Genomic DNA, 57,234 nt, shown 5'->3' on the forward strand with positions numbered 1-57,234 from the left:
TCCCGATCCGCACGGTCGAGCCGTCGACCAGCTCGGCCTCGGTGGTCCGCCGCCCGTTCACCAGCGTCCCGTTGGTGGACCCCAGGTCGACCAGCACTACCCGGACACCGCCGGGGCCTTCCGGCATCAGCCGGATCTCGGCGTGCCGCCGGGACACCCCCGGGTCGTTGATCTGGATGTCCGCGTCGGTGCCGCGGCCGAGCACCACACCGGGCGGGTTGACCGGGCGGCGCCGGCCGTTCACCTCGAGCATCACCTGAGGGTGACCCCGGCGCGGTGGCTGCTGCGGTGGTGGCGGCGTGCTGTGCATGACCGTCTGGCCGTCGTTCGGCGGCACGTAGGGCTCCTGCTGGTAGGGCTGCTGCTCGTAGGCCGGTGGCCGTCGTTGCGGCGTACCGACCGTGGCACTGACCACCCGGAACTTACCGGTCGGCAGGTCGTCCTGCTGGGTCAGCTCGATCTCGATCGGCCCGGAGAACGTGTACCGCTGGATGTCGGCGTGGTCGCGCAGCTCGTTGGCGAGCTCCGAGTTCAGCGTCTTGCCGTAGGCGTTCAGCCGCTCGAAGTCACCCGGACCGAGCTCGATGGTGAAGTGATTCGGCACCAGCCGCCGGTCCCGGGACAGGATCCGCGCGGTGTTGTCGATCTCACGCTTGAGCGCCGCCGCCAGCTCGATCGGCTCGACGTCGCCCTTGAACGCACGCGCGAAGACACCGCTCACAATGCCTTCCAGGCGTCGCTCGAAGCGCTGCAGCGGTCGCACGCCTCCTCCTCCACGGTCGGTACTCCATAGTTGGTCCACCGGTCGAGGCGGACACACCGGGTACGACGATCGATCGTATCGGGAGGTTCGACCGAACCCGCAATGTGAAGCTCCGGCAGATCCCGTGCTACTGTTCCTTCTCGGTTGCAGATGACTCGTCGGAGCAGCCAGCGCGCGGGTGGCGGAATAGGCAGACGCGCACGGTTCAGGTCCGTGTGCCCGAAAGGGCGTGGGGGTTCAACTCCCCCCTCGCGCACAGCAAGTCCCGGTCGACGACCGGGACTTTTGCATTTCCCGGGCCTCGAACAGCCGCGCCGATCACGCGCCGTGCCGGTCCACGCTTCTGTCGGTGGTGGATGCGACCGTAGGGCGATGACGGGGATTCGGGTCGGCATTGCTCAGCCGGCGATCAGTGCGGACGCGCGCGTGAACGGCGAGACCGTTCGGGCCCTGATGCGGAAGGCGGCGGCCAAGCGGGCCCGGTTGCTGCAGTTCCCCGAGGGGATGCTGAGCGGCTACGCGAAGGAGCAGATCGCGGACTGGTCGCAGGTCGACTGGGACGTGATCCGCGCGGAGCTCGAGCAGATCATGGCGCTCGCGGCGGAGTTGCGGCTCTGGGTCGTGCTCGGGTCGGCCCATCCGCTGACACCGCCGAACCGGCCGCACAACAGTCTGTACGTGATCTCCGACACGGGCGAGCTGGTCGACCGGTACGACAAGCGGTTCTGCTCACACACCGAGATCAACCACTTCTACTCACCCGGATTCGAGCCGGTGGTCTTCGACGTCGACGGATACCGCTTCGGCTGTGTGATCTGTGTCGAGATCAACTTCCCGCACCTCTTCAGTCAGTACGAGCGTCTCGGCGTCGAGTGCCTGCTGTTGTCGGCGTACCCGGTGGACACCGTGTTCGAGCTCAAGGCCCGCGCGTACGCCGCGATCAACTGCTACTGGATCGCGATGTCCTTGCCGGCCCAGACCCTCGACCTGATGCCGTCCGGCCTGATCACCCCCGCCGGTACGTACGCCGCCCAGATCACCGGCCAGGCCGACCTCACCGTGATCACGCTCGACCGCGAGGACCCCGGCCTGACCGTTCCCCTCACCCACGCCCGTCCGTGGCGCGCCACCGCCCTGAAGGGCGACATCTACCGCACCCGGGCCGTCACCGACCCGCGCTCGGCCGACCGCACGGCACTCTGATCCGGGTCAGTCGTCGTTCTCGGTCGACTGGAAGGCCTGGATCTCGTCGTAGTACGCGGCGCGGAGCATCATCGACGCCTGTGGTTCGCCGGCGATGTCTGCGAGCTGTGAGCCGAGGAGCGCGGTCATGCCGACCTTGGTGCCGTATGCCTCGTCCTCGTCGCGGAGTGCGACGTACGTGTTCAGCGCGTCGACCGCGAGCCGGAACGCGGCCACTGGATCGGCCTGGTAGCTCAGCTGCGCGGTGACCGCGGTGAAGAACGCCTCCGTGGCTGGTGAATCGAGCGTCTGGGACGTCTCGACCGCGTCGGCCAGTTCGTCGAGGCCGACAGGTTCACCGCTGGCCAACCGGTCGCTCACCAGGTAGAGCTCGAGGACCGCCGACTCCCGCGGCTGCCCGGCGAATGCCGCACGCGCTCGGTCGGCGGTCGGTGTACCTACCGCGCCCGGACCGAAGTACTGCTCGACCAGCTCGTCGAGCGCCGCCTTCTGCTCGGCCGAGAGTTCGCCCGAGCGCGCGGCCTCCGCGATCGAGCCGAGCATGTCGGCGGTCGGCTGCTCCTCCCCGGTCGCGATCATGCGCAGCATCCACGTGGTCCAGTGGCCGGTGGTGAGTGCCGCCGCCGACGCCTGCGAGGTGAGCAGGTTGCGGAGCATCAGCTTCTGCGCCTGGCGATCGCCGCTGTCGGCGGCCGCGTAGGTGCCGGCGTCGACCCCGGCCAGTTCGCCGATGTCGAAGTAGATCGGCTCGTCGTCAGACATGGGCTTCCTCCCCCTTGAGGGCGCGTCGCGCCCGGTCGAGTTGCGCTTCGTCGGCCGTCAGCCAGGGCAGCCGGCGGCGGGCGGCGTCCAGAAAGGTCTTGTTGTCGCCGAACGGCAGCAGGTGCTTGCGCAGCTCCACCGCGGCGGCGATCAGGAGGTACGAGTCGCCGAGGATGCGCTCGATACTGCGTGCCTGGGCGACGATCAGCTGGGCCTTACGCTCCCGCTCGGCGGCGGTGATCGGCGCGTGCCGCAACTCGCCGTACGAGCGCAGCAACGAGGCGACGATCGCCGCCTCCGAGGTGAGAGGCAACTCCTTGTCGGACGGCGTGAAGTGAGCGTCGGCGAGCGCACGAAGGTCGTCGTCGATCTCCTGCGCGAGGTCGGCGGGCAGCTCGTGCCGGAGTTGGTCGCGCGCGGCGCGAAGGTGGTCCTCGCTCCCGGTCGCGAGGTACCGCGAGGCCCACTCCGACCACGTGCTCGGCTCGCTCAGATGCGGACGGCCGAGGTACAGGTCGGCGGCGCCGTGCTGGACGAAGCATCCCCAGGCTGCCGGGTGATAGCCGTCCTCGGCGAGCTGTTGACGCGCCAGCAGTACGGCGTCCGCCAACGGGGCGTCCTTGGCGAAGTAGTAGAGCAGCGCGGTGAACTCGGCGGCGAGATGGTCCGGAACCATGTACGCGGCCGCGATCGCCCCTGGTGCTCCCGTGCGTACGAGCGCCGTCACGAACCCGTGCTCGTGGCCGGTCCGCAACTGCCGGCTGCGGCCGGCGAGACAAGCGCTGAGCAGCGTGAACGGCGCAGGTGCCGGCCGGATCGCCTCAAACCCACGCGCGGTCAGCCGCTTGCCGGGACCGAGCGGAAGCTCCTCGCCGATCCGGTCGGCGAGGCCATGGCCGACGTAGTGCAGCAGGTCGACCCCTGAGCCGAGGTCACGCACGAGGTCCGCGGGCTCAGGCCCTCGATGGACACTCGCCTGCATGCCGAGCTCGGTGGCCGCGGCGACTGCCAAGCTCGTCTCCGCGTCGGCGTGGACGAGCGCGTCCTCGGCCCGGACGACGATCGCCGTGCCGGTCGGCCGGGCGTTCACCAGGTTGCGGGACAGCGAGAGGTTCAGGTCGCGGAGCGCCGGCGAGCGGACGATTCGTTGCCGGAGGCCCAGATAAGTGGTGCCGTCGTGGAGGATCTCGATCGGCAGCTCGCCGAGGTCGGTGCTGCTGTCCATCACGACCGCGAGCACCCGCACACCGTCGATGTGCGCGCGGATCTCCGGATCCAGCGCCTGCCACATCGCCTGGCAGACCTGCACATGGCGAGCGCTCGGCGGGCTGGCCGCCGGGATCACCCGGCTCGAGAGGCGATCGGTCGCGAGCCGCTGCTCTTCGATGAGGTCGCCGACCACCGCCGCCGCGTCACGGTCGAGAAGCTGGACCGCCACGCCCCCGCGCCCGGGTGCGAGCGAAACAAAGATGACGGCGTCGGGTACGGACTCGACGACGAGCACTCCGGTCGAGGTGGTCTCCAGCCGCTCGAGCAGGACCGTGATCTCGGAGTGGAACGCCGCATCCGGCTGCTGCTCCATCACCTGCAGAACGCGACAGAACTTGCCTTCCTCTTCCTTGAGCGCGAACACCAGATGCAGGAAGCGAACGACCGCGCGGGCATCACTCGGGTCGAGTCGCGCGCACTCCAACTTCAGCCAGAGCCGATAGACGAGGTCGAGTCCCTGACGTACGTCGAGGTCCGATCCGCCGGCCGTCGACTCCGCCAGCACCTCTTCGTACCGGCGCGCCAGGTCGGCCAACTCCTCGATCAGCCCGTCCTCCCGCCCCAACCGGTACTTCGTGAAGGCGATCGCGTACCGGGTTCGCAGAGCCGCCTCGACACCTGCCTCTTCGCCGACCTCGGCCGCCGAGGTGAACGCCTCCAGCGCATCCTCGAGCTGTCCGAGCTTGGCGTACTGGTTCGCCGCGTTGAAGGTCAGCTGGCTCCGGAGGACCGGCACCCCGGGCTGATCGGCGTACTCGTCGAGCTGTCCCAAGCCGTCCCGCAACACGGTCAACGCACGGGCCGAGTCGCCACACCGGTCGTAGACATCCCCGAGCGTGAGTGCGAATCGGGCCCGGACCAGCCCGGCCGCGGGCGCGAACCGGTCGATCCAGCCGAGGTAGTCCGCGGCGACCTCGTCGGCCAGATCGACGCGATGCACGTCGGCGAGCAGTCCGAGGACGACCGCGGCGCTGCGCGCGAACTCGACCGCGAGCCGGTCCGCGAGCCAGGCTGTGAAGATCTCGTTGTCGCTGAGCTTCGGCGAGGGGTCCGGCGAGGACAGGACAGCGAGCAACGCCCGCGCCGCAGGTACGACGATGTCGATGCTCGGCCCGCTCGCCAGATCGAGCCAACCCTGCCACGACGCTCGCGCCGGGCCGATCGCCTCGCGGGGTTCGTCGAGGGCGACCCAGCACCGCGTCTCGCCGGCGAGCAGTTCGGCGGCGGCCACCGGATCGAGCGGTACGTCGCCTAGCCCGCGAGCCTCCCCGAGCCACCGCAACGCCTGGCGGGGGCGCCCTTGCCGCATCGCCCGCTCCGCCTCGGCCCAGCGCCGGAACACTCGCTCGAGCAGAGCGCGGTCGTCGTCTGGTGGCACACCGTCGAGCCCCGGGCGCGTGCAGTACCGGTGCAGGAGCACCTCGAAGGCAGGCATCTACGACCGCCCCCAGAACGGGAAGTCCTTTCTCCGGCCGATCAGCTCGTAGCCGACGAAGTTCGCCCGTCCCGGGAACGTGTACACGGCCTCGCACTTGCTCCGGACCTCGCGGTTCATCGCGACCCCGGGGACGAGTCCGGCCAACGGCAGCCCGGGAATCGCGAGCGTGACCTCGAGCTCCGACTCCCGGGAGAACTCCACGGTCACGCGCTCGGTCACCCCCTTGTCGTCCGCGGTGAGGTCCCAGCCGACACCGGCCGGGTGCGCCCGGAGCGGTCGGCGGGCCGCATCGGTGAAGCAGAGTGCGCAGGGCTGCAGGGTCTCGACGTACGAGTTGACGACCGCTTCGACGTCGACGCGGAGATCCTCGGGCGCATCGGCGTCGCGGCCGCGGAACCTGCGCAGCCGTACGTCGATCCAGGCGCCGAGCGCGAAGCACTGGTCCCGCTGACCGAGGTCGCGCTCGGCCCCGAAGCTGAACTTGCGCCCGGACCCGCCGCCCAGCCCCATCACCTTCAGCTGCACCGCGGCGTTCTGCGTCCCCGCGACTTCCAGCTGGAGCTGGCCGGTTCCGCCCGGCGGGACGTGGAAGGCCAGCCACTCGAGCTTGGTCGAGTGCGTGCCGAGATCGGCGACCAGTTGCATCCCGCGGAACTGGTCGAGCAGGTTCCGCATGATGCCGCGGTCCCCGGCCCGGCCGACCTCCTGCTGGTCGAGGTGCTGCTCGAGGGCAGCCGAGGCCGTCTCGTCGTCGGCCTCGCCGAAGCGTTCGACGACCGATGCCATCCCCTCCAGCGGCGCGTCGTCGAGCAGTACCAGCCCACCGTCGGTGTCCATCGCCCCTCCCACCCCACGAGGACCCGTGCCTCTCTCAGCAAGTCACGAATCAACCGGCGATGCAAGAAGGGGACGCTGACGGATCAGCCAGTCGGCGCGGCTGCGTCCGACGGCCGGATGAGGCTGTGGGTCGGCCGTTGGACGGACGACCTCGCGGGGTGGTGGGTGAGAGGGTGCTGGGCATGGAGCAGGCGCTGGAGCTGGTCGGGCTGACGAAGGTGTTCGGTGCGCAGCGAGCCGTGGACGAGCTGAGCCTGAGCGTGCCGAAGGGGTCGTTCTTCGGGATGCTCGGGCCCAACGGGGCCGGGAAGACGACGTCCTTGTCGATGGCGGTCGGGTTGTTGCGGCCGGATGTGGGGACGGCGCGGATCTTCGGGGCGGACGTCTGGGCGGAGCCGATGCGGGCGAAGGCGCTCGTCGGTGTGCTGCCGGACGGGCTGGGGATGCCGGAGCGGCTGACCGGGCGGGAGGTGCTCACGTATCTCGGCCTGCTGCGCGGGCTGCCGGAGGACGAGGTCGCCGCGCGTACGTCGGAACTCCTCGAGGTGCTCGAGCTCGATCACGAGGACGACAAGCAGGTGATCGGGTACTCGACCGGGATGCGGAAGAAGCTCGGCCTGGCGGTCGCGTTGCTGCACGCCCCGCGGCTGCTGGTGCTGGACGAGCCGTTCGAGGCGGTCGACCCGGTGTCGGCGGCGACCATCCGGACGATCCTGAACAGGTTCATCGCCGGCGGCGGCTCGGTGGTGATGTCGAGTCACGTGATGGCGCTGGTCGAGCAGCTGTGCGACCGGGTCGCCGTCGTCGCCGACGGCAAGGTAGTTGCCCAGGGCGCCATTGCGGAGGTGCAGGCAGGGGCCAGCCTGGAGGACGCGTTCGTCGCGCTGGTCGGCGCGTCGACCCGTGGTGCGGAGGGTCTGTCGTGGCTCTCGGCCTGACCGCGCGCACGCTGGTCCGGATGCGGCTCGCCGCGTTCCGGCATGCGCTGAAGGACCAGAACCGGCTGAGCTGGATCGCCACCGGTGCGTTCCTGGGGCTGGTCCTCGCGGCCGGCACCATCTGGGTCGCGGCCAGCGGCGACAACGACATACTGGTCGTCGCGCTCGCGGTGTGGATGCTCGGCTGGGTCGTCGGGCCGCTGTTCGCCGGCGGAGGTGACGAGACGCTCAAGCCGGAGTACTTCAGCATGCTGCCGATCCCGCCGCGCACGCTGGCCGCCGGTCTGCTGACCGCGGCGCTGGCCGGCGTCGCGCCGATCGTCAGCCTGATCGCTCTACTCAGCCTCGTGGTCGCCGGTGGACAGTTGAGCATCGCGGCGGCGCTCATCGCCCTGCCCGTCGTGCTTCTGCAGTTGTTCTGCTTCATCCTCGCGTCGCGGCTCGCGGTCGCCGTGTACGGCGTACTCCTGCAAGTCCGCGCGGGTGCGGTCCTCGCGGCGGTGGTGAACGCGTTCATCCTGGCCTTCACCGCGCAGGGGTGGGCACTGATCGTCGCGTTCGTGTCCACCGACGTACAGGGCACCATGGCTCGCGGTGCGCGCATTGCACCGTCTGGCTGGGGATTGGTGGCAGTAGAAGCCGTCGGACACAACGACTGGCCGAAGGCGCTCGCAGCGATCGCCGGCCTGGTCTTCCTGGGTGCAGCGATGCTGGTCGCCTGGTCCGCTCTCCTGGTACGACGTACGACGGCCAACCGGATCGGCAGCAAGCCCAAGCGACTGCTGACCGCATCCACCCCGCGTGGTGCGGCCGCGGCCAAAGAACTGCGGTCCTGGACCCGCGACCTGCTCTACGGTCACCGGGCCGTGTTCGCGATCAGCTACGGGCTCTTCTTCTGCCTGATGCCACTGGCCGTCGGATGGAAGGCCATGCTCCCGTGGGCCGGCCCGGCGGCCGTCGTCATGGCGGGTTCGATGGCCGCCAACCTCTACGGCGCCGACGGTACGGCGCTCTGGACCACGGTGATGACACCCGGGTCGGCCCAGCCGGATGTCCGCGCCCGCCAGCGAGCGTTCCTCATCGTCTTCGGGCCGCCCACCCTGCTGATCACTTTGCTCCTCACCTGGTGGGCCGGCGACGCCGACGCCTGGCCGCTCGTGCTGAGCGTGCTGCCCGCGCTCCTCGGTGGTGCGGCCGGTCTGGTCGTGGCCTGCTCGGTGTACGCCGCCGTACCGACGACCGACGCGCACAAGCGGGCCGGCAATCCGCTGAACTCGGGTGAGAACGAAGGCGAGACCATGGGCATCGTCTACGTGATGCTCGTCCTGGTCTCGGTGACCGCCGGCCCCGCCTTGGCAGCCGCCCTGGCGTGGTCGTGGTGGGGCGTCCCGATCGGACTGCTGTCCGGCGTCCTCGCGTGGTGGTACCTGGGCCGCCTGGCGGCTGCTCGACTCGAACGGCGTGGGCCGGAGCTCCTCACGTTGCTCAGGCACGGGCGATCCACCACAGAGCGGGCGAAGCGCACCGCGGCACTCGACTCGCTGCCACGCTGGCGTCGTACCTTGGCCGGGTTCTGCCTCGGGTTCGGTGCGATCCCGCTGTTCCCGCAGGCCGTCGTACCGGCGATCTTCTTGCTCACCGGGAACGACGACACCAAGTCGTGGTTCCTCGCCCTCTACGTGGACAGGCCGTGGCAGTGGGTCGTGATCGCGGCGATGGCCGCGCTGGGTCTGGCGATGTACGCCTACGGCGGGCTTACCTACCTGCGCGCGAAGCCCGCTCGGGATGGCTCGGTCGCGGTAGCCGCAGAGTAGGACTGCCCCGGTGGCGTCCACCGGGGCTCGGGGTGCGGCTGCTCCGGAGCATCCAGACAGCAACGGCGGCCGCGGCGATCAGACCGGCGATACCGGCGTAGTCGGTCAGACTCATCATCGTTCTCTCTCATGGGCGGTTGGCGCTGTGTCGTCACGGCCCCACCCCACCGCCCCGGTCAGGGGGCGGCGAGTTCCGCGAACTGCTGACCGGAAGTGACGCTCTCTCACCACGAGCGTGATGACACAACGGTGCCGTGACCCCGGTGTGCCAATTCGGAAAACTCTCGTCGCGCCGCGGGAAACCCTGCTTAGGTGGTGCTCGGGAGGTGGGACGATGCACGACGGCTCGTTGCTCGACGAACGTGAGGAGCAGGCCTACCGGCTGCTCGTCGGCCTGTCCGCCGCGCGGTCCACGGAGCTCGCCGAGGTCGCCGAACTGACCCGGACCGAGGCGGACGAGGTGCTGCAGCGGCTCGAGGCCAAGGGCCTGGTGACGGTCCAGCAGGCCGACGAGCCGGTGTTCCGGCCGCTCCCGCCCGACGTGGCTCTCGGTACGACGCTGCTGCGCCGGCAGGAGTCGCTCGAGGCCGCCCGGAAGACGGTGGCGGCGTTGAGCGAGGAGTTCCGCGCCAGCGCCAGCCGCCGGGACGCCCACCACCTGGTCGAGGTGATCGTCGGGGCGACCGCCCTCCGCGAGCGCCTGCGCGACCTGCAGGAGGCCGCCCGCGAGGAGATCCTCTGGTTCTGCCGGGCCAACCCGCTCGCGATGCAGGGCGCCGACAACACCGAGGAGTACGGCGCTCTGTCCCGCGGCGTCCGCTATCGCGCGATCTACGAGCGCGCCCTGCTCGAGACCCCCGGTGAGCTCGACACCATCGCCGAGGGCGTCAGCTGGGGTGAGGAGGCCCGCTCGCTGCCGACGCTCCCGGTCCGGCTGGCGATCGTCGATCGGGCGACCGCGGTCTGCCCGCTCGTCCGCGACAACGAGCTGGGCATCGGTGAGCCGACGGCCGCCGTGATCGGCCGCGGGCAACTGCTCGACGCGCTGCTCGCGCTCTTCGAGAGCCACTGGGAGCAGGCGACCCCGGTGCGGCTGCACGCGGACGACAAGCAGGAGACCGAGGGGTTGGACGACTCCGAGCGGTTCCTGCTGTCCCTGCTGGTGGCCGGCGTCCCGGACAAGTCGATCGCGTCCCAGCTCGGGATCAGCCGTCGTACTGTCCAGCGCCGGCTCGATCGGCTGATGGCGCTGGCGGGCGTGGACACTCGCACCGGCCTGGCCTTCCAGGCCGCCAAACGCGACTGGATCTGACGAGAGCCCGCACCCCCCGGCCGGAGGGTGCGGGCTCTCGTCAGCGGACTACTGCTACTTGACCCCGTACGCGCGGATCACCGTCTGGGTGATCTTCGCGCCGTTGGCGCCGGTCGCCTGGACCTTCAGCGACACGGTGTCGTGCGCGTTCGCGACCACGGCGAGGTAGTGGCCGACGGCACCTACCACGACGAGCTTCCGCCAGGTCTTGCCCTCGTCGAAGGACGCCCAGGCCTGGAAGGAGGTCGACCGGGGTGCGTCGAAGCCGACGACGTGCGTCCGGGCACCGACGCGACCGGTCAGATCGGTCGGGACCGTGTAGCCGACCTGCTGCAAGGCCAGCGGGGTCGCCTTGTCGTCCGGCTGCTTCGCCGAGCGGAACTCCCAGGAGGTCTCCGTCCGGGTCCCCCAGTTCCACTCGCCTTCGCTGTCGATCCGCGCGGTGGAGAGATCGAGCTTGTACGCCGCGTCCTCGCTCGACGTGATCACGTCCTCCCACGCGTCCGGCAGTTCGGCGACGACCTGGCCGTTCCGGGACAGCACCGCGGACGACGCCGTGGTCTCGCCGACCGTGTAGTGCCCGTCCGCGTCCACGAACGACGGGATCCGCAGCGACAACCGGTCACCGGTCCGCGTCGACACCACGCCGGGCGCGGCGGCCGGGCGTACGACCGGACCGAACCACGTCTCGTCCGAGGTGCCGGACTTGTAGCTCCGCGGCAGCGTGGTCATCCCACCGGCCAGCGGGTTCATGTCGTCCCAGGTGTAGAGGTGGTGCACGCGGTGCTGCCAGAGCGAGTCACCGGACGTCGCCCACTCCTCTCGTACCTTCGGTGTCTCGACGAACCGCTGGGAGTCGTTCCACGAGTACTCCTGCCACGGACGCCACCCGAACCGCTGCTCCTTGGCCCAGGTGAAGCCGCCGTTGTCGGCGTACCGGGTGGTGATCCGCGCGCTGTTCGCCGGTGTCACCTTGTAGGTGATCTTGCTCGGGATGGACCCGGTCGAGACCTGCTGTACGTCGTACAGGTACGGGCTCGACGTGGTCAGGGTCAGGTCGATGGTGGCCCGGCCCTTCTTGGCGCGGTCGATCAGCTGGTGACCGTCCTTGAACGTGGTGACCATCGCCGGGATCGGCTCACGATCCCCGACCGGACGCCAGACCGTCCACGCCGACCAGTCCGCCGGCCGGACCAGGATCACCGCCGCGGCACCCGCGTTCGCGGCCGCCACGATCTGGTCGTGCTCACTGCCGTTCCCCCAGCCGTCCTCGCTGGAGTCGAGCACCGCCAGCGCACCCTTCACGCCCGTGAGCGAGGAGTCCGCGTACACGAGCGGGAACCGCTTCTTGCCCTCGTACGACGGCGACTGGTGCAGCAGGTTGATGTCGAGCGGCCCGGTCACGCCGGAGACCGTCGCCTGGACCAGTGGTGCGACCAACTGCCAACGGGACGAGAACTCGAAGCTGCCGTCCTTGACCGGCTTGGTCGGCGTCACGTTCACCTGCTTGACCGTGCTGAAGTGCATCACGCCATGGCTGATCGACCGGCCGTTCCCGTACTCGCGATGCACGTAGTAGCTCAGGATCGCCTGCTGCTCCGACGGCTTCGGCGTCTGGATCGTGATCGGCACCGCCTTGCGCGCGTCGATGACGATCTCGGTGTCCTTGGTGACGACGATGTTCGGGTCGGTGAACAGGCTGACCTGCTCGTCCTGCGGGTCGTAGTTCTCCACCAGCGAGTGCAGCAGGTACGTGCCCTCCTCGATCTCGGCGGTGTACGTCTCGCCGTCCGGGATCCACGCGAGGACGTCGGAGCGCGAGTTGTCGCCGTACAGCGAGATGACCGGGACTCCGGTCGGCTGTCCGTCCAGGCCGACGGCGCGCAGCGTCACCTTGTGCTTCGGGCCGGACCGGAGTGCGCCGACCGCGGTGTGGGTGACAACGCCATCGGGGCCGGTGGCAACGATCCAGCCGCTGTACTGACCACGGCCGAGCTTGGCCGGGTCCAGGGTCAGCGGGACGTCGGCGCTGCCGTTGGCCGGGATCGTGACGGTCGCGGGGATGCCGAAGCCGTCGGTCTCCGGCTGCTTGTCGTCCAGATTGGTCACCTGGACGGACAGGCTCAGGGTGACCGGGCTGCCGGAGTCGTTCCGGTAGGTGATGGTCCGGGTGCCCGTCTCACCGGTTTGCAGGCCGAAGTCCGCGACGCCGCTGGCGGTGACCTTCTGGGCGACGGCGCGGGTCAGGTCGACGCGACCGGCGCCCTGGGCGTAGACGGTCTGGTTGGGCTGGGTCTTCGCCGTGCTGACCAGCGCGTTCTTGAGCTGGTCGGCCTTCCAGTCCGGGTGCTGCTGCGCGAGCAGCGCGGCGGCTCCGGCCACATGCGGCGTGGCCATCGACGTCCCCGAGGCGGCCGTGTAGAGGTCGTCCACCGGGTCGCCCATGATCGTGCCGGCCGCGCGGGCCGCGATGATGCCCACGCCCGGGGCGGTGATCTCCGGCTTGAGGCCGGCGTCGCCGAGGCGCGGTCCGCGACTCGAGAACTCGGCCAGCGCGTCGGTGCGGTCCACGGCTCCGACGGTCAACGCCGACGCCGCGGCGCCCGGCGTACCGACGGTCTCGTCCTGGCCCTCGTTGCCGGCCGCGACGACGAACAGCGTGCCGGTCTGCGCGGTGATGTCGTTCACCGCCTGGCTGAGCGGGTCGGTGCCGTCGGTGGCCTCGCCGCCGAGGCTCATGTTGACCACCTTCGCACCCTCGGCCGCGGCCCACTCCATCCCGGCGATGATCCAGGAGTCGTAGCCGTACCCGTCGTCGCCGAGCACCTTGCCGACCAGCAGGTCCGCCTTCGGTGCGACGCCCTTCCGGGTCCCGCCCGCGCCGGCGCCGGTCCCCGCGATGGTCGCGGCGACGTGCGTACCGTGGCCGAAGTGGTCCTCCGAACCGCTCGGGCTGCCGGAGAAGTCCTGGGTCTCCTTCACCTTGCCGACCAGGTCCGGGTGCGTCGCGTCGACGCCGGTGTCCAGTACGGCGACCTCGACGCCGGAGCCCTCGTACCCGGCCTTCCACGCGTCCGGCGCACCGATCTGCGGGACGCTCTTATCGAGCACCGGGCGGACCTTGCCGTCGAGCCAGATCTTGGTCACGCCGCTGTTCAGCGATCGCGCGCCAGCGGCCGGCTTGAGCGATTTCCACAGTTCGGGCAACTGGTCTTTGGCCGCGTCAACGGCCCGGCCACCGATCGACGGCAGGTCCCGGGTGGTCGACGTGCCGGGCAGGGCCTGGGCGCCGCGGAATCCGGCGCTGTCCTTGACGATCAGCGGGAGCTGCCGCGCGGCCGAGTCGCCGTACCCGTCGGCGATCAGCTCGTCGACGTCGAACAGGTCCACGTCCAGCACGCCGGTGGAGACGTACGGTACGGCGTCACTCGGCAGGACACGGAGTCCCCCGTCGGCCTCGACAGTGTGGAACGAGACACCTTCACGGCCGGCCGCGGGACGGACGGTGGCCGCCTTCTTGCCGGCGCCGGCGTCGGTCACCTCGACGACGTCTCCGGTGATCAGCGTGACCGCGGTGGTCTTCGGGCCGGTGTTCCCGGCCGGTGGTGGGGATGCCGCGACGGCGGGGGTGACCGTCGCCGCGCCCAGGGCGAGCATCGCCGCGAGGGTGGCGGCGGTGAGTCGTTGGGGGGACATAGGCGGGATTCTCCTTCGAGAGGTCGGGGGCAGGCACACCTCTTCTTCCAGAGTTTGCAATCACGTCACGGGATTCCGCCCTGTCCATCACTGCCGTCCCTGCGACATGGCGCAACCACGCCATACTTATTGCCGCGCCTCCGGCACGGCGGGTCATGGGGCCCTTGGCTCCCGGCCTTCCCTCGTCGCTCCGGTCACTGCGCTCCCTACGCTCCTCAGTCCAGGCCGGGAGGGCCCCATGACCGCACAACAACTGGTCCGTCGATGGGCCTGGGTGGGAACGTTCCTGATCGGCGCCGGCCTTTACCTGGCTGTTCTGGCCGTTCTCACCGACACCGGGAACCCGAATCTCTTCCCGACGATGATCCTGCTCGGGGCGCTCGTCGTACCGCTGACGTTCGTGACGTTCGCGGCCGGGCGGTCCGGGCGGTGGCTGATCGACGGGCCGACCCTCGGTGGGTGCCTGCTGTTCGGCGGCGTGGTCGGGGTGGTCGTCGCGGGCCTGCTCGAGTACGACGCGATGCGCCGGCTCGGGACCCTGCCGATGCTCGGGGTCGGGCTGATCGAGGAGGCGGCCAAGCTGATCGTGCCGGCCGTCCTGGTGGTGTTCTTCGGCCACCGGTACCGCGGTTCGATCGGTCGCGGGATCGTGATCGGGGTCGCGGTCGGCACCGGGTTCGCCGTCCTCGAGACGATGGGCTACGCGTTCGTCGCGCTGCTGCAGTCCGGCGGGAACGTCGGGGACGCCGAGCAGACGCTGTTCATCCGCGGCCTGCTGTCACCGGCCGGGCACGCGGCCTGGACCGGGCTCGCCTGCTGGGGTCTGTGGCGGTTCGTGACCGCGCCGAACGGCCGGCACTTCGCGATCTTCCTCGGCATGTACGCGGTGGCCGTCACCCTGCACACCACCTGGGACGGCATCGGCGGCTGGATCACGTACGCCGTCGTCGGCGCGATCTCCATCGGCCTGCTGCTCTTCGGCCTCAAGCGGGCCCAGCGCGCGGACGCCTTGGTGCCCGCCGCCGTCTAGACAAAGTGTCCACTGTGGACATACTGTCCACGGGTGAAGCCTGACCAGCTGGCACCCATCGGCGAGGCGCTCGCCCGGCTGCTGTCGCCGCACGCCGAGGTCGTGCTCCACGATCCGGCCACCGACGAGATCGCCGCGATCTGGAACCCGTTGTCCGGACGCGAACCCGGCGACCCCTCGCTGCTCGGCGAGCTGGAGGAGCTGACCGCGACGGGCGCCGACGTCTACGGCCCGTACCCGAAGACGCTGCCGGACGGGCGGCGGCTGTCCGCGGTCAGCGCGGTGATCCGGGACGACGACGGCGCACCGGCGTACGTGCTGTGCGTGAACGTCGACCGGACCGCATTCGAGGAGGCGAGCCGGCTGCTGGCCGCCTTCGCCGCACCGATCGCCGGGCAGCCGCGGGTGCTGTTCGAGCACGACTGGTCCGAGACGTTGAACGAGATCGTCGCCGAGTACGTCCGGGAGCGTGGCGTCGCGCTGGAACGCCTGACCAAGGCGGACCGGCTGGAACTGCTCGGCCGGCTGGACGCAGCGGGCGTGCTCAGTCAGCGGCGGTCCGTGCCGGCCGTCGCCCGTGCCCTGCGGATCTCCCGGTCCGCGCTCTACCAACTGCTCGGCCAGACCCGGAAGGAGCCGAATGCCGACCCTGCCTGACTTCCGGCTGGAGACGTACTTCGCGCAGTGGGAGTTCAGCGCCCGCTACCACCTGACCGCCTCCGACGCGCAGACGCTGCCGATGTCCGAACTGCTCGCAATGGCCGACGACGACGGCCGCGAGCGCTGGGAGTCGCTTGCCCTCGGCTACACCGAGACGCGCGGCCTGCCCGCGCTGCGCACCGAGATCGCGGCGACCTACGCGTCCGCCGAACCCGAGGACATCCTCTGCTTCGCCGGCGCCGAGGAAGCGATCTACCTGGCCATGCGGACCCTGCTCGAGCCGTCGGACCACATCGTCGTACTGACGCCGAACTACCAGGCCGCCGAGACGATCCCGCTGTCCGTGTGCGAGGTGACGGGCGTCGCGCTGCGGCCCGAGGATGGCTGGGCCCTGGACGTCGACGCGATCGAACGCGCGCTCCGGCCGAACACCCGGATGGTGTCGGTCAACTTCCCGAACAACCCGACCGGCGCGCTCCCCTCGCCGGACGCGTGGGCGCGGCTCGTGCGGCTGTGCGACGACCGCGGGATCACGCTGTTCTCCGACGAGGTCTACCGCGGCCTCGAAGCCCAACCGTTGCCCCAAGCAACCGATCTGTCCGGTACGGCGATCTCGCTCAACGTGATGTCCAAGGCCTACGGGCTGCCCGGACTGCGGATCGGCTGGATCGCGTGCCGTGATCGTACGGTCCTCGACCGGATCGAGCGGGCCAAGCACTACACGACGATCTGCAACTCCGCGCCGAGCGAGGTGCTCGCACTGATCGCGCTCCGGGCCCGGGATCGGCTGCTTGAGCGCAACCGCAGGATCATCGCGGAGAACCTTCCGGTGTTCACGGAGTTCTTCGGGCGCTACCCCGAGCTGTTCGAGTTCTCCGCGCCGGACGGCGGGTGCGTCTGCTATCCGCGCTACCGCGGCTCCGACGGCGTCGAGGCCATGTGCACGGAGCTGGTCGAGCAGGCCGGTGTCCTGTTGCTGCCGTCGAGCATCTACTCGTCCGAACTGACCGAGACGCCGACGGATCGCTTCCGCGTGGGGATCGGGCGGAGTGGACCCGCCGAAGCGCTGGCCGTGTGGGCCGACTGGCTGGAGAAGCGCCGATGACCCTGCCGATCATCAGCCTGGACGAGATCGCCCGGGTCGCGACTCCGTCCGTGGTGTTCGCTGCGGTCCGGGACGGGTTGATCGCCCACGCCGAGGGCCGTACGTCGGTCCCCGCGCCGATGGTGCTGGACTTCCCGGACCACGCCGGCGACTGCCATGTGAAAGCCGGGTACGTCGACGGGTCGCCGTACTTCGCCGTGAAGATCGCGAGCACGTTCGCCTCGGTCAACAACGGGCTGATGCTCGTCGTCGATGCGACCACCGGTGCGCCCGCCGCGGTGCTGGCGGACGAAGGCATGCTGACGGCCTGGCGTACGGCGGCAGCCGGCGCGCTGATCACCGACGCGATGACCCCGCCCGACGTGGACGAGGTCGCCGTCCTCGGGACCGGTGAGCAGGCCCTCCTGCAGGTCCGGTGGTTACGGGAGCTGCGCCCACTGCGCCGAGTCCACGTGTGGGGCCGCCGGCCGGAGGCTGTGGACGAGCTCTGCGCCGCCTTCGCGGCAGAGGGTTTGGACGCAAAGCCTGATGCGCTCGACGGTGCAGCGTGTGTGATTGCGACGACCGCTGCCCGTGAGCCGTTGCCGGCCGAGCTCTTCCGGAACGCGGTGCACGTGACCGGGGTCGGGACCGACATGCCGGGTAAGGGTGAGTTGCCGGTCTCCGTGTTCGACGGAGCTTTGGTTGCCACGGACGACCACGCGCAGTGTCTCGATCACGGTGACTTCGGGAACGCGGTCCGGGCCGGCGTCGTGGCGGATGACGTCGACCTCGCGGTTGGCGCCGTACTGCGGGATGGCGTGGATCGCACGCGACGGTCGGTCGCCGACCTCACCGGGATCGGCGCCATCGACGCGGCGGTGGCCGGGACGGTGGTCGCGGCCCTCGAGGGCTGACGGCTCAATGACCCGTCAGTAGTGTGAGACGGCCGAGCTGAGCCATGGACAACGCGTGCTGGACTGAGTACGGTCCGTAAACGGCGTCCGCACCACGCCACCGCCGGAGGATGGTGAGTCCTCCCCTTGTCGGTGAGGTGCTGCCCGCCAGTAGCGCCTCACTGGTGGATGGGCAGAGCAGCCCGCGGCAGTTCGTCGCGGCCTGATGGGGGCCCATACACCCAGGTGGGGCGGTGAGCGCCACTCACGCGCTCACCGCCCCACCGGCTCAATTTCACCCCCTGTTTCCGGTCCAGATGTTCGGTAGCCGGACGACCTGGGCAGACTGTCAGGCGTCCGGTCCCCACCCGCCCCTGGGAGTCGCCGTGCTGAGATCCCGCTTGTTCCGCCCCGCCTTGATCGTCACCGCCGTACTCGCTCTGCTCGGCTTCGGCATCACCCCGTCGAGCGCCGCCACAGCCATCACCGTCGCTACGGCGATCGGCCGGCAGGACGGATCGAGTGCCTCGGTCACCGGCTACGTGGTCGGTCAGCCCACCGCCACCAGCACCGTTGTCCGCAGCAACTTCCCGAACGACTACGCGCTCGCGCTGGCCGACTCGGCGTCGCAGACCAGTACGTCGTCGATGCTGTACGTCCAGATCCCGGCCACGTTCCGCGCGTCGTACGGACTGCAGAGCAACCCCGCGCTGCTCGGTCAGAAGATCACCGTGACCGGCACGCTCACGGCGTACTTCTCGCATCCCGGCTTGAAGGACGCGACGGCTTTCACCGGCGGCGGCTCGTCGGATCCGGGGCCTGACCCGGGCGACTACTACGCCGGTGCCGAGGGCAAGACCGGTGCCGCGCTGAAGGCCGCGCTGCACACGATCATCTCCAGCCAGACCAAGCTCACGTACGACCAGGTCTGGACCGCGCTCAAGGACACCGACCAGGACCCGGCCAACACCAACAACGTGATCGAGATCTATTCCGGCCGCTCCATCAGCAAGAGCGCGAACGGCAGCGCCGCCGACGACTGGAACCGCGAGCACGTCTGGGCCAAGTCCCACGGCGACTTCGGTACGGCGACCGGCCCGGGCACCGACGTCCACCACCTCCGCCCCGAGGACGTGTCGGTGAACGCGGCCCGCGGCAACCTCGACTTCGACAACGGCGGTACGGCGGTGGCCCAGTGCTCCGGCTGCACGGCGGACTCCGATTCGTTCGCCCCGCGCGCGGCCGTTCGCGGCGACATCGCCCGGATGATCTTCTACATGGCCGTCCGCTACGAAGGCGACGACGGCTTCGCCAACCTGGAGATCAACAACTCCGTCAACAACGGCAGCGCCCCCTACATCGGCAAACTCTCAGTCCTCAAAGCCTGGTCCGCCGCCGACCCACCCGACACCTTCGAGAAGCGCCGCAACGAAGTCATCTACACCACCTACCAACACAACCGAAACCCCTTCATAGACCACCCCGAATGGATCACCTCGATCTGGCCCTGACCCATCTGCCCCCGCCCTGCCCCACCATCTGCCCTCCGCACCGCCCGGCTGGCTCCTCCACAGTGAGTGGAGACACAGATTGTGGCTAGTATCGAAGGAGGAAAAGTGGCCACAGGAGGATTGATGGACATCGGTATCCGGGAGCTCCGGGACGGTCTCAGCCGCCATCTCGCGCAAGTGCGCGAGGGACACACCATCACCGTCACCGACCACGGCAAACCGATCGCCCGCATCGTCCCGGTGGAAGGACCGACGAGACTGCAGCAGTTGATCGCTGAGGGAAAGGTGCGGCCTCCGCTCCGGCCGAAGCGTCCAGCCCCGCCGCCGATCAAAGCCGACGGAACCGTCAGCGACCTGATCGGAGACCAGCGGCGATGATCTGCTACTTCGACACCTCGGCCTTCGTCCCGCTGGTGATCGATGAGCCGGCGTCCCCGGCCTCTCGTCGGCTGTGGGAAGACGCGGACGATGTGATGTCCAGTCAGCTCCTGTATGTGGAGGCTGCGGCGGCCCTGGCGCAGGCGGCGAGGTGCAACCGGATCACTGCAAGGCAGGAGACTCGAGCGTTGCGCGTGGTCGACCGGCTCTGGAGCGAGTTGCATGCCGCCGAGCCGACCGAGCGGCTGATCCGCCGAGCTGCGGTGCTCAGCTCATCGCAGGCGCTCCGAGGGTACGACGCGCTGCACTGCGCCACGGCCGAACAATTCAACGACCGCGATCTGATCTTCGCGTCGGGCGATCGGCAGCAGCTCAAAGCCGGTGAGAATCTCGGGTTCTACGTCGCGGATGTGAATGATCCGGAGTTCGCTCGGTAGTGCCGCTAGCGGCTGGCGGTGTGGGTGGTGTGTTCTCGGGTGGTGAGGGTGGGGCGGGCGTCGGGGCGTTCGGCGGCGGTTAGTTGGGGTTGGGGGGCGGTGGGGTGGGCGACGCCGGTGTGGGCGGCGGCGTGGCCTAGGCGGGTTTGGACCCAGTCTTGGAGGCCGGGGTCGGCGACGGTGATCTGGTGGCCGGATTTGCGGAGGAGGCCGCGGGAGATGAGGCCCTGGCCGGCGCTGTCGAGGTCCCAGCGGCCGGGGGTGGACGGGCCGGATTCGGCGGGCATCGAGAGGCCTTGCGGACCGCGTACGGCGGTCTTCGCGAGCAGTTCCTTCTCCGCGTCGGAGCAGTTGTGCCACGCCGCCTCGTACAACGCCCGCGAGCGGCTGTTCAGCTGAGCCGTCGCGGCCTTCGCCACCCCGGCGGTGATACCGGTCTGCGGATCCGCCAACTCCAGGGCCGAACCCGCCAGCGCACGAAGCCGGCTCGGGTTGCCGTTGGCGGCCTTGACCAGACTGTCCACAGCCTGCGACTCGTACGGGATCCCGGCCTGACGCAGCGGCTCGGCGAGCGCCGGACGCAACTGCGCCTCGGTCAGCGGCGCGACTTCCCGGACATCGAACCGATGCGCGACGTTGGTCTCGATCCCGGCCTGCCCGCCCGACGCGCCGAGCAGCCGCGCGGTCGCCAGCTCACCACCGGCCCCGACCAGGAACACCGGCTTGCCCTGCCGCTCCAGATGCGCGGACAGCTCGGTCAACGCGACCAGATCACGGTCTGAGGCAACGTCGAGGTTGTCGACCATCAGCATGATCGGCTCGCCCTTCTTGGCGGCCAGTTCGCCGAGGTGATCCGCGAGTTCGTTCAGCGTGCTGCCGACCGTGTCCCGAGGCGCGGCATCCCACTGCCGCTTCCCAACCACCTGGAACCCACCCGGCACCCCGACGCGAACCTCCGCACCGTGCTGCGCGTTCCGGGTCCGAACGGCCAACTCCCCCAAGGCCTTCTTGAGCTTCCGCGCCTCCCCGGACCCGAACCGCCGCCGGAACCCGTCCAGGTCATGGCTGACCGCGCGTACGACGCGGTTCTCCAGCGGCTCGCGCGGCGACGCGTCCAACCGGATCGCCGTCCACCCCTGCCGGTCGGCCAGCGCCTGCGCCCGGTCCAGCTCGTGGCTCGTTCCCATACCGGGCGGCCCGGTGAACAGTACGGACGTCCGCGTCGGGAGCCGCTTGTCCAAAGAGATCGGCTGAGCGTTCTGATCCACCCGATCGACCGGATGCACCGGGGTGCGCGCCGTACCGAACACCTGGCTGACAAGCGCCCGATCACCGGTTGGATGAGCCGGCGCGATTCCTTGCTGGGCGAGTGCCTGACTGACCGTCACCGGTCCGGCCGGAGCCGGCGTCTGCTCGAGGTAGTCGTTGACCCAGTCCTGGAACCCAGCCTCGGCGATCGTGACGCGCTCGCCGTCGTGTTCACGAAGCAGACCGCGGGCGACCAGGATCTGCCGAGCCGTGTCGATCTCCCGCCAGCCCGAACCGGCGGCCTGGGTCTCCGCCGGCATCAACAGCCCGTTCGGCCCTTGAGCCGCGACCCTGGCGAGCAGGTCCTTCTGCGCGTCCTTGCACTGATTCCAGCGACCTTGGTACAGCACCACGGACTCTTTGCCGACCTGCGATGCCGCCGCGGCCGCCGCGGCGATGGTGATGCCGGCGTCGCGATCGGCGTACGCGAGCGCCGTCTCGGCCAGGGTGCGGAGCCGGCTCGGGTCACCGTTGGCGGCTCTGAGCAGGTTGTCGATCGCCGCCGGCTGATAGCCGATCCGCGCGTCGTCGAGCGGCCTGGTCAGGAACGGCCGCAGCTCTGCGTCGGAGAGCGGCCCGACCTCACGGATGTCGAACTGGTTGGTGACCGTCGTCGCGATGCCGGACATCCGGTCCGACGCGGCCATCAGCCGGCTGGTGGCCATCGCGCCGCCGGCCGCGACCAGCCACACCGGGCGGCCCTTCTGCTCCAGATGTACGGCGAGCTCGTTCAGGCCGGCCAGGTCCCGCGGGGACGCGGCGTCGACGTTGTCGACCAGCAGCAGCACCGGCTGATTCTTGCTCGCGGCAAGCTCTCCGAGCTGGTCGCCGAAGTCGTTCAGGGTGGTGCCGATGTCGTCCTGCGGCGTGACGTCCCACTGCCGCTTGGCGATGAACTGCACCGGTGCGGCACCGACCCGCACCTCGGCACCGTGCTGGGTGTTGCGGGCGCGCTGGGTCAGGTCGCGAACCGTCTTGCGCAGCTTGCGAACGCGCACGTACCCGAACCGCGAGCGCAGCTTGTCGAGGTCCGCCTTGATCGCACGGGTGAACCGGTTCTCCAGTGGATCCCGGGCCGAGGCCTCGACCCGGATCGCGGTCCAACCGTTGCGTGCGGCAAGCTCCTGGGCCTGGTCCAGCTCCAGGCTCTTACCCGTCCCGGGCGGGCCGGTGAACAGGATCGCCTTGCTCTCCGGGAGGACGTCGCCGAGGGAGATCGGTCGACCGAGCCGGTCCGTGCGCGTGACGGTGTACGCCGGGCGCCGCGGCGTACCGAAGACCTGGCCCATTGGACCAGCGTGCGGACCGTAGCGGTCCCCGACACAGGCTGTACATGGCCTGCCGGTTAACAGTCCGCTCCCGGAAGTTGAATGAACCGAACCGGTCTACCGCCGCGGCCCGATCGCGCAGTCCTCGGCGACAACGCTTGGCACCGGCCTGGGCCACTGTCACCCTCTGTTGCATGAGACGCTCACGAGTAATGGCGGCGCTGCTGGCAGCGCCTTTGGTGGGGCTGTTGCTTGGCAGTGCGCCGTCCGCCCAGGCCGCTCCGGATCCGAACCTGACGATCACGGACGTGGTCCTGAACCGCACCGCCGTCGCGGTGTCCGGGCTGAACACCTACCCGATCGGCGTCACGGTGAAGGGCGGGTACGACTCCGACGAGCCGGGTGACCAGAGCCTGACGCTGAACGTCGTACTGCAGCGCACCGGCGGCACCGGGCCACTCAGGTACATCGTCTCGACCGACCTCAAGCGGACCGACGGCACGCTGGAGAACGGCACCTGGACCGGGCCGCTGAACGTGGCCTCCACCGCGAACGGCACGTTCAAGGTCACCGGCGTGATGACCGGTCCGTACGGCGCTCCTGGCGGCGGCACTCCGATCGATCCCACCCCGTTCGCCGGCCAGACCGTGACCGTCACCGGCACCCACCAGCCGAAGATCACCGCATCGGTGAACCCGAAGGTGGTCCCGTTCGGCAAGCCGTACTCGATCCGCTGGGCGGTCACCGACGCGCAGACCGGCAAGGCCTACGGCACCCGGCTCACGGTCGGCCTGGGCATCGACACCCCGTGCGCCGAGGGCGGTGCGCCGCTGTACAGGACCGACACCAACGGCATCGTCACCAAGTCGTACACGGCGAACGACGGCCTGGCGCTCAACTGTCTGCAGGTGCCGGGCAAGCCGTACCTCATCAACGCGCTAGGCCTGTTCGTGGCCCGCCCGGGTATCGTCGCGGCGACCCCCTCGAAGACGAGCGCACCGGTCGGCACGATCGTCCCGGTGAACGGCTCGGTCGCGGGCGCCCCGTCGAACTGCGCGGTCAACCTGCAGCGCTTGTACGGCGCCACCCAGTGGCGGACGGTCGGTACGGCGAAGGTCCGGCAGAGTGGGCGTTTCACCTTGAACGCGCAGCCGGCGTACAAGGGTCTGATCCCGTACCGGGTGTGGTTCCCGGCCTGCTACAACTTCACTGCAGGGCTGAGCAAGACGTTCTACATCCGCGGCCTCTAGTCGCGAAGTGGGTTAGCCTACTTAGGTAGCCCTAACTTCCGCCGAGAGGACTGTGGTCGCGTGACCAGCCCCGCACCCCGCCGTAACCGCGTCTGCAAGCGCGCCGTCGTACTCTGGACCGAGCGGATCACTCCGCACATGATCCGGGTCGTGCTCACCTCGGACGACTTCGCCGACACCGGCTTCACCGACCACTACGTGAAGCTGCTGTTCTGCAAGCCCGGCGTGGAGTACCCGGAGCCGCTGGACATGGGCGTGGTCCGCGAGACGTTCCCGGCGGAGCACTGGCCGACCATGCGGACGTACACGGTGCGGAACTGGGACGAGGACAGCAAGGAACTCACGATCGACTTCGTGTACCACGGCGACGAGGGTGTCGCCGTTCCGTGGGCCGCCGCGGCTCAGCCCGGTGACGTGCTGTGGTTCAACGGTCCGGGTGGCGCGTACGCGCCGGACGAGGCGGCCGACTGGCACCTCCTGGTCGGCGACGAGAGCGCCCTGCCGGCGATCGGCGCCGCGATCGAGCAACTCCCGCCGGGTGCCCGCGCGACCGTTCTCCTCGAGGTGGAGGACGAGACCGAGGAGCAGAAGTTCAGCGGCTCCGGCGACGTCGACGTGACCTGGTTCCACCGCACCACCGCCACCACCGGCCGCGGCGACGCCCTGGTCACCGCCGTCGAGGCCCTCACCTTCCCACCCGGCAACGCCCAGATCTTCGTCCACGGCGAAGCCGGCTTCGTCTTCCGCATCCGCAAGAACCTCTTCACCGACCGCGCCCTCCCCCGAGACCGAGTCTCCCTCTCCGGCTACTGGCGCCTAGGCAAAAACGAAGACGGCTGGCAAGCCGAAAGGGCCGAGGCCAAGCAACGCGAAGCCTCCTGACCCGAACCAGCCCCGCCCGTGCAGCATCGTACGAGCATGGTTGACCCTGCGTTGTTCGATCGGTTTGTGAGGGGGTTTGCGTTGGCTATGCGGTGGACGCGCGGCGGGTGAGTACGTCGATCAGGGTCTCGGGCTGGTTGGTCGGCAGGACCCAGTCCTCACCCGACGCCTGCAGGATGACGGCCGGGCCGGGTGTGGCCACCGCGTGGTTCACCGCGATCGGGAACTTGAGCCGCTCGGCGCCCGACAGCGAGAACTCGAAGGTCCCGGTCACCTCGGCCAGCGGATAGGTGCGGAACTGCTCCGCCGACCGCGGCACCGGATGCGACTGGATGGTCACCGAGTCCGCCCCGACCAGGACCGCGGCCAACGGCAGCCCACGGAGCCGGAAGACCAACTCGTACGGCGTCTCCGCCAGCTCAGGTACGACGGGCACCAGCAACACGCGGTCGGCGTACCGGGCCAGCGCCAGACCGGCGACCGCACCCACGATCAACCCAGGTAGCGCGAGGATCGCGGGCCACCAGACTCCAGTCACCAGTGGGAAGAGCGTGACGACCAGTCCGGCGATCCCGCCGAACAGTCCGCCCACACCGGTCCACCAGCGCGGCTTGTAGCGATGCCGGCGCCGGAGCACCCAGCCGAGGACAAGCATCCCGAGCGGTACGACGCAGCCGATCCACGCCGCGGCCGGTCCGGTCGAGCTGATCCACGCGACCACCCCGAGCAGCACCAACGGGATCCCGAGATAGATGACCGCCACCACGCGCTGCACCCGCTTGTGCCTGCGTTCCACGTCGCTCACGGGAAAACCCAAGCACATCCGCGCCGAACCACCTACTGTGCCGAGGGTGATCGAGATTCCCGCGAAGCTGATCAGGAATCACAGCACGCGGTCGGCCGACTGGTTGGCGGCGTTGCCCGGGACGGCCGCGACGTACATCGATCGGTGGCAGTTGACCGTCGCGGGTGAGCCGCTGAGCGGTGAGGCCTCGCTGATCCTGCCCGTCGTCCGCAAGGACGGCGCCGAGGCGATGCTCAAGCTCCAGTCGGTCAACGAGGAGAGTGAGAGCGAGGCCCTCGCGCTGCGGACCTGGAAGCATGACGACGTCGTCGAGGTGTTCGAGGACGACCCGGAGACGTCGACCCTGCTGCTCGAGCGGCTCGAGCCGCGCACGCTGGACGATCTGCCTGACCACGTCGAGGCGACGCGGATCCTGGCCGGGCTCCTCACCCGGCTCAGCGCCGTACCGGCACCGCCGGGGATCAGGCGGCTCGCGGACATCGCCGGCGCCATGGTCGAGGACGCGCCCGGTCTGATCCCACGGTTGGCCGATCCGGTCGAGCAGCGGCTGGCCCGGCGCTTCGTCGCCCAGGTGACCGAGCTGCTGCCGGAATCCGGTGACCGGCTGCTGCACTGGGACCTGCACTACTACAACGTGATGGCGGCGCGGCGGAAGCCGTGGCTGGTGATCGATCCGAAGCCGCTCGCCGGCGATCCGGCCTTCGAGGTCTTCCCGGTGCTGTGGAACCGCTGGGACGACCTGGTCGCGACCGGCGATCTACCCCGGGCGATCCGGGACCGCTTCGACCTGATGCTCGAGGTGACCGGGATCGACCGGGACCGCGCGGTCGGGTGGACGGCCGGCCGGATCCTGCAGAACATCCTCTGGGACGTCGACGGCGGGGGCACCCGGATGGACGCGGAGCTGCGGGCGGTCGCCGATGCCCTCTTCGCGTGATTACATGATTACGTGACTACTCCGACGCTGTACGAGTGGGCCGGCGGGCACGAGGCGCTGCGCCGGTTGACCGAGGTGTTCTACGACAAGGTGCTGGGCGATCCGGTGCTCGCGCCGGTGTTCGCGCACATGAGCGACCAGCATCGCGAACACGTGGCGATCTGGCTGGGCGAGGTCTTCCGCGGTCACAGCCGGTACACGGACGAGTTCGGCGGCTACCCGGCGATGCTGTCCCACCACCTCGGCCTCGCACTGACCGAGGAGCAGCGGTCCCGCTGGGCCGCCCTGATCGCGGCCAGTGCGGATCCGGCCGGACTGCCCGACGACCCCGAGTTCCGCTCGGCCTTCGTCGCGTACGTCGAGTGGGGCACCCGGATCGCGCTGGCCAACTCCCAGCCCGGCGCGACCCCGCCGCCGGAGGCGCCCGTACCGCATTGGGGTTGGGGAGAAGCACCGCCGTACCAGCCCTAGTTGACGGAACAGACACCCGCGCGAGCGCCGGGGGACTGGGGGTTGGATACAGTCGCGGTTCACGACGAAACCGCGTGGCGGGGATGCGAGGGTGAACCTGTGACCGCTCAGCTCGAGTATCCCGGGGTGCAGGACGACAACGCGCTGCTGTCCATCCAGGGACTGTGGAAAGTGTTCGGCCCGAAGGCGCAGCGCGTCCCGCATCGGCCCGACCTCGCGGCGCTGGACCGCGCCGCCCTCTACGCCAAGACCGGGTGTACGGCGGCCGTCCGCGACCTCAGCTTCGACGTCGCGCCCGGCGAGGTGTTCGTGGTGATGGGGCTGTCCGGGTCGGGCAAGTCGACGCTGGTCCGCTGCCTCACCCGTTTGATCGAGCCGACCGCCGGCGGCCTGTACTTCGAGGGCGAGGACCTGCGGGCCGCCGACGAGAAGCGGCTGCGGGCGTTGCGGCGGAGCAAGTTCTCGATGGTGTTCCAGCACTTCGGGCTGCTCCCGCACCGCAAGGTGATCGACAACGTCTCGTACGGCCTGGAGATCCGCGGCGAGAGCAAGCCGGACCGCCGTCGCCGCGCGCAGGAGGTCATCGACCTGGTCGGCCTGGCCGGGAACGAGCACTACTACCCGGAGCAGCTCTCCGGAGGCATGCAGCAGCGCGTCGGTCTGGCGCGGGCACTCGCGAACGACCCCGACGTACTGCTCTTCGACGAGCCGTTCTCCGCGCTCGACCCGCTGATCCGCCGCGAGATGCAGACCGAGGTCGTCCGGTTGCACCGCGAGGTCGGCAAGACCATGGTCTTCATCACCCACGACCTGTCCGAGGCGCTCAAGCTGGGCGACCGGATCCTGCTGATGCGCGACGGCGCCGCGGTCCAGCTCGGCACCGGCGACGAGCTGGTCGGGGCACCGGCCGACGACTACGTCCGCGAGTTCGTCCGGGACGTGCACCGGCCTGACGTCCTCACCCTGCGCTGGATCGTCCGCGAACCGCGCCCGGACGAGCCGCTGGACGGGCCCGAGCTCGGGCCGGACGTGCTGGTCCGCGAAGCGACCCGACTCGTGCTCGAGGCGGACCGCCCGGTCAAGGTGGTCGCGGACGGCACTCTGCTCGGCGTGATCGGCGACGAGGAGATCCTCGCCGTCGTCGCGGACAACTGATGGCCGCCATCACGAGCGACGTGCACGTCGAGGTCCGCCGGCCTCGGCGCAGCGTCGTCGTCGGAATCCTGCTCGTCGTCTGGGTCGCGGCGTACTTCGTCCTGCGCGGTATCGACACGTTGACCCTCGGCGGCCAGGAGACGACCGCGTTCCACCGCTGGCTGACCGAGCATCGCGACGACGTCGGCCAGGGCAACGCGCTGTTCGACGCGATCCGGGTCGGTGTCGACCACTTCGTCGTCCTGCTGCAGAACCTGATCTCCCAGCCGTCGTACGACCGGCCGGTCCCGGTGATCGGCTGGCTCGGCGTCGTCGCGCTGTCGGCGTACCTGGCCTGGGCGTTCGGCAACTGGAAGGTCGCGGTGCTGACCGCGGCCGGGCTCGCGTTCGTCGGGCTGCAGGGGCTGTGGCAGGAGAGCATGGACACGCTCGCGCTGACGATCGCGGCCGTGCTGCTGTCGTTGCTGGTCGCGATCCCGCTCGGCATCTGGGCCGGTCTGTCGAACCGCGCGTTCCGGGTCGCGACGCTCGTCCTCGACCTGATGCAGACGCTGCCGACGTTCGTGTACCTCGCGCCGCTGACGTTGTTCTTCGCGATCGGCCCGGCCGCGGCCACGATCGCGACGGTGATCTACGCGGCGCCGCCGGCCGTCCGGCTGACCGCGCACGCGATCCGCTCGGTGCCGCCGGAGAGCGTCGAGGCGGCCCGGTCGCTCGGGTCCACCCGCGGCCAGACGCTGACGAAGGTGCTGTTGCCGATGTCGCGCTCGACCGTTGTCGTGGGCATCAACCAGACGATCATGGCCGCGCTGTCGATGGTGACCGTGGCCGCGCTGATCGACGCGCCCGGCCTCGGCCAGACCGTGCTGAAGGCCCTGCAGACGCTCGACGTCGGCGTCGCGTTCAACGCCGGCCTGGCGATCGTGGTGATCGCGATCGTGCTCGACCGCGTGACCACCGCGGCCGGCGACCGGCCCTGGCGTACGGCGAACGTCCGCCGGCGGATCCTGCTCGGCGCGGGAGCGGTCGGGGTGCTGGTCGCGATCTGGTTCTCCCGGACCTACGTGTGGGCGGCCGAGTTCCCCACCGACGTGAACCTCGGCTCGCGGATCGCGGTGATCGCCACCGACGTGACGAACTGGGTGCAGGACGTCTTCGGCGGTTTCACGTACGGCGTGCGGGACGCGGTCACCAACGGGCTGCTCAACCCGCTCGAGGCGCTGCTCACCGGGTCACCCTGGTGGCTGGTGACCACGGTCGTCGTTGCGCTGGCCGCCGTACTCGGGAGCTGGCGCGCGGCCGTCCCCGCCGCGGTCTGCTCGGGGTTGCTGGTCGCGACCGGGGTCTGGCACGACAGCATGGTCACGCTGGCCTCGACCCTGCTCGCCACAGTTGTGGTCGTCGCCGTCGGTCTCGCGCTCGGAGTATGGGCCGGGCGCAACCGGCGCGTCGACACCTGGATCCGGCCGGTGCTCGACGCCGGGCAGACGATGCCGCCGTTCGTGTACCTGGTGCCGTTCCTCGCGCTGTTCGGCACCAGCCGGTTCACCGCGATCGCGGCCGCCGTCGTGTACGCCGTACCCGTCACCACCAAGATCGTTGCCGACGGCATCAGGGCGGTGCCGGTCGCGACCGTCGAGGCGGCCAACTCGGTCGGCTCCAGCAGCTGGCAGGTGATCAGCAAGGTGCAGCTGCCGGTGGCCCGCCGGGCCATTACCCTCGCGGTCAACCAGGGCCTGATCTACGTCCTCGCGATGGTCGTCGTCGGTGGCCTGGTCGGCGCCGGTGCGCTCGGGTACGACGTGGCCGCGGGCTTCGCGCAGAGTGAGTTGTACGGCAAGGGCCTGGCGGCCGGGCTGGCGATCGTCCTGCTGGGCGTTCTGCTCGACCGCGTGACGCAGGCGGCCGCCCGCCGTACCCAGAGATTCCAAAGTAGAGGAGACAAGCGGTGAAGAAGCTCCGGTATGCCGGTGTGCTGACGGCGGTGGCGCTGGCCTTGTCCGGGTGCGGTGGGGCGAAGGTCGGCGAGGACAAGCAGCCGGCCGCCGCCGGCAAGGAATGCGGCACGTTCAACCTGACCGTCAGCCCCTGGGTCGGGTACGAGGCGAACGCGGCCGTGGTCGCGTACGTGGCGACCAAGGACCTCGGCTGCAAGGTCGTGAAGAAGAACCTCAAGGAGGAGATCGCCTGGCAGGGCTTCTCCACCGGTGAGATCGACGTGAACCTGGAGAACTGGGGTCACGAGGACCTGAAGAAGAAGTACATCACCGACGACAAGGTCGCGGTCGAGGCCGGGTCCACCGGGGTCAAAGGCGTGATCGGCTGGTACGTGCCGCCGTGGATGGCGCAGCAGTACCCGGACATCACCGACTACAAGAACCTCAACAAGTACGCCGCCCTGTTCAAGACGTCGGAGTCCGGGGGCAAGGGGCAACTGCTCGACGGCGACCCGTCGTACGTGACGAACGACGAGGCGCTGGTCAAGAACCTGTCGCTGAACTACAAGGTCGTGCAGAGCGGCAGCGAGACCGCGCTGATCCAGGCGTTCCGGGACGCCGAGAAGAACAAGAAGCCGCTGCTCGCGTACTTCTACGAGCCGCAGTGGTTCTTCAACGAGGTCAAGCTGGTCAAGGTGGACCTGCCCGCGTACAAGGCCGGCTGCGACGCCGACCCGGCCAAGGTCGCCTGCGACTACCCGCCGTACGACCTGGACAAGATCGTCTCGAAGAAGTTCGCCGACTCCGGCAGCCCGGCGTACGACCTGGTCAAGAACTTCCAGTGGACCAACGAGGACCAGAACGCGGTAGCCCGGATGATCGCCGTCGACAAACTCACCCCCGACGCCGCCGCCGAGAAGTGGGTCAACGCCAACCAGGCAAAGGTCAACGCCTGGCTCGGCAAGTAGTCCACCCCACGCGTGCTCCAGCCGTCGCTCCTACGTCGCGCCGGCTCCGCGCGCTCCCACCCGCCCCCCGGCTTGGCGCCGGTACTTGCTGCCGGCTACCGCCGGTGGTTTGCGGTCTATCGCCCGCGTGCTGCGTGCTCCTTCGTCGCACGCGGGCGAGAACCGGGCGGCGTGGTGGGTCAGGTGACCATGGTTGCGGGGACTGCGGTCAAGCCCACGCGCGTGCACCCGCCTCCCACCACCTCGCCCTCTCGTGCGCACCGACGACCGGGGCCCGAGCCACGGCGGGACGGGGGCTGACGGCTGAAGGACCCTTGAGGTTGTGCTCATGGGCCGGGGGCAACTATCACGATGTGAACGAGCAACGCCGACGACACGCCGGATTTCGGACAAAACCCGGTAAGTTCAGTCTCATGATCATCGTGACAGCTGCACTGAAGGGCGGGGTCGGGAAGACAACCACGTCGGTGTACTTGGCCGCGCTGGCATCTTCCAACCGTCGCACAGCCACTCTGGTCGACGCGGATCCACAAGGCAGCGCTGCCGACTGGATCGAGGCGTCCGACGACCAGCACCTGGCCAGGATCGAGATCGCCGAGGCGCCGACCGAGCGTCTCCTGAGCAAGGCACTGGACAAGGTGCCGCCGGAGGGCATCGGCATCGTCGACATGCCCCCGTCCCACGAGCGCCTGCTGAACAAGGCGCTCGAGCGGGCCCGGATCGTGATCATCCCGACCCGGGTGGGCGGGGTGGAGACGCCCCGGGTGAAGGCCGTGCTCGACCTGGTGCCGGACGGCATCCCGGCCGGGCTGGTGATCTGCTCGGCCCGCACCTACACCCGCAGTTATCAGGACGCGATGCAGCAGTACGCCGAGGAAGGCGTCCCGGTCTGGGGCACGATCCCGGAGCGGGTCTCCATCACCGCCGGCCCGACCGGTCCGCTGGCCGGGGACGGACTGGAGTCCTACAAGAAGGTCTGGCGCAAGATCCTGGCCGCCGCCCGCAGTTGACCGCCGCGCTCGGGGTTGGGCACGTGAACTCGCTCACGGGCCCAACCCTTCAGCGTTGCAGCGGAGGCTCGCCGCGGACGTACGAGCGGATGACGGTAGCCGCCGCGCCGCGGGCCCAGTTGTCGAAGGTGTGGGAGCGGAGCATCAGCCGGCAGTCGCCCGCGGCACCGAAGGCGTGGTCCGCGAACGCCTGCCGCATCCGTTCCTCGTAGAGGTCGTACTCCGCCACGCCCTCGCCCGCGATCACCACGAGCTCCGGCCCGACCAGGTTCACCATCGCGGCCAGCGCGGACCCGATCACCTCACCGGCCCGATCGAACGCTTCCCGCGCGTGCTCGTCGCCCTCGTGCGCCAGCTTGATCGCTCCGGCCAGATCCAGGTCCGCCCGGCCGGTCGTCTCCCGCGTCCGGGTCAGAATTGCATCCGACGAGGCAACAGTCTCCACGCAACCACGCCGGCCACACGTGCAGACGAGATCGCCCGGCGCCAGCGGGAGGTGGCCGAGCTCGCCGGAGACGCCGTACGCCCCGGACACGACCTCACCGTTGATGTAGAGGCCGCAGCCGATCCCGGAGCCGATCGTCACGACCGCGAACGAGTCCGCGTTCACGCCAACGCCGAACCAGTGCTCGGCCACCGTCAGCGCGCGTACGTCGTTCGTGACGACGATCGGCACCTTCAGCCGTTTGCCGAGCAGCTCAGCCACCGGAACGCCACGCCAGCCCATCAGCGGCGAGTCGCGCACCACGCCATGCCGAGCGTCCACGTCACCGGAGACCGCGACGCCGATCCCGATCAGCGGCCCGGCCATCGCCTCACCGGACTTGAGCGAACCGATCAGCGCCTTCACCAGCTCGGCCAGCCGGTCGATCACCACCTCCGGCGCGGTGTCGTCGAGCTTCTCGTGCCGAACGGTCAGGATCCCGGCGGTGAAGTCCGTGGTAACCCCGATCAGGTCGGTCGGCGTCACCTTCACCCCGATCACCGACACACTGCTCGGCACGACGGTCAGCGGGCTGACCGGGCGCCCGATGCCGAGCTGGCTGTCCACCTCGGCCGGCACCGACGGTTGGTCCGTGACGAACCCGGTCTCGATGAGCGGTGCGACCGCCTTCGTCACGGCCGCCTGGGACAGCCCGGTCCGGCGCGCGATCTCCACCCGCGGGATCGGGCCCTGGGTCAGAATTCTGGTCAGCACCTCGACTCCCGCCGGCGTGGCCAGGGGGAGCGGACGATGAGGACGCAGCGGCACGAGAACAACCTACCGGCGCGTCACGCCTCCGTGGCGATTTCTCCCAGAGTCGGAGACGTCAGCGCCCACCGGATCGTCCTGGTCAGGCCTTCGCCCGCGGCCCGGACGAGGGTTCGCTCGGCCAGCGGAAGGTACGGCAGCCGCAGCGGCCACCGGGTCCACCACGGCAGTAGTCCGACCGCGGCAGCCGTGAGTACGCCGTACGCCGGGCGGGCGGCCCACGGCACCGGCGGGTGCACGAGCATGAAGCGGGCGGCCTGGCGTGCTTCGGTCGTCCCGCGCAGCTCCGGCTGGTACTCGGTCAGCAGTTGCCGTAGCTCGGCCACCGTGGTCGGCGGGTCGACCACACCGAGCTTGCGGGCGACGAGTGCCGCGTCCTCGACGTACAGGTCCTGCTCGGTGGCGGTGAGCGGGTTGGCGCCGTACCTCTGGTGGGCGGCGAGGAAGCTGTCCACCTCGGCGACGTGCACCCACTTGAGCAGGTGTGGGTCGGACGCTCGGTACTTCACCCCGTCCGGACTGGTTCCCCGGACCCGCTCGTGCACGGCCTTCACGCGTGCGATCGCCTCCTCCGCGTCCGGGATCGCGCCGTACGTCGTGATCGCGAGGAAGTAGCTGGTCCGGCGCAAGCGGCCCCACGGGTCGCCACGGTAGCCGGAGTGCGCCGAGACCGCGGCCATGGCGAGCGGATGCAGTGACTGGAGCAGCAAAGCCCGCAGTCCGCCGGCGAACATCGACGCGTCGCCGTGCACCCGACGGATCGGGCTGTCCGGGGCGAACCAGCGCGGACCGGGAGTGTTGTGCACCCGGTCGCGCTCAGCGCGGGGATCCGGGCCCGCCACCTTCGTCATGATCATCCGCGCGAGCCCGTCGCGCAGCGGGTCCAGCGGTCCAGTGAGGGTGGCGGCCATACCCCCAGTGTGCCTCTAGCGCACTTAGACCAAGATCGGGAACTTCACCACCGCGGCGGTGAAGTGCTGTCAAGGCTCCAGGCGACTCGTAGGTGAACGGTCGGCGTACTCGTGCTGCAGGAGCGAGTAGAGCAGGGAGTCGCGCCACTGGCCGTTGGTGAAGACGTGGTCGCGGAGGTGGCCTTCGTAGCTGAAGCCGAGGCGTTTGACGACCGCGATCGACGCCTCGTTCTCCGGGCCGATGGCGGCGGTGACCCGGTGCCGTCCCTGGGTGGTGAACGCGAAGCGCAGCATCACCCGGGCGGCGTCCGTGGCGTAGCCGTGGCCCCAGTGGTCGGCGTGGATCGCGTAACCGAGCTTGGCGCCCCACGGTCCGCTCGGCGCGATCCGGGCGAAGCCGATGACGTGATCGTCGCCCCGGCGGGTGACGGCGAGCATGTGATCGGGCCGGTCCGCCCGCGCTGACCGCTCGATGATCCCGGCCAGCATCTCTGCCGCCTTCGCCCGGTCGTAGCTGTCGAAGGCCATCCAGGCGGTCACTCGGTCGTCGCCGGCGATGGCGAGGTAGTCGTCGAGGTCGGAGGTCCGGAATTCGCGCAGTGTGGTCAGGTGGCCGGGCAAAGGCTCCATTGGCGCAGGCTATCGGGAGAAGGTCTGCATCGGGGTCCGCGTGAAGGTCTCGATCTCTTCCTGCAGCTCCCGGGCGTCGTCCGCGCGCCCGGACTGCCGCAGCGCCTGGTGGACCCGGCGGGCCGAGTGCACCACGCCGTTGATCCGGCGCTCGGCCGGCAGGCCCAGCACCGGCGCGAGGGCGTCGGCCGCACCGTCCAGCTCACCGCTCGCGATCCGGGTGATCGCCATCGCGGCCTGGCTGCCGGCGGCGTCGCCGAAGGCCCACTCCGGGTGGTTCTGGTCGGTGTAGGCGTCCACTGCCTGGCTCGAGTACCGCTCGGCCTGCTCGACTTCACCAGGCAGCCAGGCGAGCGCGTCGGCGGCGTAGTACAGCTGGCGGTTGCGGCCGAAGGTGCACAGGCCGCCCATGTCGTCGAGGTCGTCGTTGCGCACCGAGTTCCAGGCCTCTTCGGCCCGCTCGAGCGCGGCGCGGGTGGCTTCGGGGTTGCCGAGCGCGGCCCAGGCGCGGGCCTCGCTGACCGGCAGCCAGACGCTGGTGGTGCTGTTGGCCTGCTCGGCGTACCCGGCGCCGAGCTGCGCGTACCGGACCGAGTCGTGCGGGTTGCCGGCCCAGTAGGAGACGAGGGACTGCAGGCCGCGCACCCAGGCGCGCAGGCCGTGGTGGTCGGCGTTGTCGGCGCACAGGAACGCGGTCCTCGCCTGCGTCAGGGCAGCATGCGGGTTACCGAGATCGTGGGACGCCTTGGCCAGCAGACCGCCGGTCACGCCGCCGAGGAAATACAGCTGCCGTAGGTGCTCCGGACGCTGCCTGCTCTCCAGCAGGGCGAAGACCAGGTCCTGGGTCTCGACCAGCTGGCCGAGGATCTCCGGCAGCGGGCGCTGCGGATAGGCCTTCGCGACGTGGCGTACGTCGTCGTACACCTGTTCCATGGCCTCGCTTCCGAGACCGGACTGGGCCGCGAGGGCAAACGCCCTCGCTCGGCTGGCAGCCATGTCGAGAACCTCCATCTCATTACCTGTCGTGATCCGTCCACTCGCGGCAGGTGCCGGCACCACCTGGGCAGCCTGCTCGGGGACGTACGGGGCGAAGAGTTCCTCGACCGGCTTGCCGAACATGCGTTGCAGGGTGCGCCGGGTCTGAGGAGTGGTGCCCGCGCGCTCGCCCGATGCGAGGCGCCGCAGGTGCCGCTCGGTGATGGTTCCACCCAGCTCGACGAACTCGGCGACGATCTCGGAGTAGGTCTGGTTCCGGCGCTGGATCAGGTGCGCCAGGACCGTCTTTGGCGTGTACCTCCCCGCCATCGTTCCTCCCGTTCACGTCAGATCAGACGTTGTCTCGACTCATGCCTCACGACAAGGTGCTGTCCCCCAGATGTCCGCGAGAGGTCCGGAAGAGGTCCGGCAAAGGTCCGGTCCAGGTCCTAGAGCGGTCACGTTGGGCTCGGGCACCATTACTGCCATGACAACCAGTAAGTCCAACTGGTTGCAAGGGCTCAGAGTTACGGGGTGAGAGGTAGTGAGCATCGCGGAGATGACGGCGAGGCAGCACCGGCGCAGAGTTCGGGTCTGGTTCGGCGAGCACGTGATCGCGCAGTACGTCGCGGAGGCGCCGCTGGCGGCCCGCTACGAGCAGGCGATGCGGCGCCGTTTCGCCGGCCTCCGCGTCACCAACGACCTGCTCGGCCCGCTCGACAGCACCGACTGAAACACCTGGATACCTCCGGGTCCTCCTCAGACCCGGTCCGCTGCGCCCTGGGGTCTCCTCACCTTCAGGGGCAGCTTCTGGAAAGGTCCGTGGCACTCCTCAGTCCCGGACGAAACCCCAGGTGCGGTCCGGGGCACTCCTCAGCTCCGGACCGCACCGCCCACCGGCCCGGCTGGGCCTGGCGGCTGAGTCCCTGTATCGCCGCCGCCCAGCCGTTCCAACCACCTCCTGGCCGACACCTCGGGCCAGGCAGGGCCGAGTGTCCTGGGCGGTAGGACACCGGAGGCTCCCGACACCTCACCGGGAGCCTCCCCCTGAGGTGGCCGGCTCCGCTGTGTGACCGTCGCGCCTGGGCGGTCACACAACGGAGCCCCTTAGGTTCTTGGCCATCCTCCGCAGGACGCCGACCGTCGCGACGTACTCCTGATCGCTGACACCTGCCGTCACCCGCCCGCGCTGAGCCTGGATCTTTGTGGTCAGCGCCTCGAGCGCAGCCTCGCCGGCGGGCGTCAGGTGATCGCCGCTCAGCCAGCCGCGCGCGACCAGCGGGTCGGTGACTGCCGCGAGTTCCGCCGGGTCGCCGGTCAGGAACGGTGCCAGCGCTGAGGCGATCGAGTCCGGCCCGGCGGCCGCGTTCAGCGCCTGCCACTGCCGGCGCGTCAGTCCGTCGGCCGCGAGGACCTGCTCGAACGACTCCTCGAGCAGTCGGTCCACCTCCTTCAGCCACCATCCGATAGGCTGGTTGTCATCTGACATATACATGTCAATGAGCATACGTTTTGGGAGGGCCGGTGGACAAGGCCGATCCGGTGGCCGCGGTGGAGTCCGCGATGATCGCCGTCCGCAGGCGCCAGACCCGCCGGACGTTCGCGGTGCAGGCCGGCGGACCCGATCCGGTGCAGGAAGTGCTCGACGCGATCGAGGCGGCCGAGCCGGAGCCGCTCGGCGTCAACGGTGTCTCGGCCGCGCTGGCGGTGGACCAGCCCCGGGCGAGCAAGCTGGTGGCCGCGGCGGTCGCGGCGGGCCTGGTACGGCGGGAGGCCGACCAGCGGGACGGACGTCGTACGAACCTCGTGCTGACCGCGGCCGGCAGGGAGCAGCTCGAGGCGGTCCACGCGTACCGCCGGGAGCGCTTCGCCGCCGCGATGGACGACTGGACCGCCACCGAACGCGAGTCCTTCGCCGACCTCCTGACCCGCTTCGTGACCGCCCTGGACCGCTAGATGTCCGCTTCCGGTCCGGTCACGTACACAGCGAAGGGAGCATCAGGCTGGACCTCGGGTGAGCCTTCGACCCAGCCTTCCGCGGTGATCTCGCCCGCGTAGGTCATGCCGAGCCGTTCCATCACGGCTCGGGACGCACGGTTGTGCCGCTCGGTGAACGCGATCACTGCCTGCGCGCCCAGGGTCCCGAACGCGAAGTCCAGCCCGGCCCGCCCGATCTCGGTCGCCAGCCCACGACCCCGCGCCGACGCGACCAGCGCCCATCCCAACTCCAGCCGGTCGACCGCCCACTCCGGCCCGACCAACTCGGCAATCGCCGATGCGACCGGCGCATCCGCCGCCATCCGGGACAACCCACCCCGCCCGGCCAACACCCCACCCCGCCCAGCCAAAACTCCACCCGAGCCTGGCCGCGTACCGCCCGAGCTACCCCGCGGACCGCCCGAGCCGTCCGGTGCATCACCCGAGCCGTCCGGTGCATCACCCGAGCCGTCCGGTGCATCACCTGAGCCGGCGGGGGCGTCGGTGGTGGGCTGTGCGTCGCGTTCGTACGCGATCCACTTGCTGACGCCGTCGCGGTCCCAGGCGGTCCGGAAGCCGGCGGCTCGCCGGGTCGCCTCCTCCGGCGACCAGGATGCGTCGTACCAGTGCGCCACCACCGGGTCCGCGAACAGGCTGACCAGGTCCGCGACATGTCCGGGCAGGACCCCGTTCGGTCCGGTGATCGGTTCTAGCCGGAGGCGATCGCTGAACCTGGTCCGGACGGTGTGCGCCACCAGGTCCCGCAGCCGCCGGTCGCCGTCGGTGCGGTTCTCCATCATCAGTTCGAGGTCGTCCGGCCCGACCCACGCCGACGCGTCGTGCTTGCCGGCTTCGAGGCGCGGCCGGCTGAGGTCCCCGTCGACGGTGATCAGGTAGTCGAGCTCACGCCGTACGCGGCCCTCGTACTCCCACTCCCAGTCGGCGACGTTCCACAGCACATCGCGGACCTTCCACCCGGTCTCCTCTTCGACCTCCCGCACCAGCGCCTGCTCCGGCGTCTCTCCCGCCTCCAGATGCCCACCGACGATGTCCCAGATCCCCGGAAACAACCGCCGCTCCGCCGTACGCCGCTGCACATAGACCCGCTGCCGCTCGTCCCGAATCAAAGCACCCACGCAGTCGACAACACGCATGCTGCCAACCTAGGCCCACCGCCCTAAGCCCTCACCGATACCCGGTGCCGCCGCACGGACATCGATTGTGCTCATACCCCAGTTCGGAGTAGGTGCCGCTGCTGGCGGCCGCACGAGATCAGCGGTTGGCGAGGGGGTGTTCGGCGATTCGGTTGGGCATGAAGAGGACCGCGACGACGAGGAGTACGGCGGCGGCCGCGGCGCCGTAGTACACGTCGTGGATGGCGGGGGCGAGCACTTCGCCGGGGAGCTTCTCCAGGTCGGCGTGGCTGTCGCCGAGGCGGGCCGCGACCACACCGTTGGCCACGGCACCGAAGGCGGCGACGCCGACCGCGCTGCCGACCGAGCGGGAGAACATGTTGGCGCCCGTCACCACGCCCCGCGTCGTCCAGTCCACCGACGACTGCGCGGCCACGACCGACGGCGACGCGGAGAACCCGAGGCCGATGCCGATCACGAAGCAGGCCGCGGCCAGATGCAGTACGGCGCTGCCGGAGTCGACCGTGAGCAGCAGACCCGACCCGAGTACGACGATGATCGCGCCGAAGAGCATCGTCGTGCGGAACCCGAGCCGCAGGTAGATGCGCCCGGCAAGCGATGCCGCGATCGGCCAGCCCAGTGTCATCGCGGCCAACGCGAACCCGGCGACGAGGGCCGACGTACCGAGCACGCTCTGCGCGTACAGCGGGACGTACGTCGACAGCCCGATCATCAACAGGCCGATCAGCAGCGCGGCCGAGTTGGCCGAGTTCAGGACGCGCTGACCGAGCACCCACAACGGCAGGATCGGCTCGGCGGCGCGACGTTCGACCAGGACGAACACGGTCAGCAGGATCGCTGCCCCGGCGAGGATCGTGATGCTCGCGCCGGAGTCCCAGGTCCACATCACGCCGCCCTCGAGCAGGCCGAGCAGCAGCAGGGAGCCGCCGACCGCGAGCAGGACGGCGCCGCTGTAGTCGATCTGGTGGCTGGCCCTCCGGGCGACGTTCTCCTCGAAGCGGCGCAGCAGCACCCAGGCGGCGGCGAGGCCGAGCGGGATGTTCACGAAGAAGATCCAGCGCCAGGAGATGTAGTCCGAGAACACCCCGCCGAGCGTGGGACCGACGAACGACGCGATCCCCCACACGCTGGCGATGTAGCCCTGCACCTTGGCCCGCTCCGCGACCGTGTAGATGTCGCCGACGATCGTCATCCCGATCGGCTGGATCGCGCCCGCGCCGAGCCCCTGGACCAGCCGGAACGCGATCAGCGCCGGCATGCTCCAGGCGAACCCGCACAGGATCGAGCCGAGCACGAACAGCCCGACGCCGAGCAGCATGATCGGCTTCCGGCCACGCAGGTCGGCGAGCTTGCCGTAGATCGGCACCGACACCGCCTGGGCCAGCAGGTAGATCGAGAACAGCCAGGGGAACTGGGTGAATCCGCCGAGGTCGTCGACCACCGACGGTACGGCGGTGGCCAGGATGGTGGCGTCGATCGCGACCAGCCCGACGCTCAGCATCACCGCGAGCAGGATCGGCCCCCGCTCCGACCGGAGCCCCACACTCGCCCGGTCGATCCGCTCAGTAGTCATATCAGTGATCAATGTATGTGATGTGACAACAATTCCCCCACCCCGCGATCCACCAGGCGGACCAGGAGGCGGCCGCGATCCTCGGCTGCGCTCCCGGGACGGTGCCGCCGGGGCACGCGCAACTGGGCACGGTGGGCTAACCGGCTACTACGCTCCGGGGGTGAGGATTCGGGAGGGGATGGTGCGGGCCGTCGTGCTCGTGGTGACCGTGTCGCTCACCCTGGTGCTGCTGCCGATCGCCATCAACGTCGGCACCGGCGGCACCGCACCCGCGTTCCTCGAGCCGTACGCCCGCTGGACCTGGCCCCTGATCGGACTCCTCTGGCTGGTCGCGATCATCACCGCGCTGTTCGAGTTCCGCAGCCGCCGCCTCCCGACCGTCTCCGGCCGGAGCGCCGACCAGCCGCGCAACCGACCGAACGCGCTGGCTCGCGTCGACCGCTACCTGTCCCAGCGTCACGCCGGTTCGCTCGCCTCCCGCACCCGCATCGCGCTCGCTCTCGACGAACGCCCAGAGGCAGTGCTGCGCCCGTACGACCTGATGGTGCAGCCGCTCGACAGCACTCCGCGCCAGGTGCCGGACGAGACCGACATCGCCGCCGTGTTCGACGAGCTCCAGGACTCCATGCTGATCCTGGGCGCACCGGGCGCCGGCAAGACCACTCTGCTGCTGGAGCTCGCCCGCAACCTCGCCGAGCAGGCACATGCCGACGAGAGCAAGCCGATCCCCGTCCTCATCGACCTGGCCGGCTGGACCGCGCAACCATCGCGCAAGGAAGACGACGACCCACTCGACAGTCCCATCCTGGCCGGCTTCGTCCGCTGGCTCCTGTTCGAGCTGAGCACTCGCTACGGCATCCCCGCCGCCGTCGGCCGCACCTGGTTGCGCCGCGGTCGCCTCGCCCTCCTCCTCGACGGCCTGGACGAGATCGCCAAGCCGAACCGCTCCAAGCTCGCACCGGTCCTCGAAGAGCTCCGCCGCCGCTATCTGATCGGCAAGCTCGCGGTCACCTGCCGCACCCAGGACTACGAGCTCCTCCCCGACCAGCTCAGCCTGTACGGCGCTGTGCACATCAGACCGCTCACCAGACAGCAGGTGCTCGACTACTTCGCCGCGGTCGGACCAGAGCTGGACGGAGCCCGCGCGGCGATCGAGCAGGACGACGCCCTCTGGGATCTGGTCAATTCACCGCTGATGCTGAACGTGACGATCCTCGCCTACCGAGGCCGGGCCCCGGAGGAGGTCGTCGCCGGCGGCGTCGCGGACGTTCGCCGCGAACTGTTCGACACCTACATCTGCGAGGTCCTGGCCCGGAACCGCTCGACCGCCCGCCAGTACGACACCAAGACCACGGTCCGCCGTTTGTGGTGCCTGGCCTGGTGGACTCGCAGCCGCGCCGGCGACCGGACCGTCGTACCCAGGTGGCTCACCCCGAACGGCTGGTACGGACTGCAGTTGCACGAGGTGGACTACCTCGCACACACGGTCTGCCTGCCCGCACTCTTCGCCGCCCTCGCCGCGGGCACGACTCTCGTGACGCTTGCGCAGTACGGCGTACTCGCCGGACTGGCCGTGGCCGGAGTCGCACTGCTCCTGGTCCACCTCCGCCCGCATCCGTGGCAGAAGTTCAGCGGCCCCAGACCGGAGTGGGTGCCACTCCTGGCGCTGACGCTCCTCGCAGGTACGGCGACCACCGTCGTCCTCACGGTCGCCGCCTTGGGCCTGGTCGAGCTGCTCCCGGTCTGGCTGGCGCTCGGCATCGAGGCGGCCGCGATCGCAGCGTCGTACGTGGTCGAGCTGATGGTCTTCCACGACAACCGGCGTCGCTTGCTGCTCGCGGTCCGGCTGGCCGTGGTGGTCGCCGCCAGCTGGCTGACGCTCAGCCTCGGTCACGATGGCCGCAGCTTCGCGGCCGGGCTCGCGATCGGACTGCTGGTTGCCCAGGGCATCCGGATGGTGAAATCGCTGCCGACCGACCATCTGGTCAGCTCCGCGACCGGGCAAGGCTGGCGCATGGACCCGTGGGTCCTCGGCGGCAGCGCGGCCGGTTTCCTGGTCGCACTGGCTCTCGGTGCGGACCTGGCGTCCCCCAAGCTCGAGGCGGTCGTCGGTGTGATCGTCGGTGCCGTCGCCGCGAAGGCCTGGCGGCGCCGGCCGCCGGTGTTCGCCGGCCCGATGTCCCGCCTGCTCCACGACTTCCTGCTGCGCTGGACCGGATACCTGCCCTGGCTCCGTGGGGCCTTCCTCCGGTACGCCGCCGACCGGTACGTGCTCGCCCGCACCGGACGCGGTGAGTACTCCTTCATCCACCTGCTCGTCCGCGATCACCTCGCCGAATGCTCACCCGACCAGCTGGCCGCGAAGGTCGACCACCGCATCGCCGAGCGCGCGGCACTCAGTCCACGACCGGTTCGGTGATGGCGTAGCCGATCAGGCTGCAACTGAGCACCAGCGCGATGAGCGTGCTGAGTGCGAGGCGCAGTGACGTGTGCTCGGCGACCGTCCCGAGGATCGGAGTGGCGACCCCACCGATGCTGACCGCGAGGCCGAGCGTCATCCCGCCGGCGGTGCCGACGCGGCCGGGCAGGAAGTCCTGGCCGAGTGTGACGTGCAGCGAGAACGGGATCGACAGCGCGATTGCGGTGACGGCGAGGAAGCCGAAGAACGCCGGCCCGGGCACGAACACCAGTCCCGCGATCGCCGGTACGGCGACGGCGTACGACGTCCGCAGGGTCCGGACCCGCCCGTAGCGGGTGGCGAACCGGCCGCCGAGCAGCGTCCCGAACGCGCCGGCCGCGAAGAGGACGAACAGCGCCACCCCGCCGGTCGTCGTGCCGCCGCCGACCCGCTGGCCGGCGTACAGGGCGATGAAGGTGCCGAGCCCGACGAAGACGATCGACCGGCAGACCATGATCGCCGACAACCGCAGGAACGACGCCCAGTCGTCGGCGCCGGCCGCCGTGGATTGGTTGCTGGCAGCAACCAGATGCGCGGATCGCAGCGCGAGCCGGGTGATCGCCGCGCCGACGAGCGCGGGGACGATCAGCAGCGGGGTCAGCGACAGCCCGCCGACCGCGACGATCGGCGTGACCAGCACCGGCGCCAGCGCGAACCCGACGTTCCCGCCGACCGAGAACCAGCTCATCCCGACATGGCTCCCGCCGCTCACCGCCCGCGCCATCCGCGCGGCCTCCGGGTGGTACGCCGCCACGCCGAGCCCGGCCAACGCCGCGGCCAGCCAACTCAGCCAGTACGACGGCCCGACGCCGAGCAGCGCGATCCCCAGCCCGGCGGTCGTCATCGCGACCGGGATCAGCCAGGTCAGCGGCCTCCGGTCGGTCAGTACGCCGAACACCGGCTGGACCACCGAGGACAGCAACGTCGCGGCCAAGGTGATCCCGGACACCGCGACGTACCCGAGCCCGCGCTCGGCGACCAGGAACGGCACCAGTGCCGGCACACAGCCCTGGTACACGTCGACGCACGCGTGCCCGATCGCCATCAGCCCGATCGGTCGAAGTCTCCGCACGCCCTCGATCGTCGTCGCCGGTCGCCCTGTCCGGCTTCCGATAAAATGCCAATCCATGCCGGAAACCCGCCAGCGTCCCGCGAACACCGGCTTCCAGCCGATCCCGGCCGGAGGCGGCATCGAAGCGCACTGGCACGACCGCAACCAGATCGTGTACGCCGGCCGCGGCGTCCTCTCCGTCACCACCGACGCCGGCAGCTGGATAGCACCCGCCACGCGCGATCTGGGTCCCCGCCGGCACCCTCCACCAACACCGCGCCTACGGCGAAACGGCCCTCCACACAGTCGGCCTCACCGAGAACCCACTCAGCCTGAACACTCCGTCAGCTCTAGTAGTCAGCCCACTGCTTCGAGAACTGATCCTCACCTTCACAGCAGGTGAGGGAGATCAGGATGAGCGGCGGCGGTTGCATTCGGTGTTGCTGGATCAACTGCGGCGGTCGCCGCAGCGGCCTACGTATTTGCCTACGCCAACCGACCCAAGGCTGGCCGCCGTCTGCGACCTGTTGCGCGGCGACCCCGCGGACACCAGGACGCTGACCGAGCTCGGCCGGCAGGTCGGTGCGAGTGAACGCACCCTGAGCCGCCTCTGCAAAGCAGACCTCGGCATGACCTTCCCCCAGTGGCGCACCCAGCTCAGACTCCACCACGCGCTCAGACTGCTCGCCGAAGGACGCCAGGTGACCCAGGTGGCTCACCAAACCGGCTGGGCTTCGACCAGTGCGTTCATCGACACCTTCCGTCGCGCCTTCGGTCACACCCCAGGCTCCCGCAAGGCCTGATCGAGAATGCGGCTCCACTGCCGCACGATCCCCCGTCGACGCACACTGTCATCCGTCAGCAGATCAGCCAGCCCCAGCCCACGAGCCATGTCCAGCACACCCTGCACGGTCTCCCGCACCCCAGGAGTCCGTTCACTCACCTCGAGCACCTCGAGCAGCGCCCGGTGCGCCTGACGCCCCACATGCGCCTCCAGCCGGACGATCTGCTTCCGCAACGCCTCCTCGGTCGACGCCGCGACCCACAGATGCAGCGCAGCCCGGAACAACGGCCCGGTGTAGACATCGGCCAGCATCCCGACGATCGCCTCGGTCCGCCCGGGGCCGCTGGGCAGCCGGCCGGCCTGCGCGCGGATCTCCGCCAGCCGCACCTCGGTCATGTACTCGACCGCCGCCGCGAACAGATCCGCCCGCGTCGGGAAGTGGTGCTGCGCCGCCCCCCGCGACACCCCGGCCCGGGTCGCCACGACGCTCACCGTCGTCGCGGCGTACCCGACCTCGGCCAGCGACTCGACCGCGGCCTCGAGCAACCGCTGCCGCGTCGCCCGGCTACGGTCCTGCTGGGGTGCCTTGAGGGCTTCACTCACGGGCGGACTCGCGGGCTCGCAACTCACGCCGCAGGATCTTGCCCGACGCGGCCTTCGGCACCGCGTCGATGAACTCGACCTGCCGCACCTTCTTGTACGGCGCCACCCGCGCGGCGACGTACTCCATCACGTCCTCGGCGGTCAGCGAGGCACCCGGCATCGGCACCACGAACGCCTTCGGCACCTCGTTGCCATCGGCATTGACCCCGATGACCGCGGCGTCCGCGATCCGGTCGTCGGTGAGCAGCACCGCCTCGAGCTCGGCCGGCGGCACCTGGTAACCGTGGTACTTGATCAGTTCCTTCACCCGGTCGACGACGTACAGATAGCCGCGCTCGTCCACCCGGCCGATGTCGCCGGTGTGCAGCCAGCCGTCCGGGTCGACGGTCGCGTCGGTCTCGGCCGGGCGGCCCAGGTAGCCCTTCATCACCTGCGGGCCGCGGATCCAGATCTCCCCGGTCTCCTCGTCGCCCACGTCGTTGCCATCGGCGCCGACGAGCCGCATCTCGGTGGACGGGAAGAGCTTGCCGACAGCACCGGCCGGCGGGTCGACGTCGTCCTGCGGTACGGCGTGCGTCCCCGGCGACAACTCCGTCATCCCGTAGGCCTGCAGCACCGCGTGCAACCCGAGCCGCTTCGCGCACGCCTCGGCCAGGTCGCCGTCCAGCGGCGCCGCCGCCGACGTCACGTGCTTCAGCGCGGACAGGTCGACCGCGTCCACCGCCGGGTGCTTGGCCAGCGCGAGGACCACCGGCGGGGCGACGAACGCCCGGGTGATCTTCTGCTGGTCGAGCGTGGTCAGGAACTGCTGCAGGTCGAACTTCGGCAGCACCACCACGGTCGCGCCGAGCCGCAGCGGCAGGTTCATCAGCACCGACAGGCCGTAGATGTGGAAGAACGGCAGGATCGCGATGATCCGCTCGTCCTGCCCGAGCGTGATCATCACCTCGGCCTGCGAGATGTTGGTGGCGATGTTGCGGTGCGTCAGCATCACGCCCTTGGCGGCGCCGGTGGTCCCGCTCGAGTACGGGAGTACGGCGACGTCCTCGGCCGGGTCGATCGTCACCTCCGGCTCGGGCCCGGTCGACGCCAGCAGCTCCAGCACCGAGCGGTACCCCTCGGCCTGGTCGCAGACGAAGATCTCGGTGACGTCCGTACCCTCGACGGCCGCGGTCGCGACCGGGAGGAACAGCGAGATCGTCACCAGCAGCTTCGCCTTCGAGTCGACCAGCTGCTTGTGCAGCTCGTCGGCGGTGTACAGCGCGTTGACCGTGGTCACCGTCGCGCCGGCGCGGGTGGCACCGTAGAAGACCGCCGGGTAGAGGATCGTGTTCGGGCTGTGCAGCGCGATCACGTCGCCGTGCCGGATGCCGAGCTCGGCGAGCCCGGCCGCGATCCGCCGCGTCATGCCGTCGAGCTGGGCGTAGCTGAGCTCCTTCCCGGTCACGCCGTCGATCATGGCCGGCCGGTCGCCGTATTCCTGGGCGCGGCCGAGGACGGCGTCGTGGATCGGTACGTCGAGGATCTCGACGGGCGGGAACTGGCTGGTGATGATCATGGCCTTGACCCCTTCTGCGCTGGTGGCAGGAACTGTGGCCTACTCGGGAGTAGTTGTGGAAGACCTCAGTACGACTTGGGCAGTCCGAGGCTGTGCTGGGCGACGAAGTTGAGGATCATCTCCCGGCTGACCGGCGCGATCCGGGTGGCCCGCGCTGCCGCGACCAGCGAGGCGACGCCGTACTCCTTCGTCATGCCGTTGCCGCCGAGCGACTGGACCGCTTGGTCGGTCGCCCGGACGGCCACCTCGCCGGCGGCGTACTTCGCCATGTTCGCGGCCTCACCCGCGGCCAGGTCGTCGCCCGCGTCGTAGAGGGCGGCGGCCTTCTGCATCATCAGCCGGGCCAGCTCGAGCTCGATCTTGATCTGGGCGAGCGGGTGCGCGATGCCTTGGTGGGCGCCGATCGGCGTCTTCCAGACCTGGCGGTCCTTGACGTACGCGGTCGCCTTGTCGAGCGCGTGCCGCGCGATCCCGACCGCGAACGCGGACGCCATGATCCGCTCCGGGTTCAGCCCCGCGAACAGCTGCATCAGCGCCGCGTCCTCGGACCCGACGAGCGCCTCGCGCGGCAGTCGTACGTCGTCCAGGAACAAGGCGAACTGCTTGTCCGGGCTGATCAGGTCCATCTCGATCTGCTGGTACTCCACCCCGGGCGCGTCCACCGGGACGATGAACAGCGCCGGCTTGAGCTTGCCGGTGCGCGCGTCCTCGGTCCGGCCGACCACGAGCACCGCCTGGGCGACGTCGAGCCCGGAGATGAACACCTTGCGCCCGGTCAGCGACCAGCCGTCGTCGGTCCGGCGCGCGGTCGTGGTGATCTCGTGCGAGTTCGAGCCGGCGTCGGGCTCGGTGATCGCGAACGCCATGATCGTCGTACCGTCGGCCAGGCCGGGCAGCCAGCGCTGCTTCTGCTCGCCGGTGCCGAAGCGGGCGATCACCGTGCCGCAGATCGACGGCGAGACCACCATCATCAGCAACGGGCAGCCGGCCGCGCCGAGCTCCTCGAGCACGATCGACAGGTCGGCCATGCCGCCGCCCCCGCCGCCGTACTCCTCGGGCAGGTTCACGCCGAGGTAGCCGAGCTTGCCGGCCTCCAGCCACAGCTCGGTCGTGTGGCCGCCGCTGCGTGCCTGCTGGTTGAACCAGTCGTAGCCGTACTTCTTGCCCAACTCGCCGACGGCCTTCCGCAGCGCCTGACGTTCCTCGGACTCGATGAAGCTCATGCTTCTTCCTCCCCAACGACCGCCAGCACGGCGCCGACCTCGACCTGTTGTCCCGCTTCGACCCTGAGCTCACTGAGCACGCCATCGGCTGGCGCGGCGATGGTGTGCTCCATCTTCATCGCCTCCAGCCACAGCAACGGCTGCCCTTGTTCGACCACGTCACCCACCCGAACGCCGACCCGGATCACCGTCCCCGGCATCGGCGCCAGCAGCGATCCCGCCGACACCTGCTGCGCCGGGTCCGTGAACCGCTCCACCGGGGTGAGGCTGACGCTCCCGAGCGACGAGTCGACACACACCAGGCCGTCGTACGCCGCTACTTCGAAGGTACGCCGTACGCCGTCAACCTCCAGCACCACGTGCTCCGGGGCGCTGCCGACGAGCTGAACGTTGCCCTCAGCAACAAGCCCGTCGCGGGTCAGCCGATAGGCCACCTCGTGCGTCACGTCGCCGACCCGGTAGCTCTTCCGCTGCGGCTGCGACGGCAGGTTCCGCCACCCACTCGGCACCCGCACCCGCTGTACCCGCCCGGCCGCATCCGCCAATGCGGCCGCCAACGCCGACACCTTCACCACCGCGTCGTCCTGAACTGCCCTGATCCCGTGCCGCTCGAAGAACCCGGTGTCCGTATCCCCCGCCAGAAACGCCGGATGTCCCAGAACCCACACCAGCAGATCCCGGTTGGTCCCCACCCCATGGATCGTCGCCCGCCGCAACTCCCCAGCCAGCCGCCGAGCGACAGCAGCCCGCTCCGGCCCCGACGCAATCACCTTGGCCAGCATCGCGTCGTAGTACGGCGAAACCTCCGACCCGTCCTCCACCCCGGAGTCCACCCGCACCTCGGGCGACACCGCGAACCTCCGCACCACTCCCGTCTGTGGTTGCCAGTCATTGGCCGGATCCTCCGCGTACAACCGCACCTCGATCGCATGCCCGCGCGTCGGAGGTGGTTCGGGTGGCAACTGCTCGCCGGCCGCGACCGCGAACTGCAGCTCCACGAGATCCAATCCAGTGGTCTCTTCCGTGACCGGGTGCTCGACCTGGAGGCGCGTGTTCATCTCCAGGAAGTAGAAGTTCCCCCGCTCGTCAGCCAGGAACTCCACCGTCCCCGCCCCCACGTAGCTGATCGCGGCGGCCGCCTTCCGCGCGGCCTCGAACAGCTCACCGCGCATCGCCGGGATGCGCTCGACCAGCGGCGACGGCGCCTCCTCGATCACCTTCTGATGGCGGCGCTGGATGGAGCACTCGCGCTCACCGACCGCCCAGATCGTCCCGTGCCGATCCGCCATGATCTGCACCTCGATATGCCGCCCGGCCGCGAGGTACCGCTCGCAGAAGACCGTCCCGTCCCCGAACGCGGACAACGCCTCGGCGGACGCCGCCTCGATCTCACCCGGCAGCTCCTCCAGCCGCGAGACCACCCGCATCCCACGCCCACCACCGCCGGCCGACGCCTTCACCAGCACCGGCAGATCCTCCGCCGAGACCTCAGCCGGCGTCAGCTCAGCCAGCACCGGCACCCCCGCCGCCGACATCAGCTTCTTCGCCTCGATCTTCGACCCCATCGAGGAGATCGCATCCACCGGCGGTCCGATCCACGTCAGCCCCGCGTCGATCACCGCCTGCGCGAACCCGGCGTTCTCCGACAGGAACCCGTAGCCCGGGTGCACCGCATCCGCACCGGCCCGCAGCGCCGCCTCGACGATCAGCTCACCCCGGAGATAGGTCTCGCCAGGCGTGTTGCCAGGCAGATGGACGGCCGCATCCGCCTCAGCCACATGGGGCGATCCCGCGTCGGCGGTCGAATGGACAGCGACCGTGGAGAGTCCGAGCGACCGGGCTGTACGGAAGATCCGCCGAGCGATCTCGCCCCGATTGGCCACCAGCACCGAAGAGAACATGCGCGTCACATCCTGAAGACGCCGAAGGAGGACGTGCCTTCGACCGGAGCGGAGTGGATGGCGGACAGGCAGATCCCGAGCACAGTACGTGTGTCCCGAGGGTCGATCACGCCGTCGTCGTACAGGCGGCCGGACAGGAACATCGGCAGCGACTCCGCCTCGATCTGGCCCTCGACGTACGCGCGCATCTGGGCGTCCGCCTGCTCGTCGTACGGCTGCCCTTTCGCCTCCGCCGCGGCCCGGGCGACGATCGACAGCACCCCGGCGAGCTGCTGCGGTCCCATCACCGCCGACTTCGCCGACGGCCACGCGAACAGGAAGCGCGGATCGAACGCCCGGCCACACATCCCGTAGTGCCCGGCGCCGTACGACGCTCCCATCAGGATCGAGATGTGCGGCACCTTCGAGTTGGAGACCGCGTTGATCATCTGCGCACCGTGCTTGATGATCCCGCCCTGCTCGTACTCCTGCCCGACCATGTAGCCGGTGGTGTTGTGCAGGAAGATCAGCGGCGTGTTCGCCCGGTTCGCCAGCTGGATGAACTGCGCCGCCTTCTGCGACTCCTCGCTGAACAGCACCCCGCGGGCGTTCGCGAGAATCCCCACCGGATATCCGTGCACGGACGCCCACCCGGTCGCCAGCGACGACCCGTACAGCGGCTTGAACTCGTCGAACACCGACCCGTCCACCACGCGAGCGATCACGTCCCGCGGATCGAACGGGATCTTCAGGTCCCCGGGCACGATCCCGAGCAGCTCATCGGTGTCGTGGAGGGGCTCGGCGTACGACGAAGCCGGCGACGGACCCAGCTTCCGCCAGTTCAGCCGCGACACGATCTGCCGCCCGAGCCGGATCGCGTCCTGCTCGTCCACCGCGAAGTAGTCGGCCAGACCGGACTTCCGGGCATGCATCGACGCGCCACCGAGCGACTCGTCGTCGGCGTCCTCGCCGGTCGCCATCTTCACCAGCGGCGGACCGGCCAGGAACACCTTCGCACCACCGTCGACCATCACCACGTAGTCGCTCATGCCCGGGATGTACGCGCCGCCCGCGGTCGAGTTGCCGAACACCAGCGCGATGGTCGGGATCCCCTCGGCCGACAACCGGGTCAGATCGCGGAACATCGCGCCGCCGGGGATGAAGATCTCCTTCTGCGTCGGCAGGTCCGCGCCGCCGGACTCGACCAGGCTGATCACCGGCAACCGGTTCGCCCGCGCGATCTCGTCCGCCCGCAACGCCTTGCGGAGTGTCCAGGGATTGCTGGAGCCGCCCTTGACCGTCGGGTCGTTCGCGCTGATCAGGCACTCGACGCCACAGACCACGCCGATCCCGATCACCAGGCTCGCGCCGACGGTGAAGTCCGATCCCCAGCCGGCCAGCGGCGACAGCTCGAGGAACGGCGAGTCCGGGTCGAGCAGCAGCTCGATCCGCTCCCGCGCCAGCAACTTGCCGCGCTTGTGGTGGCGCTCGACGTACTTCTCACCACCACCCGCCAGCGCCTTCGCATGCTCGGCGTCCAACGCAGCGAGCTTCTCCAGCATCGCCTCGCGATTACTCATCCAAACCCCAGTCGTTTCGAGGCGAGGCCGGTGAGGATCTCGGTGGTGCCGCCGCCGATGGCGAGGGTCTTCTGGTCGCGGTACTGGCGCTCCACCTCAGCCTCCCGCATGTAGCCGAGGCCGCCGTGCAGCTGGAGCGCCTGGTCGCAGACCCATTGCCCAGCCTCGACCGCGGTGTTCTTGGCGAAGCACGTCTCGGCGATCACGTCCTCACCCCGGGCGGCCCGCTCGGCGACAGAGTGCACGTAGACCCGGGCGACGTCGACCCGGCGAGCCATCTCGGTCAGCGTGTGCTGCACGGTCTGCCGGGAGATCAGCGGCCGGCCGAACGTCTCCCGATTCCGGCACCACTCGACCGTCAGATCCAGGGCTCGCTGAGCCCCCGCGTACGCCTGCACGGCAAGCGTCAACCGCTCCGCGACAAAGTTCACCGCCAACTGCACGAACCCAGAGTTCAGGGCCCCGACCAGATTCCCCGCCGGCACGCGAACATCCGTGAACGACAACTCAGCCGTGTCCGAACACAGCCACCCCAGCTTCTCCAGCTTCCGCGACACCTCGAACCCCGGCATCCCCCGCTCGATCACCAGCAGGCTGATCCCGTGCGCACCCGGCCCGCCGGTGCGGACCGCGGTGGTGACGAAGTCCGCGCGGCAGCCGGAGGTGATGTACGTCTTCGCGCCATTCACGACGAACACGTCGCCATCGCGCCGGGCGGTCGTCCGCAGCGAGGCGACATCCGAGCCGCCGTCGGGTTCGGTGATCGCCAGCGCGCCGATCAACTCACCGTCGAGGGTCGGCCGCACCCACCGCTCGATCTGCTCCTGGTTGCCAGCAGCAACGATGTGCGGGAGTGCGATCCCGCAGGTCAGCAGCGAGGCGACCAGCCCGCCGGACCCGCCGGCGTAGTGCATCTCCTCGACGACCGCGATCGCGTCGAGCAGCGAACCGCCGCCACCGCCGACCGCCTCCGGGAAACCGACCCCGAGCAGCCCGAGCCGGCCCGCTTTCTCGTGCAGCTCCCGCGGCAACTCGCCGGCCCGCTCCCAGTCGTCCAGCGACGGCAGCACCTCGGCGGCCATGAACCGCCGGACGGACTCGCGGAAGTCGCTCACAGCAGGACCTCCGGCACGTCGACGTACCGGGACCGCAGCCACTCGCCGACCGCCTTCGCCTGCGGATCGAAGCGCGCCTGCGCCGCGACACCCTCACCGAGCAGTCCCTCGACCACGAAGTTGACCGCCCAGAGATTCGGGAAGACATAGCGCGTGACCGTCAGGTCCTTGGTCTCCGGGAGAAGCTCCTGGAAGAGCTCGACTGTCAGCGCGTGCGCGAGCCAGCGCCACGCCTTCTCTTCCCGCACCCACACGCCGACGTTCGCATCGCCGCCCTTGTCACCGGACCGCGCGCCGGCGATCCGGCCGAGCGGGACCTCACGCGTACGCGGTCGCCCGCTCGACGCGAGCTGCGGCAACGGGATCGGCAACGCGATGTCCTCGACGTCCGTGAGCGGTTGCGTCTCGGCCGCGGGCTCGACCGTCTTGCGGCTCCCGTCAGGGAGTACGACGACGTGCTCCACCTCGTGGATGTCGACGTACCCGGCCCGGAACACGCCGTACGGCGAACCGTCGCCGGGCGGCGCGGTCACGTGGAAGCCCGGGTAGCTTGCCAGCGCCAGCTCGATCGCCGCACTGGAGAACGCCCGGCCGACGACCTTCGGATCCGGATCCTTCACCGCGCACCGGAGGAACACGCTGGCCTCCTCCTCGGAGGCGGCGTTCGGCTTCTCGGTCCACGCCAGCGTCCAGGTCAACTCGGCCGGCCGCTGCGGGAGGGCGCGCTCGAGTTGTGCCTTGACCAGCTCCGCCTTCTCCTCCAGTTGGAGCCCGGTGAGCACGAAGTCCACCTCGTTGCGGAACCCACCGACGCTGTTCAACGACACCTTGTACGTCGGTGGCGGCGGCTCACCGCGGACACCGGAGATCCGGACCCGGTCCGGCCCGTCGGCGTCGAGCTCGATCGTGTCGAGACGCGTGGTGACGTCCGGACCGGCGTACCGGGCGCCGGTGATCTCGTAGAGCAGCTGGGCCTTGACCGTGTCGATGGTGACCGCGCCGCCGGTGTTGTCGTGCTTGGTGATCACGCTGGTGCCGTCGGCGTGGATCTCCGCGATCGGGAAACCGGGCCGGCCGAGGTCGCGGATCTCACTGAAGAACGCGTAGTTGCCGCCGGTCGCCTGGCAGCCGCACTCGATCACGTGCCCGGCTGCGACGGCGCCGGCGAGTTCGTCGTACTGGGTCCGCTTCCAGCCGTGGTGGGCGGCGGCCGGCCCGACGATCACCGAAGCGTCGGTGACGCGGCCGGTGACGACCACGTCCGCGCCGGACTGGAGGGCCTCCGCGATCCCCCAGGCGCCGAGGTAGGCGTTGGCGGTGAGCGGGGTGCCGAGGTCGAGCTCTCCGGTGCGGGTTAGGAGGTCGTCGCCTTCGACGTACGCGATCTTCGGATGGAGTCCGAGGCGGTCGGCGAGTTCCTGGATCGCCTGCGCGAGTCCGGCGGGGTTGAGGCCGCCGGCGTTGCTGACGATCTTCACACCGCGGTCGAGTGCCTCGCCCAGACCGGTCTCGAGTTGCTTGAGGAAGGTTCGCGCGTACCCGAGCGACGGGTCCTTCAGCCGGTCGCGGCCGAGGATCAGCATGGTCAGCTCGGCCAGGTAGTCGCCGGTCAGGACGTCGAGCGGCCCGCCGGTGAGCATCTCGTGGACCGCGCTGAACCGGTCGCCGTAGAACCCGGACGCGTTGCCGATGCGGAGGGGCTCGGTCATCCGAACTGCCCGGCTTCGCGGCCCTTCCCCGGCAGCCCGGCGAAGGCCTGGATGATCCCGAGCCACTCCTCGGCGTCAGCGCCCTGCGCGCGCACGGCGAGGTCGTCGCGGTGCCGGCGTTGCGTCGCCAGCAGGCAGAAGTCGAGCGCCGGCGCGGTCACCCGCTGCGTGGCGTCCTCCGGACCCCAGGTCCAGGTGTCGCCGTCCGGACCGGTGAGTTCCACGTGGAACGGTTCGGCCGGTGGGGTGCGGTCGTTGAGCAGGTAGGCGAAGTCACGCGTCCGGACGGCGAGGTGCGCGACATGCCGCAGCCGGTTGCTCGGCTGGCGCTGCACCCCGAGCGCGTCGAACACGTCCTGCCCGTGTGCCCAGGTCTCCATCAACCGCGCGGTTGCCATCGAGGCCGGGCTCATCGGAGGCCCGTACCAGAGGACCTTCTCCTTGTCCGGCACCTTCTTCAGCGCCTGGGCGAGCTCGGCCCGCGTCTCCCGCCAGTACGGCAGCAACTGGTCCGGCGGCAACGCCGCCCCCTCGGCCGCACCATCATCCACATACCCGGTCGGATTGGCGGCCGCCTTCCGCAACGAGGCCTTGAACCCCTCAGGATCGGTCGCGGCAAGGTGCGCCGCCTCATCAGTCCAGGCGAGATGAGCGATCTGATGCGCGATCGTCCACCCCTCAGCCGGCGTAGGCGTCGCCCACCCCTCAGCCGCCAGCCCACCCACCAGCCGATCCAACTCAGCACTCTCGGCCCACAAATCAGCCAGCACTTCGTCCAGTAGCACGCCGCACTCCCTTGCCGGGGATCGTGCAGCCGAGACTGGCACGCCTCACAAAAAGAATCAAGAGTGCTTGTTTTTGCCTGAGAGACTTCCGGCATGGCTGAGGCAGTTGACCGGATGGTCGCGGTAGAGGTGGCTCAGGCTGTCGCCCGGAAGCTGGACATGGAGAGCGCTGGGCTCGAGTTGCTCGGGCCGATTGCCGACAACGCGGTCTTCCGGTTGCCCGGGCGGGTGGTGGCTCGGATAGCAAGCGCCGCGGCGTACGACCGGGCCTCCCGTGAGGTCCGCACTGGAGCGTGGCTCGCAGCCCAGGGAGTGCCGGCGGTGCGGCCGCTGGAATCGGTCGACCAGCCCCTGACCGTGGACTCGTGCGTTGTGACTCTCTGGCACGAGGTGCCGGACGCGTCCATGGCTAGTACGGCGGAGCTCGCGCGGCTGCTCCGGCAGCTACACGGTCTGCCCGTTCCGTCGGACTTCGACATCCCCGCGCTGGATCCGTTCGTCCGGATCGAGGAGCACCTCGCGGCGGCTGATGGGGCACTTGCGGCCGGTGATCGTCGATTCCTGGCTGAGCGGTTGGCGGAGCTGCGGCAGGACCATGCGCGGGTGAGTGATGGTCTGCCGGTGTGCGTCATCCATGGCGATGCCAACCGGAAGAACGCGATCCGTGGGAGTGACGGCGTCGCCGTACTGCTGGACTTGGAGCGGTTCAGTGTCGGTCCGCGTGAGTGGGACCTCGTCGTACCAGCGGTCTATCGAAGGCTCGGCTGGTACAGCGAGTCCGAGTACGGCGCCTTCGTCGACGCGTACGGGTGGGACGTGCGGACCTGGGACGGGTTCGCCGTCTTCGCCGCGCTGCGCGAGTTCCGGATGACCGCGTGGTTGCTCAGCCGCCTCGTCCGAGAGCCTCGCCTGACAGAAGAAGCCGCCCGCCGCATCGCCTCCCTGCGCGAGCCGGAGGCCCCAAGGTCGTGGACACCTGGGACCTGACCCTCAGGACGCGACCGCCAAGATCTCCCGTGCCCGTTCCCGGAACTCCGAGATCGTCCGGTGGCTCCCGAAGCTGTTCAGCGCGTTGTCGAAGGTACGCACGTACTTCCGGACCCGTGCGGACTTGATCCTCCCTGCGGCCTCCAGCGCCTCTCCTGCTGTGTCGCAGGCCTGCGGTACGTCGCCCGCAGCCAGATAGGACGTGGCGAGTGAGATCCGGCAGAACGTGCGGCTCCGCGGATGCAGGTCGGTGGACTGTCCGAGCGCGGCGTGCGCGTGCCGCTCAGCTTCTCGGGGTGCACGGAGTGCGGTGAAGCAATGTGCCAGTTCGTCATGGAGTTCGGCCTGATCGAAGTACCCGATCCAGTCCGGCTCATCAACCTCGGCGCTCTTCGCGAAGGTGGTCTCGGCCTGCCTCATCATCCGCAGGCAGGCGCGCTTGTCCCCGATGCTTGCCAGTCCGCGCGCCTCCATGGCGGCGTACATCGACCTGACCCGCGGGGTGGCGTCGGCACCCGCTCCGAGGGCCGCTGCCCTCGCCAGGTCAACGGCTTCCCGGTACTCACCGAGGTAGTTGGCCTGGTGGCTCATCAGCGCGAGGACTTTCCCACCCAGCGGTCGATCCCCCGAGGCGTGAGCAAGATTCAGTGCCTGGACGAAGTAGCGCCGGGCGAGTCCGTGCAGGCCGACGTCGTACGCCATGGCTCCGGTCTTGTAGGTGAACTGGGCCGCGACCGAGAACAACTCGCGGCCGATCGCGTCGCTGTAGTTCGCCTGCAGGAGCGGTGTGACGGCGTCATTCAGATACTGAACGGCGGCAGTTCGCGCGTGACCGCCGCCGAACTGGTGATCGAGCCGTTCGAACATCTGCAGGGTCGCACGCACCGCGGCAACGTCGTCGGCGCCGACTCGACGGGTTCCGCGCTTACCGTACGGCGGATCGGCCGGGGGCGAGACCAGCCACCGGGCCATCGGCGTCGTCAGCGCGCCCGCCGTGACTGCCATGCGGA

Annotated in this window: 48 protein-coding genes and 1 tRNA gene (2 of these 49 cut by a window edge); 25 read left to right on the forward strand and 24 right to left on the reverse strand. The window is 69.7% G+C overall.

Annotated features, from left to right (window positions below):
* A protein-coding gene (locus tag ACZ6O0_RS40410) for an FhaA domain-containing protein (RefSeq protein ID WP_465770377.1) crosses the window boundary here: on the reverse strand, positions 1-763 show its 5' portion. It extends 65 nt beyond the left edge of the window; only the first 763 of its 828 coding nucleotides appear in the window; the start codon lies at positions 761-763; the stop codon falls past the left edge of the window.
* Positions 764-935: 172 nt separating this feature from the next.
* Between ACZ6O0_RS40410 and ACZ6O0_RS40415 the strand changes: the two genes are divergently transcribed.
* Positions 936-1,019, forward strand: a tRNA-Leu gene (locus ACZ6O0_RS40415).
* Positions 1,020-1,135: 116 nt separating this feature from the next.
* On the forward strand, positions 1,136-1,966 hold the full coding sequence (locus tag ACZ6O0_RS40420; RefSeq protein WP_465770378.1) for a carbon-nitrogen hydrolase family protein: 831 nt from the start codon (positions 1,136-1,138) through the stop codon (positions 1,964-1,966).
* 6 nt (positions 1,967-1,972) lie between these two features.
* Here ACZ6O0_RS40420 and ACZ6O0_RS40425 read toward each other — a convergent pair whose 3' ends face one another.
* Genes ACZ6O0_RS40425 through ACZ6O0_RS40435 form a run of 3 tightly spaced genes read right to left on the reverse strand, consistent with a single transcriptional unit; the run spans position 1,973 to position 6,272 of the window.
* On the reverse strand, positions 1,973-2,728 hold the full coding sequence (locus tag ACZ6O0_RS40425; RefSeq protein WP_465770379.1) for a hypothetical protein: 756 nt from the start codon (positions 2,726-2,728) through the stop codon (positions 1,973-1,975).
* Positions 2,721-5,432, reverse strand: coding sequence for a CHAT domain-containing protein (locus ACZ6O0_RS40430; RefSeq protein WP_465770380.1), 2,712 nt, complete (start codon positions 5,430-5,432; stop codon positions 2,721-2,723). Before ACZ6O0_RS40430 ends, ACZ6O0_RS40425 begins: the two co-directional genes overlap by 8 nt.
* Complete coding sequence (locus ACZ6O0_RS40435; protein ID WP_465770381.1) at positions 5,433-6,272, reverse strand: hypothetical protein; 840 nt, start codon at positions 6,270-6,272, stop codon at positions 5,433-5,435. It abuts the gene before it with no gap.
* A gap of 182 nt (positions 6,273-6,454) precedes the next feature.
* On the opposite strand from ACZ6O0_RS40435, the gene ACZ6O0_RS40440 reads away from it, so the two are divergent.
* The 3 genes from ACZ6O0_RS40440 (at position 6,455) to ACZ6O0_RS40450 (ending at position 10,336) form a co-directional block, all read left to right on the forward strand.
* The gene (locus ACZ6O0_RS40440) at positions 6,455-7,210 is read left to right on the forward strand and encodes an ABC transporter ATP-binding protein (protein ID WP_465770382.1); all 756 of its coding nucleotides are present in this window, start codon (positions 6,455-6,457) and stop codon (positions 7,208-7,210) included.
* On the forward strand, positions 7,195-9,024 hold the full coding sequence (locus ACZ6O0_RS40445; protein ID WP_465770383.1) for a hypothetical protein: 1,830 nt from the start codon (positions 7,195-7,197) through the stop codon (positions 9,022-9,024). The genes ACZ6O0_RS40440 and ACZ6O0_RS40445 overlap by 16 nt, the downstream gene beginning before the upstream one ends.
* Before the next feature lie 334 nt (positions 9,025-9,358).
* Positions 9,359-10,336, forward strand: coding sequence for a helix-turn-helix domain-containing protein (locus ACZ6O0_RS40450; RefSeq protein ID WP_465770384.1), 978 nt, complete (start codon positions 9,359-9,361; stop codon positions 10,334-10,336).
* A gap of 54 nt (positions 10,337-10,390) precedes the next feature.
* Here ACZ6O0_RS40450 and ACZ6O0_RS40455 read toward each other — a convergent pair whose 3' ends face one another.
* Positions 10,391-14,032 carry a S8 family serine peptidase gene (locus ACZ6O0_RS40455; RefSeq protein WP_465770385.1) on the reverse strand — a complete coding sequence of 1,214 codons (3,642 nt, stop codon included), beginning with the start codon at positions 14,030-14,032 and terminating at the stop codon, positions 10,391-10,393.
* A gap of 238 nt (positions 14,033-14,270) precedes the next feature.
* Here ACZ6O0_RS40455 and ACZ6O0_RS40460 point away from each other — a divergent pair, with 238 nt between their 5' ends.
* The 7 genes from ACZ6O0_RS40460 (at position 14,271) to ACZ6O0_RS40490 (ending at position 20,028) form a co-directional block, all read left to right on the forward strand.
* The gene (locus ACZ6O0_RS40460) at positions 14,271-15,062 is read left to right on the forward strand and encodes a PrsW family intramembrane metalloprotease (protein WP_465770386.1); all 792 of its coding nucleotides are present in this window, start codon (positions 14,271-14,273) and stop codon (positions 15,060-15,062) included.
* 33 nt (positions 15,063-15,095) lie between these two features.
* Positions 15,096-15,719, forward strand: a complete 624-nt coding sequence (locus tag ACZ6O0_RS40465; RefSeq protein ID WP_465770387.1) for a helix-turn-helix transcriptional regulator — start codon at positions 15,096-15,098, stop codon at positions 15,717-15,719.
* Complete coding sequence (locus ACZ6O0_RS40470) at positions 15,703-16,827, forward strand: aminotransferase class I/II-fold pyridoxal phosphate-dependent enzyme (RefSeq protein WP_465770388.1); 1,125 nt, start codon at positions 15,703-15,705, stop codon at positions 16,825-16,827. Before ACZ6O0_RS40465 ends, ACZ6O0_RS40470 begins: the two co-directional genes overlap by 17 nt.
* Complete coding sequence (locus ACZ6O0_RS40475; RefSeq protein WP_465770389.1) at positions 16,824-17,723, forward strand: ornithine cyclodeaminase family protein; 900 nt, start codon at positions 16,824-16,826, stop codon at positions 17,721-17,723. Before ACZ6O0_RS40470 ends, ACZ6O0_RS40475 begins: the two co-directional genes overlap by 4 nt.
* 365 nt (positions 17,724-18,088) lie before the next feature.
* Positions 18,089-19,213: an endonuclease gene (locus ACZ6O0_RS40480; RefSeq protein ID WP_465770390.1), complete on the forward strand. Its 1,125-nt coding sequence runs from the start codon at positions 18,089-18,091 to the stop codon at positions 19,211-19,213.
* Positions 19,214-19,336: 123 nt separating this feature from the next.
* Complete coding sequence (locus ACZ6O0_RS40485; RefSeq protein WP_465770391.1) at positions 19,337-19,591, forward strand: type II toxin-antitoxin system Phd/YefM family antitoxin; 255 nt, start codon at positions 19,337-19,339, stop codon at positions 19,589-19,591.
* On the forward strand, positions 19,588-20,028 hold the full coding sequence (locus ACZ6O0_RS40490; protein ID WP_465770392.1) for a type II toxin-antitoxin system VapC family toxin: 441 nt from the start codon (positions 19,588-19,590) through the stop codon (positions 20,026-20,028). The genes ACZ6O0_RS40485 and ACZ6O0_RS40490 overlap by 4 nt, the downstream gene beginning before the upstream one ends.
* A gap of 5 nt (positions 20,029-20,033) precedes the next feature.
* Here ACZ6O0_RS40490 and ACZ6O0_RS40495 read toward each other — a convergent pair whose 3' ends face one another.
* Positions 20,034-22,625, reverse strand: a complete 2,592-nt coding sequence (locus ACZ6O0_RS40495; protein ID WP_465770393.1) for a hypothetical protein — start codon at positions 22,623-22,625, stop codon at positions 20,034-20,036.
* A gap of 173 nt (positions 22,626-22,798) precedes the next feature.
* Between ACZ6O0_RS40495 and ACZ6O0_RS40500 the strand changes: the two genes are divergently transcribed.
* Together ACZ6O0_RS40500 and ACZ6O0_RS40505 are read left to right on the forward strand one after the other, a co-directional pair.
* A complete protein-coding gene (locus ACZ6O0_RS40500; RefSeq protein ID WP_465770394.1) occupies positions 22,799-23,854 on the forward strand; it encodes a hypothetical protein in 1,056 nt (351 codons plus the stop codon).
* Positions 23,855-23,914: 60 nt separating this feature from the next.
* Positions 23,915-24,736, forward strand: coding sequence for a siderophore-interacting protein (locus tag ACZ6O0_RS40505; protein WP_465770395.1), 822 nt, complete (start codon positions 23,915-23,917; stop codon positions 24,734-24,736).
* 85 nt (positions 24,737-24,821) lie between these two features.
* On the opposite strand, the gene ACZ6O0_RS40510 is transcribed toward ACZ6O0_RS40505, so the two are convergent.
* Entirely contained in the window at positions 24,822-25,541 is a 720-nt protein-coding gene (locus ACZ6O0_RS40510) for a hypothetical protein (protein ID WP_465770396.1), read from the reverse strand.
* Positions 25,542-25,578: 37 nt separating this feature from the next.
* Here ACZ6O0_RS40510 and ACZ6O0_RS40515 point away from each other — a divergent pair, with 37 nt between their 5' ends.
* The 6 genes from ACZ6O0_RS40515 (at position 25,579) to ACZ6O0_RS40540 (ending at position 32,019) form a co-directional block, all read left to right on the forward strand.
* Positions 25,579-26,478, forward strand: coding sequence for an aminoglycoside phosphotransferase family protein (locus tag ACZ6O0_RS40515; protein WP_465770397.1), 900 nt, complete (start codon positions 25,579-25,581; stop codon positions 26,476-26,478).
* Positions 26,479-26,490: 12 nt separating this feature from the next.
* Positions 26,491-26,949: a group II truncated hemoglobin gene (locus tag ACZ6O0_RS40520; RefSeq protein ID WP_465770398.1), complete on the forward strand. Its 459-nt coding sequence runs from the start codon at positions 26,491-26,493 to the stop codon at positions 26,947-26,949.
* A gap of 99 nt (positions 26,950-27,048) precedes the next feature.
* Positions 27,049-28,104, forward strand: coding sequence for a quaternary amine ABC transporter ATP-binding protein (locus tag ACZ6O0_RS40525; RefSeq protein WP_465770399.1), 1,056 nt, complete (start codon positions 27,049-27,051; stop codon positions 28,102-28,104).
* Positions 28,104-30,056 carry an ABC transporter permease gene (locus tag ACZ6O0_RS40530; protein ID WP_465770400.1) on the forward strand — a complete coding sequence of 651 codons (1,953 nt, stop codon included), beginning with the start codon at positions 28,104-28,106 and terminating at the stop codon, positions 30,054-30,056. Before ACZ6O0_RS40525 ends, ACZ6O0_RS40530 begins: the two co-directional genes overlap by 1 nt.
* Entirely contained in the window at positions 30,053-31,009 is a 957-nt protein-coding gene (locus ACZ6O0_RS40535; RefSeq protein WP_465770401.1) for an ABC transporter substrate-binding protein, read from the forward strand. The genes ACZ6O0_RS40530 and ACZ6O0_RS40535 overlap by 4 nt, the downstream gene beginning before the upstream one ends.
* 413 nt (positions 31,010-31,422) lie before the next feature.
* Positions 31,423-32,019 (forward strand): ParA family protein, encoded by a 597-nt coding sequence (locus ACZ6O0_RS40540; protein ID WP_465770402.1) that lies wholly within the window; start codon positions 31,423-31,425, stop codon positions 32,017-32,019.
* Positions 32,020-32,068: 49 nt separating this feature from the next.
* On the opposite strand, the gene ACZ6O0_RS40545 is transcribed toward ACZ6O0_RS40540, so the two are convergent.
* From ACZ6O0_RS40545 to ACZ6O0_RS40560, 4 genes are all read right to left on the reverse strand, one after another.
* Entirely contained in the window at positions 32,069-33,217 is a 1,149-nt protein-coding gene (locus tag ACZ6O0_RS40545; protein ID WP_465770403.1) for an ROK family transcriptional regulator, read from the reverse strand.
* Positions 33,218-33,291: 74 nt separating this feature from the next.
* Positions 33,292-34,182, reverse strand: a complete 891-nt coding sequence (locus ACZ6O0_RS40550) for an oxygenase MpaB family protein (RefSeq protein WP_465770404.1) — start codon at positions 34,180-34,182, stop codon at positions 33,292-33,294.
* A gap of 69 nt (positions 34,183-34,251) precedes the next feature.
* Complete coding sequence (locus ACZ6O0_RS40555; RefSeq protein ID WP_465770405.1) at positions 34,252-34,812, reverse strand: GNAT family N-acetyltransferase; 561 nt, start codon at positions 34,810-34,812, stop codon at positions 34,252-34,254.
* Positions 34,813-34,821: 9 nt separating this feature from the next.
* Positions 34,822-36,117: an XRE family transcriptional regulator gene (locus ACZ6O0_RS40560; protein WP_465770406.1), complete on the reverse strand. Its 1,296-nt coding sequence runs from the start codon at positions 36,115-36,117 to the stop codon at positions 34,822-34,824.
* Positions 36,118-36,346: 229 nt separating this feature from the next.
* On the opposite strand from ACZ6O0_RS40560, the gene ACZ6O0_RS40565 reads away from it, so the two are divergent.
* Positions 36,347-36,520, forward strand: a complete 174-nt coding sequence (locus ACZ6O0_RS40565; RefSeq protein ID WP_360368521.1) for a hypothetical protein — start codon at positions 36,347-36,349, stop codon at positions 36,518-36,520.
* Positions 36,521-36,877: 357 nt separating this feature from the next.
* Here the strand turns inward: ACZ6O0_RS40565 and ACZ6O0_RS40570 are convergent, their stop codons facing one another.
* Positions 36,878-37,282: a MarR family winged helix-turn-helix transcriptional regulator gene (locus tag ACZ6O0_RS40570; RefSeq protein WP_465770407.1), complete on the reverse strand. Its 405-nt coding sequence runs from the start codon at positions 37,280-37,282 to the stop codon at positions 36,878-36,880.
* Between the two features lie 29 nt (positions 37,283-37,311).
* Between ACZ6O0_RS40570 and ACZ6O0_RS40575 the strand changes: the two genes are divergently transcribed.
* Entirely contained in the window at positions 37,312-37,743 is a 432-nt protein-coding gene (locus tag ACZ6O0_RS40575) for a MarR family winged helix-turn-helix transcriptional regulator (protein ID WP_465770408.1), read from the forward strand.
* Here the strand turns inward: ACZ6O0_RS40575 and ACZ6O0_RS40580 are convergent.
* Entirely contained in the window at positions 37,740-38,918 is a 1,179-nt protein-coding gene (locus ACZ6O0_RS40580) for a GNAT family N-acetyltransferase (RefSeq protein WP_465770409.1), read from the reverse strand. The genes ACZ6O0_RS40575 and ACZ6O0_RS40580 overlap by 4 nt on opposite strands.
* A 118-nt stretch (positions 38,919-39,036) precedes the next feature.
* Complete coding sequence (locus ACZ6O0_RS40585; RefSeq protein WP_465770410.1) at positions 39,037-40,491, reverse strand: MDR family MFS transporter; 1,455 nt, start codon at positions 40,489-40,491, stop codon at positions 39,037-39,039.
* Positions 40,492-40,651: 160 nt separating this feature from the next.
* Here ACZ6O0_RS40585 and ACZ6O0_RS40590 point away from each other — a divergent pair, with 160 nt between their 5' ends.
* Positions 40,652-42,910 (forward strand): NACHT domain-containing protein, encoded by a 2,259-nt coding sequence (locus ACZ6O0_RS40590; RefSeq protein ID WP_465770411.1) that lies wholly within the window; start codon positions 40,652-40,654, stop codon positions 42,908-42,910.
* On the opposite strand, the gene ACZ6O0_RS40595 is transcribed toward ACZ6O0_RS40590, so the two are convergent.
* Positions 42,888-44,021 (reverse strand): MFS transporter, encoded by a 1,134-nt coding sequence (locus ACZ6O0_RS40595; protein ID WP_465770412.1) that lies wholly within the window; start codon positions 44,019-44,021, stop codon positions 42,888-42,890. The two genes, ACZ6O0_RS40590 and ACZ6O0_RS40595, sit on opposite strands and share 23 nt — an antisense overlap.
* A gap of 461 nt (positions 44,022-44,482) precedes the next feature.
* On the opposite strand from ACZ6O0_RS40595, the gene ACZ6O0_RS40600 reads away from it, so the two are divergent.
* Complete coding sequence (locus ACZ6O0_RS40600) at positions 44,483-44,803, forward strand: helix-turn-helix transcriptional regulator (protein ID WP_465770413.1); 321 nt, start codon at positions 44,483-44,485, stop codon at positions 44,801-44,803.
* Here the strand turns inward: ACZ6O0_RS40600 and ACZ6O0_RS40605 are convergent.
* From ACZ6O0_RS40605 to ACZ6O0_RS40640, 8 genes are all read right to left on the reverse strand, one after another.
* Positions 44,776-45,387 (reverse strand): TetR/AcrR family transcriptional regulator, encoded by a 612-nt coding sequence (locus tag ACZ6O0_RS40605; protein ID WP_465770414.1) that lies wholly within the window; start codon positions 45,385-45,387, stop codon positions 44,776-44,778. The genes ACZ6O0_RS40600 and ACZ6O0_RS40605 overlap by 28 nt on opposite strands.
* Complete coding sequence (locus ACZ6O0_RS40610; protein WP_465770415.1) at positions 45,380-46,945, reverse strand: AMP-binding protein; 1,566 nt, start codon at positions 46,943-46,945, stop codon at positions 45,380-45,382. Before ACZ6O0_RS40610 ends, ACZ6O0_RS40605 begins: the two co-directional genes overlap by 8 nt.
* A 65-nt stretch (positions 46,946-47,010) precedes the next feature.
* Entirely contained in the window at positions 47,011-48,168 is a 1,158-nt protein-coding gene (locus ACZ6O0_RS40615; protein WP_465770416.1) for an acyl-CoA dehydrogenase family protein, read from the reverse strand.
* A complete protein-coding gene (locus ACZ6O0_RS40620) occupies positions 48,165-50,069 on the reverse strand; it encodes an acetyl/propionyl/methylcrotonyl-CoA carboxylase subunit alpha (protein WP_465770417.1) in 1,905 nt (634 codons plus the stop codon). The genes ACZ6O0_RS40615 and ACZ6O0_RS40620 overlap by 4 nt, the downstream gene beginning before the upstream one ends.
* Positions 50,070-50,074: 5 nt before the next feature.
* Complete coding sequence (locus ACZ6O0_RS40625) at positions 50,075-51,628, reverse strand: acyl-CoA carboxylase subunit beta (RefSeq protein ID WP_465770418.1); 1,554 nt, start codon at positions 51,626-51,628, stop codon at positions 50,075-50,077.
* The gene (locus tag ACZ6O0_RS40630; RefSeq protein ID WP_465770419.1) at positions 51,625-52,743 is read right to left on the reverse strand and encodes an acyl-CoA dehydrogenase family protein; all 1,119 of its coding nucleotides are present in this window, start codon (positions 52,741-52,743) and stop codon (positions 51,625-51,627) included. The genes ACZ6O0_RS40625 and ACZ6O0_RS40630 overlap by 4 nt, the downstream gene beginning before the upstream one ends.
* Complete coding sequence (locus ACZ6O0_RS40635; protein WP_465770420.1) at positions 52,740-54,452, reverse strand: acyclic terpene utilization AtuA family protein; 1,713 nt, start codon at positions 54,450-54,452, stop codon at positions 52,740-52,742. Before ACZ6O0_RS40635 ends, ACZ6O0_RS40630 begins: the two co-directional genes overlap by 4 nt.
* Positions 54,449-55,237, reverse strand: a complete 789-nt coding sequence (locus ACZ6O0_RS40640) for a TIGR03084 family metal-binding protein (RefSeq protein ID WP_465770421.1) — start codon at positions 55,235-55,237, stop codon at positions 54,449-54,451. The genes ACZ6O0_RS40635 and ACZ6O0_RS40640 overlap by 4 nt, the downstream gene beginning before the upstream one ends.
* A gap of 93 nt (positions 55,238-55,330) precedes the next feature.
* Between ACZ6O0_RS40640 and ACZ6O0_RS40645 the strand changes: the two genes are divergently transcribed.
* A complete protein-coding gene (locus ACZ6O0_RS40645; protein ID WP_465770422.1) occupies positions 55,331-56,224 on the forward strand; it encodes a phosphotransferase family protein in 894 nt (297 codons plus the stop codon).
* Positions 56,225-56,227: 3 nt separating this feature from the next.
* Here the strand turns inward: ACZ6O0_RS40645 and ACZ6O0_RS40650 are convergent, their stop codons facing one another.
* On the reverse strand, positions 56,228-57,234 hold the 3' portion of the coding sequence (locus ACZ6O0_RS40650; protein WP_465770423.1) for a hypothetical protein. Its footprint extends 352 nt past the window's final position; only the last 1,007 of its 1,359 coding nucleotides appear in the window; its start codon lies off the right edge, out of view — the gene reads right to left on this strand; it ends in the stop codon at positions 56,228-56,230.

The organism is Kribbella sp. NPDC048837, assembly GCF_055586945.1.

What these genes read in the sequence shown, in the direction of transcription:
- ACZ6O0_RS40540 (WP_465770402.1), top strand. Translation starts at nt 31,423, where the DNA reads ATGATCATCGTGACAGCTGCACTGAAGGGCGGGGTCGGGAAGACAACC.
- ACZ6O0_RS40610 (WP_465770415.1), bottom strand. Translation starts at nt 46,945, where the DNA reads ATGATCATCACCAGCCAGTTCCCGCCCGTCGAGATCCTCGACGTACCG.
- ACZ6O0_RS40440 (WP_465770382.1), top strand. Translation starts at nt 6,455, where the DNA reads ATGGAGCAGGCGCTGGAGCTGGTCGGGCTGACGAAGGTGTTCGGTGCG.
- ACZ6O0_RS40620 (WP_465770417.1), bottom strand. Translation starts at nt 50,069, where the DNA reads ATGTTCTCTTCGGTGCTGGTGGCCAATCGGGGCGAGATCGCTCGGCGG.
- ACZ6O0_RS40530 (WP_465770400.1), top strand. Translation starts at nt 28,104, where the DNA reads ATGGCCGCCATCACGAGCGACGTGCACGTCGAGGTCCGCCGGCCTCGG.
- ACZ6O0_RS40420 (WP_465770378.1), top strand. Translation starts at nt 1,136, where the DNA reads ATGACGGGGATTCGGGTCGGCATTGCTCAGCCGGCGATCAGTGCGGAC.
- ACZ6O0_RS40495 (WP_465770393.1), bottom strand. Translation starts at nt 22,625, where the DNA reads ATGGGCCAGGTCTTCGGTACGCCGCGGCGCCCGGCGTACACCGTCACG.
- ACZ6O0_RS40625 (WP_465770418.1), bottom strand. Translation starts at nt 51,628, where the DNA reads ATGAGTAATCGCGAGGCGATGCTGGAGAAGCTCGCTGCGTTGGACGCC.
- ACZ6O0_RS40470 (WP_465770388.1), top strand. Translation starts at nt 15,703, where the DNA reads ATGCCGACCCTGCCTGACTTCCGGCTGGAGACGTACTTCGCGCAGTGG.
- ACZ6O0_RS40565 (WP_360368521.1), top strand. Translation starts at nt 36,347, where the DNA reads ATGACGGCGAGGCAGCACCGGCGCAGAGTTCGGGTCTGGTTCGGCGAG.
- ACZ6O0_RS40430 (WP_465770380.1), bottom strand. Translation starts at nt 5,432, where the DNA reads ATGCCTGCCTTCGAGGTGCTCCTGCACCGGTACTGCACGCGCCCGGGG.
- ACZ6O0_RS40490 (WP_465770392.1), top strand. Translation starts at nt 19,588, where the DNA reads ATGATCTGCTACTTCGACACCTCGGCCTTCGTCCCGCTGGTGATCGAT.
- ACZ6O0_RS40615 (WP_465770416.1), bottom strand. Translation starts at nt 48,168, where the DNA reads ATGAGCTTCATCGAGTCCGAGGAACGTCAGGCGCTGCGGAAGGCCGTC.
- ACZ6O0_RS40645 (WP_465770422.1), top strand. Translation starts at nt 55,331, where the DNA reads ATGGCTGAGGCAGTTGACCGGATGGTCGCGGTAGAGGTGGCTCAGGCT.
- ACZ6O0_RS40485 (WP_465770391.1), top strand. Translation starts at nt 19,337, where the DNA reads ATGGACATCGGTATCCGGGAGCTCCGGGACGGTCTCAGCCGCCATCTC.
- ACZ6O0_RS40475 (WP_465770389.1), top strand. Translation starts at nt 16,824, where the DNA reads ATGACCCTGCCGATCATCAGCCTGGACGAGATCGCCCGGGTCGCGACT.
- ACZ6O0_RS40450 (WP_465770384.1), top strand. Translation starts at nt 9,359, where the DNA reads ATGCACGACGGCTCGTTGCTCGACGAACGTGAGGAGCAGGCCTACCGG.
- ACZ6O0_RS40550 (WP_465770404.1), bottom strand. Translation starts at nt 34,182, where the DNA reads ATGGCCGCCACCCTCACTGGACCGCTGGACCCGCTGCGCGACGGGCTC.
- ACZ6O0_RS40455 (WP_465770385.1), bottom strand. Translation starts at nt 14,032, where the DNA reads ATGTCCCCCCAACGACTCACCGCCGCCACCCTCGCGGCGATGCTCGCC.
- ACZ6O0_RS40425 (WP_465770379.1), bottom strand. Translation starts at nt 2,728, where the DNA reads ATGTCTGACGACGAGCCGATCTACTTCGACATCGGCGAACTGGCCGGG.
- ACZ6O0_RS40635 (WP_465770420.1), bottom strand. Translation starts at nt 54,452, where the DNA reads ATGACCGAGCCCCTCCGCATCGGCAACGCGTCCGGGTTCTACGGCGAC.
- ACZ6O0_RS40500 (WP_465770394.1), top strand. Translation starts at nt 22,799, where the DNA reads ATGAGACGCTCACGAGTAATGGCGGCGCTGCTGGCAGCGCCTTTGGTG.
- ACZ6O0_RS40585 (WP_465770410.1), bottom strand. Translation starts at nt 40,491, where the DNA reads ATGACTACTGAGCGGATCGACCGGGCGAGTGTGGGGCTCCGGTCGGAG.
- ACZ6O0_RS40560 (WP_465770406.1), bottom strand. Translation starts at nt 36,117, where the DNA reads ATGGCGGGGAGGTACACGCCAAAGACGGTCCTGGCGCACCTGATCCAG.
- ACZ6O0_RS40555 (WP_465770405.1), bottom strand. Translation starts at nt 34,812, where the DNA reads ATGGAGCCTTTGCCCGGCCACCTGACCACACTGCGCGAATTCCGGACC.
- ACZ6O0_RS40435 (WP_465770381.1), bottom strand. Translation starts at nt 6,272, where the DNA reads ATGGACACCGACGGTGGGCTGGTACTGCTCGACGACGCGCCGCTGGAG.
- ACZ6O0_RS40460 (WP_465770386.1), top strand. Translation starts at nt 14,271, where the DNA reads ATGACCGCACAACAACTGGTCCGTCGATGGGCCTGGGTGGGAACGTTC.
- ACZ6O0_RS40570 (WP_465770407.1), bottom strand. Translation starts at nt 37,282, where the DNA reads ATGTATATGTCAGATGACAACCAGCCTATCGGATGGTGGCTGAAGGAG.
- ACZ6O0_RS40580 (WP_465770409.1), bottom strand. Translation starts at nt 38,918, where the DNA reads ATGCGTGTTGTCGACTGCGTGGGTGCTTTGATTCGGGACGAGCGGCAG.